Here is a 57671-nt window from a genome sequence, read left to right as displayed (position 1 = left end):
ATTAAGCCATTTGATGCTTTTAGATTAAACATAAAACTTGCGTCTTCTCTTTTTGTAATTTCAAATTTTTCCATGATTCTTTCGGTTTTTTGTGATTTAAAATAATGCGCACCTTTTATTTCAATGTTCAATTGCCTTTTCGTTAATTACAAATTCCAAGACTAACTGGCTAACTCTCTTTTACAGCATACTGTTAATCGCTTTTGCCTATATTTACTAATAGAAATAAAATATCATCTGCGCATTAATATATGAAAGGTAAGCACCCTTGTTTATAAAAAAATTACACAATTTGAGATAAGAGTTATATCATTCACATATTCAGACAAGTATATATTCGTCTCTTGACTTCGACACTTCCAAACCACACATTTCGCAACCATCTAAAATACAATGAGATACGAATCTTAAAACATCTATTTAGGTGACGCAAACAAATGTAAGTGTATTTCTGTGTGTTAATATTCAAAAAGAAAAATCGGTCAGGAACAACTAGTGAAGGGGTTGTTGATAAAAGCAGAGGGGGTTTTAGGGAACTGCATACTATTGCCCACTCTAAAAGCCGATTTTTGTTTACAGCAAAACGACATTATAAAGAGAACTTTCTTTCTTTTAAGCAAGAGTTTACAAAGGTTTTTAGAAAGTATGGCATCCCAAAAAAAATACATACCGAAGACGGAAGTCCCTTTAAATTTGTAGCTGCCATCTAGAGATATACTAGGCTATCCTATTGGTTTATAGAATTTGAGAATAGATCCAGTTTAATCCGACCCAGCACGGCCAGATCAGAACGGACGACACGAGCGTATGCACCGCGATTTAAAGGCAGCTTGTGCCAAAAGCCTCCATTCGATTTAAAAGCCCAACAACGCAGCTTAAAGCGCTTTGTAAAAGAGTATAACTACATTAGACCTCATGAATCTTTAGGAATGAAAACACCCGCAGATTGCCATGATTTTTCCAATAAACCATGAAAGTGATGAAGGTATGCCAAAATGAAGCCATGCGTTGGAAGTCATATTATTAGGGATATTTAACTGTTGGTCTTAAGGGAAAATACATTGGTGCTGATGATCAAGGAAATGGAATATGGAGAGTATTTTATAGAGACGTATTTTTAGGTTACTTTAATGAAAATAAAATAAGAGACAAACATGTATCAATTAGGCTAAGTCAAAATCTAGTGTAAAGCATGTCCCTTTAACTTTGTAAACTATTTGCCTTAACGAACATTAAAAGCTTGTTGCAGAACATACGGACTAAACCAATTTTACAATTATGAATCTAACTGAGTTTTTAGAGAAATTTGTTTGTGATAAATTAATTGAGAATAATCGCTATTCGTCCTTTTCCATCGCTCTAGAGGATGCTAGGAAAATAACAGGAAGAGACGTTGCAACTGGTGAATTAAAACACAACATCCTCACAAATAGAAATAATGGTTATTTAGAACCTTATTCGTTCATTGGTATCACCAACTAGTTACTGCTACTAGAAATAATTGGCAAAGTATTTGAACCAAATTTATCTTCGAGTGGTAAAAAAGGAATTCGCGGTGCCCTGCAGAACTTCTCGGATATAGATGAGAAAGACCAATATGTGATAGAAGCTCTACGTAATGCTCTTGTACATAGTTATTCACTTGTCAATATACCATCAAACCAAGATCACAACGAGAATTCTCGACATATATTCACACTCAGTGCATTTGAAGACACACCATTAATCCGATATCCAGATATTTCATGGGATGGTAATTTCAATAACAAAACCCAAAATAGAAGTACAACTGTACAAACCAATAGGCTATTTGATGAAATTGAGCTCATAGTTCAGAATGTAAGAGCCGGTGTTCGTGATGGTTCAATTAAAAGCAGAATTAAACTACCCGAGCTAAAAGCACGCTACACAATTCGTAGGTAATGCTTTTGGTAACATAACCTACACCTACACAACATGCGGGTATATTTCGAGAGATCACTTACCTGTTAACAATACTATTCTTAACTTCGAAAAAACAACTTTGCAGCCCCACAGGTCGCTTAGATTCAAAACGTTGGCAGTAATAAGAGCCAGCATACCTAAATTAAAAAACTTCTGCATAAATGAAAATTGAGATAAAGAAAATAGCGACATTAACTGGACATAAAAGCCCCGTATACGCTTTAGATACAGGAACCGATGAACATCTTATTTTCTCTGGTAGTAGTGATAAGATAATTGCTCAATGGAATTTAAAAACATTTCAAGATGAAAAATTTATAGCTGGTTTTCCTACCGCTTTATATTCTATTTGTCACATTCCCCAAAAAAAAATAATAGTGGCAGGAACCTCAAATGGCAATGTTTATATATTAGATTTAGAAAAGAAAAAAGAAATAAAAATTTTAAAAAACCATACTTCTCAAGTTTTTAATATTAAGTATTCTAAAGAAACCAATTGCATTTATACCGCTGGTGGAGAAGGCAATTTAGCGATTTATTCGCTTGATACTTTGGACCTAATCAAGCTAAAAAAAGTAACTGATGAAAAAGTACGAAACATTGATTTTAATTATAAGACTTCTGAAATAGCTGTTGCTTCAGGCGATTGCAACATTCGTATTTTTGACCTAAAAACAGTGCAGGAAAAAAAGGCCTTTGTTGGACATCAGCTTTCGTCAAATGTTGTGCGCTTCAGTCCTGATGGAAAATTCCTTTTAACGGGGGGTAGAGATGGTGATTTGAACATCTGGCAAGTTGGAAATTATGAACTATTAAAATCAATTCCTGCGCATCCTTGGGCGATTTACGATATTGTATATAGTCCAGATTCTAACTTATTTGCTACGGCTAGTCGCGATAAAACTTTAAAAATTTGGGATTCGAAAACATTTCAACAATTAGAAATAATTAATAAAGATAAATATAATGGACACCAATTTTCTGTGAATAAATTAATTTGGAGTACCTACAATAATTATTTGATTTCTGCAGGGGATGATAAAGCTATCATGATATGGGAAATAAATCTAAATAAGTGAAAACTGAGAACTATTTAGTGACCTAATTTATTGGAAGTTTACTCGTGAAACTATCAAAACAAAATATGGTCATAATTGGAAAATATGGGGAGCGAGAACTTTTTATTGGCAAGATGCCATATATATTTGTACGGGCATTACATTTCTAATATTGGTTCTCTTGAAATGGACAGACGTTATTATTTTTTAGAAGTCTAAAAAATAATAACAAAAGAGAATACCTTTTGCCAGTAACTAAGTATTCGTAGGGTAGGCACACCTTAAACCCACGATGATTTAAGGTAGAGTGAATCGATTGCTAACTATATCAAACATTAAGGCTCTCTCAAAAGTTTACAATTAAAGAAACTTTATTACATTTGCATCATATCTTATTCTACACCAAAAATGATAAAGCGATTTGAGACAATATTACTTGAAGAAGCTTTCGAATTTATTGAGAAGCAAAATTTTAAAGCTAGAAAGAAAATATTTCAGAATATAAGAAGAGTTGAACAACAATCTGACCCAAATTTTTTTAAAAAATTGACAGACCATATTTGGGAATTTTGAAAATTATATTCTGGAATTCAATACCGTCTTTTAGCATTTTGGGACAAAGAAGATAAACCTAAAACATTAGTTTTAGCAACTCACGGAATTGTTAAGAAAACCAGCAAAGTGGATAAGAAAGAAATCGATAAAGCGGATAAGATTAGAAAAAGATATTTTAAAAATAAAAAGAAATGAAAAATTATACTTTAGACCAATCTGAAGACCTTTTAATTGGAAAAAAGGGAACTCAAGAAAGAGAAGAATATGAATTTGAGTTAAAACTTGAATTGATTGGAGATATGATTAAAACTGCTCGGAAGAAAAGAAATCTTACTCAAGAGCAATTGGGGGAATTGGTGGGTGTAAAAAAATCACAAATTTCAAGACTTGAAAACAGCACGGGAAACGTGACATTCGAAACTGTGATGCGAATTTTCAATGCTCTAGGAGCGAAACTGAGCTTAAACCTTCAGATGTAAAAGAAATTTTTCTAATAACTAAACTTTCTTATCGTCGGTAAAGTACGAAAGCCTTATAGTTTGCCGATGATCCTATGATGATGAGTTAATTTGAGAGATGGGTTTAAAGGGAAAGGAGAGGAGTTACAGCACTTTCGCGAATTTGAAAACTGTTTATTGTTCAGTAGTGATCTCAAAGCGATCTTTATCCTTTAAAAAGCCTAGTTTTTCTCGAGTCGTTTCAAGGTCAGATTTTTTTAAAATGACGGTTTCAATAACCTCCTCTTCTGGAAGGTGTGAGCTTAAGGGTTCTCCCAATACATTATAGGCCGCAGAATGACCTACGTAAGGAAAATTATTTCCATCGGTTCCAATTATATTAACGCCAATACAATAACTCATGTTTTCGATAGCACGGGCTTTTAGTAAAGTATCCCACGCGGAGATTCGCTTTGCTGGCCAATTGGCAACATAGATCAAGACCTCATAATCATCTTTATTCCTAGCCCAGACCGGAAAACGCAAATCGTAGCAAACCATCAAACAAATGTTCCAACCTTTGTAATGCACAACACACCTTTCGTTTCCAGGGGTATACGTCTCCTGTTCTTTTGCTAAAGTAAATAAGTGTTTTTTATCGTATTTTGAAACTTTTCCGCCAGGCTCTACAAAGAACATCCTGTTGAAATACTTTCCATTTTCTTTTACCATGGCACTGCCTGTCAGCGCTGCTTGGTGTTTTTTGGATTGAGCTTTCATCCATTCCAAAACAATCTGCACGTCTTCTGCGTTGGCTTCAGCATTCATAGAAAAGCCCGTATTAAACATTTCGGGTAAAATAATCACCTCGGTATCCTTTGGGCAAGCGGCTATTTTTTCTTCAAAAACGGCTCTGTTTGCATTGGGATGTTCCCAAATTAGTTCGGTTTGTAGGTAAGAGATCTTAAGGGTATCGTTCATTTTTAATACGTTTTGGTCATGTTTTCGTCTACAACAATAATAAAATTCGCTACACCTTTGTGTTCTTCCTTCAACTGATGCACGTTTTTTTGTTCAACCGTCGTGAGTGTTAAGATGTTGAGGTTTTCTCTATAGGTTTTAAGATACCAGTAAATACCTTCAAAAGAATTGGAATGGTAGCTCCCGTTAAGGTGAACAAAGACTTGATTTGGTTTTAAGTTTTCTAATATAAAATGAGCCATAGTGGCGTCTTTTATGGCTTGGGCTTTTACAAGATCTTCGCCTCCATGTCCTCCCATCATGTCTAGCATATTTTGGTATGAACTTAAATTGATATCAAAAGGAATAGGCAATGGCGCTACCCACTTCAACTCGTTTTTGGGGAGGCTATCTAAAGCTGAAAAGCCACCATTTTTGTATACACGAGTAGCATAAGGTCTTGGAATATTGGTCGCGATATAGGGGATAGAATCTCGTTTTGCTAGCTCTACCAATGGCTTATAATCTGTGGAATAATTGCTCCAAACTCTAGCCTCTTTTTTAAACTTAGGTTCTGTAAGGCTGTCTTTTAAATACAAGTTAAGGACAGATTGTGTGTCGGTTTCAAACATTTCGGCACCAATGGCAAGGTTGGTTTTTGAGGTTTTTAAATCGGAGACAACTTCAAATTGTAACCAATGCGAAATAGGATTGTTATGAAACTCTCCAAACAGCACCACATTGGTTTTGCTTAAACTGTCCAGCATAGTATCATAAGAGATTTTTTCTCCTTTTTGGGTATACAGGGAAAAGGCTCTTTTCTCTTGAGATTGAGTCAAATTAAAAACAAGCAGCAAGAGGAGCGTTAAACTTAATTGGAGTTTTGAAGTCATAAGAATATAATCTAGGTTTAAAATTAATAAGAATTCCCCTTAAAGCTTTACTAGAAAAGCTTTTATATTTGATTGATTCTCAAAAAACAAATTCTATGAACTTTTCACTGCGCATTTTTATCTTCATTTTTCTAGCAAGCTGGGTGGGCAAAGCCCAATCTGATCTGACTGTCAACCAAATCATGCAAGATCCACAATGGTTTGGGACGTTTCCCTCTAATATAGAATGGAACGAGGAGTCGGACATTATTTATTTCGACTATAATCCAGAACAACAGGTTTCAGACTCGTTGTATCAAATAAGGTTGAAAAACAAATCGAACATCGAGAAAGTTAGCCTTGCAGATCGCAAGTCAAAAATTCCTGTCTACGGGGATTATAATGATAAACAGACTCAAAAGCTTTTCGTGAAATATGGAGATTTATACCTCTACGATAAGAAAAAAAAATCGGCCCAGCTCATCTTGGATCTTGGAGAACCCATCCAAAGTCCAAAGTTTATAACGACGTCAAAGTATGCCTTTATCTTAGGAAACAACCTCTTTATTTATGATGCTGATCTAGGGCAAATTCAGCAAAAAACCAACATAGAGTCTGGAAGTTCTAACGACAAAACCTCCGAAAAATCTGAAAAAAATCAATGGCTAGAAGATGAAAATTTAAGTCTTCTTGAAGAAGTGCGGACTCAAAAAGAAAAGTCCGAACTCAGAGATAAAAACAGAGAGTTATTTCAAGATGAAAAATTCGCCTTTTATTTAGATAAAAAATTCGCCTTTAATTTCAACATTAGTGAAACAGGTCAGTTTTTAGCGTTTCAAACTTACGAACCTTCAGAATCAGAATCTTCAGGAGTTCCAAATTATGTAGACGCTTCCGGCTATACAAAACCCTTGGATGCGAGAAGCAAAGTTGGCGACCAGACTCAACAAAGAGACTTGTGGCTTTATCATATTGAAAAAGATACGGTTTTTAAAATAGATGTTTCTTCACTACCAGGCATCACAGATTTACCTAGTTATACCAAGGATTATCCAGATCGAGAATGGGAAAACAAGGAACGTGGAGTGAGCTTTTCTGATGTAAAATTTTCTTCTACAGATCAACAGGCGGTTTTGTCTATAAGAGCTCAAGACAATAAAGACCGTTGGATTAGCCTTTTGAATTTGGACACTGGAGCCTTGGAAACTTTAGATAGACAACATGATGAAGCTTGGATTGCAGGTCCAGGAATTGGGAGTTATTACGGTGGTGGAACATTGGGTTGGTTAGGCGATAATACTCATGTGTATTACCAGTCTGAAGCGACAGGATACTCACATTTATATGTTCATGATGTTAAGAAGAACAAACAAACCCAACTAACAGATGGCGAGTATGAAATCTTTAACCCCCAATTGTCTTTAGATCAAAACTCATGGTTTTTTACGTCTTCTGAAGTGCATCCAGGAGAGCGTCATTTTTATAAAATGCCGGTCATGGGAGGTGAAAAAATTCAACTGACGTCTATGGAAGGTAAGCACCAAGTGAGCTTATCTCCAGATGAAAAGTATATGGCGGTCTTGTTTTCGGATTTCAATTCTCCAGAGGAACTTTATCTCAAGCGCACTAAAGTGAATTCTTCTTTAGAACAACTCACTTCTGGACAGTCTGACGCCTTTAAAAGCTACGATTGGAGAACTCCAGAGTTGATTCAGTTTACCGCTGAAGATGGGGCCAAGCCTTATGCTAGACTTTATACCCCAGACGAAGATGTCGATAAGAAAGCGGCGGTAATTTTTGTTCACGGCGCAGGTTATCTTCAAAATGCTCACAAATGGTGGTCGAGTTATTTTAGAGAGTATATGTTTAATAACCTTTTGACCGATCTTGGATACACGGTTTTGGATATAGATTATAGGGGAAGTGCAGGATACGGGAGAGATTGGAGAACAGGAATTTATAGACATATGGGAGGAAAAGATTTATCTGACCAAGTTGATGGGGCTAAGTATTTAGTAGAGAATTACAACATAGACCCTGAGAAAATTGGGATGTATGGAGGAAGCTATGGAGGCTTTATTACCCTGATGGCTTTATTTAATGAACCAGACACTTTTGCCGCTGGAGCAGCGCTAAGATCTGTAACGGACTGGGCTCACTATAACCATGGGTATACATCCAACATTCTGAATGAGCCCCACCTAGATCCAGAAGCTTACCGAAAGTCGTCACCTATTTACTTTGCTGAAGGTCTTGAAGGACATCTGTTGATCGCTCATGGTGTTGTAGATACCAACGTTCATTTTCAAGATGTGGTAAGGCTGTCACAACGCCTTATAGAATTAAAGAAAGAAAATTGGGAAATGGCAGTCTACCCAGTTGAAGGTCATGGCTTTACTCAGCCTAGCAGTTGGACAGATGAATACCGTAGAATATTAAAACTTTTTGAAAGCACAATTGGGAAGTGATTTTTGAATGGCGTTTTGCGATCTATAATTACACAAATCATAGGGAGTACCTAAAGGCACGCTTTTTTTTTCGTTCATTTTTTTTGACTGAGAATTAGTCCTTAACGGGACATGTTGATTAAGTGAGTTGTGGGGGTTAAAAACGGGCTTAGCGTTACCTTGTAAAAGAGAAAAACAACAACCTCAATTGTCCCGTCAGGGACTAAACATGGGTAACACGAAGCATCATCCTAACACCAGATTGTGCCGTCAGGTACAACATAAAAACCAGCAGCTAGTCATAAGGAAGTCGAAAAGAAATCCCCAAACCATAGGGCATACCTAACGGCACGCTATTTTTTCGATTACTTTTTTTACCGAGAGCTAGTCCCTAACGGGACATGTTGATTAAGTGAGTTGAGAGGTTTAAAATTGGGCTTAGCTTTACCTTGTAAAAGAGAACAACACTCCTATTTGTCCCGTTAAAGACTAAACATGGGTAACACAAAGCATCATCATATCACCAGATTGTGGCGTCAGGTACAATATAAAACCAGAAGCTACTGATAGAGAAGTCGAAAGACAACAACCAAATCATAGGGCGTACCTAACGGCACGCTTTTAAAAACAATCCCCAAACCATAGGGCGTACCTAACGGCACGCTGTTTTTTTCGTTTACCTTTTTTTTACCGAGAGCTAGTCCCTGACGGGACATATTGATAAAGTGATTTGAGGGGTTCAAAATTGAGCTTTGTGTTACCTTGTAAAAGAAGAACAACAACCTCAATTGTCCCGTTAGGGACTAAACATAGGTAACACGAAGCATCATCCTAACACCAGATTGTGCCGTCAGGTACAACATAAAAACCAGGAGCTAGTCATAGTGACGTCGAACCCACAAACCATAGGGCGTACCTAAAGGCACGCTATTTTTTCCGTTTACTTTTTTTTACCGAGATATAGTCCCTAACGGGACAAAGATCAAAACCCATAGCGTTTTAAAAAGAAGAACAACAACCTCAATTGTCCCGTTAGGGACTAAACATAGGTAGCACTTTAAAAATACCGCCCATAAATATTTATCATTGTATTTAAAATAAAAATCATAATTTTATTAGTAATCTTAAAATTTATGTAATTCTGCCCTATTATACCTGAAGATAAATTCTACATAATCATGGCAAACACCTACACACAGATTCACATACAAACCGTATTCGCTGTTCAGAATAGAAAGAACATGATTAATGACAAATGGAAAGTTGATTTGTATAAATACATCTCTGCTATTATTCAAAATAATGGACATAAAGTATTACAAATAAATGTGGTGCAAGATCATATCCATTGCTTATTTGGAATGAGACCTACTCAATCTTTATCTGACTTGATGAAACAGGTTAAGCAAGATTCATCCAAATGGATTAATCATAACAACCTGACAAAAGGTACATTCTCTTGGCAGAAAGGATATGGGGGTTTTTCATATTCGAAATCTCAATTACCAAGGCTGATTAAATACATTCAAAACCAGGAGGAACATCACAAGAAAAAAAGTTTTAAAGAAGAGTATCTTACTCTCTTAAAGACTCATGAAGTGGATTATGATGAACGTTATATTTTTGAATTTTTCGAATAATTTGTTGTAAAAACATTTTTCGTTAGAACAATCCCCAAAACCATAGGGCGTACCTAACGGCACGCTGTTTTTTTCGTTCACCTTTTTTTACCGAGAGCTAGTCCCTAACGGGACAAATATCAAAACCCATAGAGTTTTAAAAAGAACAACATTCCTATTTGTCCCGTTAGGGACTAAACATAGGTAACACGAAGCATCATCATAACATCAGCTTGTGCCGTCAAGGACAACATAAAAATTAGGAGCTAGTCATATGGAAGTCAAAAAACAACACCCCAAAACCATAGGGCGTACCTAACGGCACGCTGTTTTTTTCGTTTACCTTTTTTTTACCGAGATCTACTCCCTAGCGGGACAAAATCAAAATCTATAGTGTGTTTTTTAAAAAAAACAAACACTTCAATTGTCCCGTTAGGGACTAAACATAGATAACACAAAGCATAATCCTATCAACAGATTGTGGCGTCAGGGGCTACATAAAAACCAGCGGCTAGTCATAAGGAAGTCGAAAAGCAATACCCAAACCATTGGGCGTACCTAACGGCACGCTTTTTTTTTCGTTTATCTTTTTTTACCGAGATCTAGTCTCTCACGGGACAAGGATTAAGATTTATAGTGTTTTTTTAAAAAAAAAGAACAACCTCAATTGTCCCGTCAGGGACTAAACATAGGTAGCACAAAGCATCGTCATATCACCAGATTGTGCCGTCAGGTACAACATGAAAACCAGCAGCTAGTCATAAGGAAGTCGAAAGACAACAACCAAATCATAGGGCGTACCTAACGGCACGCTAAAAACAACACTAACGGGACAATTTCTCAATAGTTACGATGACAGGCCAACTGGCTTAAATAAATAAAGCGGTTACAAATGAATTTGCAACCGCTTTGTTATGAATTGAATTAGCTTAAAAGCTAAATTTATGATCGACTTACCAAATTCTCACTCTATCTTCTGGAGCGATATATAAGCCGTCTCCTTCTTTCAAGTCAAAGGCTTCATAGAAGGCATCTACGTTCTGTAGTGGAACATACGCTCTATATTGTCCTGGAGAATGAGGGTCTGTTTTGATTTGTGTTCTCAAAGCTTCTTCTCTTACTTTGGTTCTCCAAACGGTTGCCCAAGACATAAAGAAGCGTTGCTCTGGAGTAAATCCATTGATTTTTCCGGGCTTTTCTTCATTCTCATAATGCAACATTAGGCCATCATAAGCGCCTAAAATACCACCTAGATCCCCGATATTTTCTCCTAGTGTGAATTTACCATTGATGTAAACGCTGTCAAGAACCTCTACACTGCTGTATAAGTCCGCTAGTTTATTTCCTCGTTCAGTGAATTGCTCAAGATCTTCATCGGTCCACCAGTTGTTTAGGTTTCCGTCAGAATCAAATCTAGCCCCACTATCATCGAAAGCGTGAGAAATTTCGTGACCAATCACAGCACCTATTCCTCCATAATTGACAGCAGCATCTGCTTCATAATCATAGAAAGGAGGTTGTAAGATAGCAGCAGGAAAAACGATTTCATTATAAAGTGGGTTGAAATATGCATTCACCGTTTGAGGAGACATTCCCCATTCTGTTTTATCCACAGGCTCCCCAATTTTACTCAAATTATCCAAATAATTCCAGTAAGATACCGCTTGCATGTTTTCGTAGAAGGTATTTTCAGGAACCACTTTAAGATCGCTGTAATCCTCAAACTCATCTGGATATCCAATTTTAACAGTGAATTTGTTAAGCTTTTCAATGGCTTGTGTTTTGGTTTCCGCAGTCATCCACTCCAAATCATTAATTCTGTTTTTGAAAGCTGTAATGACATTTGCCACCATTTTTTCAGCTTTTTCTTTAGCTTCTGGCGGGAATTTTTGATCCACATAAAGCTTACCTACAGCTTCACCAATACTTCCATTTACAACAGAAAGAGCTCTTTCGTCTAGTGGGCGTTGAGCTTTAGCACCGCTTAAGGTTTTGCTATAAAACTCCCAGCTAGTCGTTGCGATATCGGTGCTTAATTGGTTTGAAGCACTGTTGATGGTAGACCACCTCATCATGGTTCTTAAATCTTCGAGAGAAGTATCGGCCATCAATTCGTCTAAAGCGGCCATGTATTTAGGTTCCATTACCAAAACTGTATCTGGCAACGTTTCAATACCTAAATCGGTCATATACGTTTTCAAATCAATATTTTTAGCAACTTCTCCAAGATCGCTTACAGCATATCTATTATTGAAATTTCTAAAATCTCTTCTAGCAACTTTATCCAATCTAGGTTCTGCTAGCTTAGTTTCTAGAGCTAAAATAGTTTCAGCTTTAAATTTAGCTTCGTCTTGAGATTCTCCAAAATAGGTCAACATGCTTACGATATGCTCTTTGTATTTTTCTCTAATCTCTTTTGAATTGTCATCATCCTCAAGATAATAGTCTCGGTCTGGAAGACCTAAACTTCCAGTTCCTACGTAAGCAACATTCACGTCGCTATCATCTGGGTCTGAATAAGCAGAAACTCCAAAAAACGGAGAAGACACAGAAGTCGGTTGTTCTGCCAGAAGTTTTTGAATATCCTTCTTGTCCTTAATTTCAGAAATCAAATCAAGCTTCCTAGTGATCGGGCTTATCCCAGCGCCGTTTCTAGAAACGGTATCCATGATAGAGTTAAACACTTGAATGGCTTTTCCTTGATCGGAATTTGCATCGTACTTTCCTGAGCTTTCAGCTTCTTTAAGAATCTCTAAAACATCGGTGTCCGTAGATTTTCTCAAGATTTGAAAACCACCCCAAGATGTTCTATCATCTGGAATCTCTGCAGTTTTCATCCAACCTCCGTTGACGTAGCTATAAAAGTCGTCTTGAGGGTTCACTGCTGTGTCCATGTATTTCATGGTAATCCCTTTCTCTTCGTTATCGGCTTCTTTGTTAGAATCCTGACACGAAAAAAGTAAAGCTGATGCACTGAATGACATCAACAGTATTTTCACTTTATTCATAATGGTTTATTTAATTTGTTGGCTAAAAATACGTCTTTTTATAATTTCTCTCAAAATTTCTTAATCGATTGTTTTTAAGTAAGCTTTATCCAATTCCTCTTTAAGCTTTACGACCTTATCCACATCTGGATTTGGTATAGCGATAGACAAGACATAGTGTGCTATTTTCCAAGTCTTATCTTTCTGCTTCATTAAAACACCAGACCCTCTACAGACGCCCATGTGTTTTGAATCTAAGGTTTCATCGAACCAAGCCATTTGTTGATTGGGGCTTAGGTAAATAGTTCGATGTACAGGTGTAAATGTCCAAGCTTTACCAGCGTCAAAATAGGGTTTCGCAAAAGCTTTAAATGCTTTATAATTCCAAACTTCAGAAGCATCAGACCCTACAAATACCGCATCTTCTGTCATTAAATTGAAATAGGTTTCAAAATTAGCCGTTTCTGCTGCTTTGTGCCATTGGTTGATCGTCTGTTCAATAACCTTCTTTTGTGCTACAGATGATAAGCTTAGACAGGCGAATAGAAAAGTGAATAGTAGTTTCATGACCAATTGCTTTTAAGGAGTGTCTTTTTCTCCAGGATTATCTTGGATGATAAAAACTTCATTTAATTGAATATTGAGATTTCTAAAATCGAACTTTAGCTTTGCACTTAATTCTTTTATTTCTGAAACGACAGGTTCAATTCTAGTTGAGTTTTCTCTTAGTAATTCTGAATGTGTTTTTAAGGTGACTACTCTCGCTAGGATGGCATTGGTCTTAAAAATTTCGGGTATAGTTTCAGATAAAGAATCTGTTACTGAGCGAATAGTCATAGAATTATCAATGACATCTTGAATGCTATAGGTTTCCAGACGTTCAATCTCAGAGTTGAGTGCCACATACATCATCCAATCATCGGTTACTTTTCTAGAGCGTGGAGATAATTTAATAAGCTTAATGCTGTCTAACTCTATTTTCTTACCCAGATCTTGACTGATGTTAGCTTTATCTTCGCTAGTATCTTCTTTGTCCTTTTTGTCTGAACAGGATAAAGTGGAAACTATAAAAAAGATAATCCCAATTATTTTAAGTCTAAACCTCATGTACATGATAAAATGTTTTCAATATCAAATTTAGAGGTTGATAGGCTAAGTTTTTCATAATTACGGATATTTTATTTCTAAATGCTTTTCAAAGCTTAAATTTGCAGAAAAATATTATTTATGTCATCAAAAATACTGATAGTTGGTGCTTGTGGCCAGATAGGTTCAGAATTAACTCTTGCCCTTAGAGATATTCACGGTAATGATATGGTTATTGCTAGTGATATAAAGCGCCCAACATCACCAGAGCTAAACTCAGGTCCATTTGAAATCTTGGATGCTACCAGTTATTCAGATTTTGAAAATGTCGTAAAAACTCATCAGATAGATAAAGTGTATATGATGGCAGCGATGTTGAGTGGTACTGCTGAAAAATTTCCAGACAAAGGATGGGACCTCAACATGACTTCCTTATTTAATGTGTTGAACCTTGCTAAAAATAAGTTGATTTCAAAAGTGTTTTGGCCTTCAAGTATTGCTGTGTTTGGCCCTACAACTCCAAAAAATGACACCCCTCAACGCACAATTATGGAACCGACTACGGTTTACGGTATCAGTAAGCAAGCTGGAGAACGTTGGTGTGCGTATTACAACAAACGCTACGGAGTAGATGTAAGAAGTATTAGGTATCCTGGACTTATAAGCTATAAAACGCCCCCAGGAGGAGGAACGACAGATTATGCAATAGAAATTTTCCACGAGGCCTTGAAAAACTCTAAATACACTTCTTTTTTATCGAAAGACACAGCGCTTCCCATGATGTATATGGATGATGCTATTAAGGCTACAATTTCCATTATGGATGCTCCCGGCCAAGACATCAAGGTAAGATCGTCCTATAACCTTTCTGGAGTGAGCTTTACCCCAGATGATTTATCCAAGTTGGTTAAGCAGCAGATCGAGAATTTTGAAATTGACTACGAGCCTGATTTCCGTCAAGATATTGCCGATTCATGGCCAAGTAGTATAGACGATTCTGAAGCTAGAAAAGATTGGAATTGGAAACATAATTTTGACTTGAACATGATTGTTAAAGAAATGCTAGAAGGTGTAAAATCACTTGAGCATGTTAACTAACGTAATGGCATAATATAATAGGAAATGGATCTTAAACATCAATTCCTATAAAAAGTAAAACACCTGCTATTCAGCAGGTGTTTTTATTTACCGAGAATAGGATGAAGTTTTCAGCAAATAATATTTTTTGTTCAAATTTATATTTAATTGTTATTTTTTATACATTTATTTCCTAAAACGACATCAAACGTCTCATCATGAGTGATTATTTAAAACGCCTATCTATACTCGTTTTTATATTAAAGTCAAATGCTTATACCTCTGAAGACTTACTTAAGCTTCTGAATGAAAAAAATTTCACTGTATCTCAAAGACAATTACAAAGAGATTTGAAATCTATAGAGCAAGCTATCTTAACTGATCAAGACCAATTAAAAAGTTATTTTTTAGACTCCAAAAAATATTTTTACATCAGGACACTGTCCAAGCCTTCTCATGACTTTTTAGGTTTTAATTCTTCTCACACCTCACACACTCGGTTTTATCATCAAGATTTGAATTTTTCGAAAATTGAGTTGTTAGAATCTATTGAAACCGCAATTCATCAAAGGAGAAGTCTAGAAGTAGGATTTATTCAAGATGATGAAACTGGAGACAATTTATTTTTAGACACTACGCAGTTATTTGTTTGTCCTGTTCAGATCATTTATCACAGATCCTCATACTATGTCGCTTGTTTCAATATAAAAACAGAAAAACCGGAGGTGTTTGGAATTCGACAGTTGACTCACGTTAACCTTGGTCGATCATCCTCGGATTTTGAAACCCAAAAACAGGTTGTAGATATTGAACTTGATAAACGATTCGGTGTTACTAAAAACATTGACGACAAGTGTTACGATATAGAAATTGAATTTACCTCCGCACTCGGTCGTTTTATAGAAGACCACCATTGGCATCCTTCACAAAAGGTCAGAAAAGTGAATGGTAATTATCAATTGACCATGTATTGTGGGATTAATAGGGAACTTATGGGCTGGCTATTTCAATGGATGTACAACGCTAAAGTTATTAATCCCCCTCTTCTCAAGACACTCTATCAAAAAGCACTTAAGGAGTGTGAGTCTACTGCTAAAGGTAAAATTCCCTTCATGTATAGGAACATATTCTTTAATTAAGAAAGTAAGCTTTTATAGCTATCCATTACAAACCAAAAAGCAGGAATTTTTCAAATTCCTGCTTTTTTAGCTTAATGAGTATAACTTATTTTAAATCGAAATTATCCAGAGAAACTAGCTCCTAGATACTCTCTATTCATTCTAGCGATATTCTCAAGAGAAATCCCTTTAGGACATTCTATTTCGCAGGCTCCTGTGTTGGTACAGTTACCAAATCCTTCTTTATCCATCTGGTCTACCATGCTGAGTACACGTTCGTGAGCTTCTACTTCCCCTTGAGGTAATAAAGCAAACTGAGAGACTTTTGCTGCAGTAAATAACATTGCACTCGCGTTTTTACAAGCCGCTACACATGCTCCACAACCAATACAGGTCGCCGCATAAAACGAATCGTCTGCATTATCTTTTTCTATAGGAATACTGTTGGCATCTTGAGTATTACCAGACGTGTTAACCGATATGTAACCGCCGGCATGTTGAATTCTATCAAAAGCAGATCTATCTATAACTAAATCTTTAATGACAGGAAATGCGGTAGCTCTAAACGGCTCTATAACAATGTCATCTCCATCCTTAAATTTTCTCATGTGGAGTTGACAGGTAGTAACACGTCTATCCGGTCCATGAGGTTCTCCATTAATTTGGAGTGAACACGATCCACAGATTCCCTCTCTACAGTCATGGTCAAATTCGATAGGATCCACCCCTTCCTCTACTAGAGTATTATTTAAAACATCTAGCATTTCTAGGAAAGACATATCTCCATCGATACCATCTACAGTATACTTTTGGAATCCTCCTTTATCTTGGGCATCTTCTTGACGCCATATTTTCAAATTAAGCTTCATAATTCAATTATTTATAGCTTCTTGTTTTTAATTCAATATTTTCAAAAATCAATTCTTCTTTGTGAAGTTTTGCATCTCTAGGGTTACCAACATATTCCCATGCTGAAACAAATCGATAATTTTCATCATCTCTTAAAGCCTCACCATCTTCAGTTTGGTATTCTTCTCTAAAATGACCACCACAAGATTCATTTCTTTCTAAAGCATCTTTAGCGAAAAGTTCTCCGAGTTCAAGGAAATCTGCAACTCGCCCTGCTTTCTCTAATTCAGCATTTTTAGTTCCTTGTTTACCTGTTACTCTTACATTGGCCCAGAAGTCATCCCTTAGTTCTTTAATTTCTTCTAAGGCTTCTTTAAGGTCTTTTACGTTACGAGACATCCCACATTTGTCCCACATGATTTTTCCTAATTTCTTGTGGTAATAGTCTACAGGATTCTTGCCTTTGGCATCAAAAAGTTTTTGAACTCTTTCCTTTACCTCTTTTTCTGCTTTCTCAAACTCTTCAGTGTCTGTAGAAATGCGACCAGTTCTAATATCATCTGCTAAGTAATCACCAATGGTATATGGCAAAACAAAATAGCCATCTGCTAGACCTTGCATAAGGGCAGAAGCTCCTAGTCTGTTTGCTCCGTGATCAGAGAAATTAGCTTCTCCAGTAGCATAACATCCAGGAATAGTTGTCATTAAGTTGTAATCTACCCAAAGACCACCCATGGTATAGTGAACCGCAGGGAAAATCATCATAGGAGTTTTGTACGGGTTTTGATCTGTAATTTTCTCATACATCTCAAATAGGTTACCATACTTAGACTCAACAACTTCTTCGCCCAATTTTATAATTTCTTCTTCACCTGGATTTTTGTGTCCAGATGTAAAGGCTTTTTCTTTACCATAACGTTCAATAGCTGCTTTAAAGTCCAAATAAACTGCTTGGCCGGTTCTGTTCACGCCATAACCTTCATCGCAACGTTCTTTTGCGGCTCTAGAAGCAACATCACGTGGAACAAGGTTTCCAAAAGCTGGATATCTTCTTTCTAAATAATAATCTCTATCTTCTTCACTTAGTTCCGTTGGCTTTAACTTGCCTTCTCGAATAGCTTCAGCGTCTTTTATATGTTTAGGAACCCAAATACGTCCATCGTTTCTCAACGACTCAGACATCAAGGTTAATTTTGACTGTAAATCTCCTGAAACAGGAATACAGGTAGGGTGAATTTGTGTAAAGCATGGATTTGCAAAAAAAGCTCCTTTCTTGTGAGCTCTCCAAGCGGCCATCACATTACTACCCATAGCATTGGTTGATAAATAGAACACATTTCCATAACCACCAGAAGCTAAGACCACGGCATGTGCAGAATGTCTTTCAATTTCTCCAGTTACCAAATCTCTTGCGATAATTCCTCTTGCTTTTCCATCCACTAGGACCAAATCCATCATTTCGTGTCTATTGAAAGATTGAATTTTACCTCTGTTGATTTGTCTATTCATTGCTGAATAAGCTCCAAGTAAAAGCTGTTGACCTGTTTGACCTTTGGCGTAAAAGGTTCTTGAAACTAATACACCTCCAAAGGATCTGTTATCTAACAAACCACCATATTCTCTTGCGAAAGGAACACCTTGAGCCACACATTGGTCAATGATGTTACTAGATACTTCGGCGAGTCTGTAGACATTACCTTCTCGAGATCTATAGTCGCCACCTTTTACAGTGTCGTAAAATAGTCTGTAGTCAGAATCTCCATCACCTTGGTAATTTTTTGAAGCGTTAATTCCACCTTGAGCTGCAATAGAGTGCGCTCGTCTTGGTGAATCTTGAAAACAAAATGTTTTCACGTTATATCCAAGTTCTGCTAATGTTGCTGCAGAACTCCCTCCAGCTAAACCAGTTCCAACAACTATAATGTCAATATTACGTTTATTGGCAGGATTAACCAGATTGATTTCGTTTTTATGTTTGGTCCATTTTTTCTCAATGGGTCCTTCTGGTACTTTTGAATCTAAAACTGTCATAATCCTTTCGCTTATAAGTTATTAAAGTAGTGAAATATCGCAATAAAAACGAATCCCATTGGGATAACAATTGCAAAAGCTTTTGTAAAGACTTTCAGCGCTTTTGAATACATGTTGTTGAAACCAATAGATTGGAATGAAGAGGCGAAGCCATGAAGTAAATGAAGCATTAAAAACACAAATGATAATGCATACAAGCCAGTTCGAATTGGATCTCCAGTAAATTTAGCTACGGTCTCCTCGTAGTAACGTGTTGGATCATCGGGATGGCTCTCAACGTACTTATGAACCAGTTCTGGGATCCAGAAATCGTAGAAGTGTAAGCCTAAAAATAGCAATACTACACTTCCAGAGATAATCATGTTTCTAGACATCCATGAAGAATTAGAAGCCCCGTTAAATTTAGCATAACTCACAGACCTTGCTTTTCTATTTCTAATATCTAGGACAAATCCCATGATAAAGTGAAAGACAACTCCAAAAATTAAAATAGGTTGTAAAATCGCCTGAACCACAAAATTAGTCCCCATAAAGTGGGAGATCTCATTAAAAGTGGACGGGCTTACTACCGATGTAAAGTTTATTGTGAAATGTTGAGCTAAAAAAAGGACTAAAAAGAGTCCTGATAGAGCCATAGCAAATTTCCTCGCTATTGATGTTTTGCTTATTCCAGCCATTAGTCTTAATTTGATTTTAGCACAAAAATACACCACCTAAACCTCTCAAGCAAATAAAGCCAGTTGTTTAGCCATAATTTAGAATAATTTTAAAGCCTATTGAATCAATTTCACGAAAACCTTTGAGTTTTATAACCCAATTTGTCTCAAGAAAACCTTTAATTACCACTTAAAACCTAACAAATTCAATTTTTACCTTCCATTTCTTACCTTTGAAAAAAATTTAAGTTTATGAGATACGAACCTATAAAATCTGATTTGTTTATTCAGAATAGAAAAAATTTCATGAGTCAGATGCTGCCTAGCAGTTTAGCTGTATTCAATTCTAATGATACATACCCAATTGGTGCGGATAGTACCATTCCCTTTCAACAGGATCGAAATATTTATTACCTCAGTGGTGTAGACCAAGAAGAAAGTATTTTGGTGTTATTCCCTGACGCTCCAGATCCTAAGCACAGAGAAGTTTTATTTCTGACAGAGACCAATCCACATATAGCGGTTTGGGAAGGAGAAAAACTCAATGAGGAAAAAGCGCTTAAAGTCACAGGGATAAAAACGGTGTATTGGTTGAAAGACTTACCGAAAGTTTTTAACGAATTGATGACCCAATGTAACTTGGTATATATGAATACCAACGAACACTATCGAGCAGACCATGCTACTCAAACTCGTGAAGACCGATTTAACAAGTGGTTAAAAGAAAATTATCCCGCCCATCAAGTCGCCAAAAGCAATCCTATTTTACAGCGTTTGCGCTCTATCAAGCATCCTTTAGAACTAGAGGTGATGCAAAAAGCTTGCACTATTACTGAAAAAGGCTTCAGAAGAATTTTGGATTATACCAAACCAGGCCAATGGGAGTATGAGTTGGAAGCTGAGTTTATGCATGAATTTTTGATGAATAAATCTCGAGGCTTTTCCTATACACCTATTATTGCAGGAGGGAAAAACGCAACTGTACTTCATTACATAGAAAATAAAGAGCAGTTGAAAGCTGGTGATTTGATTTTGATAGATGTTGGGGCTGAGTATGCGAATTATGCAAGTGACATGTCTCGTACTATTCCTGTATCTGGAAAGTTCAGTGTTAGACAAAAGCAAATTTATAATGCGGTAAATAAAGTTAAAAAAGAAGCCACCAATCTATTGGTTCCTGGTACTATTTGGAAAGATTACCACGTTGAGGTGGGGAAACTAATGACCTCCGAGTTGCTAAATCTTGGACTATTAGACAAGGCAGATGTTCAAAACGAAAACCCGGATTGGCCTGCCTATAAAAAATACTTTATGCACGGGACTTCTCATAATATTGGGCTAGACACACATGATTATGGTCTACTTAACGAACCGATGAAAGCCAACCAAGTTTTCACTGTGGAACCAGGAATTTATCTGCCAGAGGAAAATATGGGGATACGTCTAGAAGACGATGTGGTTATACAAGAAAAGGGTGCTCCCAAGAATTTGATGGCTAATATTCCTATCGAAATGGATGAGATAGAGGATTTGATGAATTCTTAAGAAGAAACAGGAACACGTTTTATAAATAAAATTTGACGCTGCCCATATATAAATTATTTGTCATTCTGAACCTGCCTGAATGTTTCAACCAGGCAGGTTTATTTCAGAATCTTTAATTTGAGACTGAAAAATGAATGTAGATCCTGAAACGAGTTCAGGATGACAAAATTATGCTAAGAGGTAGTCTTTTAATCTATGACATTCACTTATAAACAAACGTCAATTCACTATTCCTCTATAGGTGTTGGCGAGCCTCTTATTTTAATCCACGGGTTTTTAGAAAATAAAAATATGTGGACTACTCTTCAAAGTGGGCTTTCTAAAAACTATAGGGTTTTGGCGATAGATTTGCCAGGCCATGGCGAGACCGAAGCGATTGGATATATCCATACAATGGTGGATTATGCCGAAATCCTTTTAGCCCTAATCCAATTTGAAAATCTTCAACAAGTTAGCCTCATTGGTCATTCTATGGGAGGTTATGTGGCTTTAGCTTTAGCTGATTCGAGCTTTGGAAGGGTTTCAGGCAAAATCAATAAACTGCTACTTTTAAATTCTACCCCTTTAGCCGATTCTGATATTCGGAAGCAAGAGCGGAATAGAGCGATAGCGATGATACAAACATACCCGCAAGCTTTTGTAGCTATGGCTGTAAAACACTTATTTTTACCCCAAGACCAAGACCGATTTTCTTCTGAAATCGATATCGCTATCCTTGAAGCTAAACACTGTTCACAAAAAGGAATTATCAATACGCTGAAAGGCTTACGAGATCGAAAAGAAAGAATAGAAGTACTAAAAAAAATGCACGATAAGAGTCTAATAATCTTAGGGGCTCTAGACGGAGTTATAGATGTTGATGCAACAAGAGCTGTTGCTCAGGCCACGCATACTAGACTTGAAGTTTTACCGGGCGGCCATATGTCTTATATTGAACATCCAGAGGTGCTTTTGAGCACTTTAAAAGAGTTTTTATCGCAATAATGTAGGAGTGAACCCTTTTACTAGTTGACCAATGTACCAGTGAACCGGTCACATAGTTAGTTTTAAACTTTTTGCTTAGGATCTCGAGAGCTTGGGCTAGTTTCTATAAGTCACTTCCTGTTAATTTACGGTAAGTTCTAAGGGCATTACTGTCGGTAAGTGAAGCGACGTGAGAACATACATCTATAAGCCAATCCTCGAGCTTAGATTCAGAAAAATCAAAGTCTTTGAGGAAATTTTTTAGAATCAATTTATCGAAATTGCTTGCCTCCCCAGCATGCTCATGTTCTACAGCCGTGGTAAAATCATCTAAAATCTTAGTCAAAATTTTATAGCCAGCAATCTCTTTGTCCAACACCTCCTGGCTTTGGTAAATGTTTTTAATACTGATCTTGATAATATCCTCTATTTGAACCTTGTAAGTGGATTTGTCCAGCAAAGCCGTGTGATAATCTCCATTTAAAATAGCTTCTTCATTCTCCATGAAAAGAGCGACAGCATCCTCAATTAAAGCGCCTATGGCCAAAGATCTTAGGTAGCTAATTCTATTTTTGGTAGTAGAAAGCTGTGAATACTTGGTTGTATTTATGTTCTTATGAACAATTTTGGACAAATACTCCAAGGCAAACTCCTCTTGAATTAAACCTAGATTGATTCCATCTTCAAAATCGATAATGGTATAACAAATATCATCTGCCGCTTCTACCAAAAAGGCTAAAGGATGACGTTTGTAGCGAATATTATCTCCTTCCATAACTTTTTGTAAGCCCAATTCCTCTGCAACATCTTGAAACTTTTCCTGTTGCTGATGAAAGAATCCAAACTTCTTATCCGCGACTTGTTGGGTTGGTTTGTGAGGAAGTGAGGCTTTTGGGTATTTGGTAAAGGCTCCTAAAGTTGCATAGGAAAGCCGAAGACCGCCCGGGGAACCATATTTGTCATCGGAAAGGAGTTTGAAACCGTTGGCGTTCCCTTCAAACTTGGATAAGTCCTGATAAACAACATCCGATAATTTTGATTTGAATCGTTTGCCATTTCCAAATTTGAAATAATCTCCAATAGCTCGTTCTCCACTGTGCCCAAAAGGAGGGTTTCCGATATCGTGAGCTAAGGCAGCAGCAGCTACAATTGCTCCAAAATCGTTGAAGTGATGACCGTGAGTGCCTTGTAATTGGGGGTGTTTCTCTAAGATCTTTTTTCCTACCAAACGGCCTAAAGATCTACCAACAACAGAAACTTCTAGGCTATGGGTTAATCGCGTATGAACAAAGTCGGTTTTAGACAAGGGAATCACTTGAGTTTTATCTTGTAAACTTCTAAACTCTGAAGAGAAAATAACGCGATCGTAATCGACTTCAAACCCTAAACGGGTATCATCTTGTTCTTTGCGTATGCGTTTATTGGTGTCGCCTTGGCGCTTAAGTGATAAAAGAGATTCCCAGGTTGGCATGCGTTTTAGTTTGTGTCAAATGTAAGGAATTCTATAAAGTGATTACCCCGAAAATAATACCATATTTAAGCAGCTTTTTCTAGGCTGAGTGATAACTGTTTCTCTAAGAATTGAGTTAATACGTTCAATTCTTATTTTGGTAGTAATTTCAAAAGAATCTAAACAGGAGGCCTGCCGGCTAAGATCATTATTTTTAAATAGTCCAAAGACATTCAAATTTTAAATACTGGATTCGTAGTTATATAACTGATTTTATAGTTTACATTTGAAATACAAATATAGCACCTCATGAAAAACCCGGAAAAACTTACCCTTAAAGAAGAAGAAGTGATGAGTGTTTTGTGGAAGCTCGAAAAGGCTTTTGTTAAAGAGATCGTTTCAGAACTTCAAGGCAAGAACCATTATAATACTATTTCTACGATCGTAAGACAATTGGAAGAGAAGGGTTTTGTGTCCTATACGTCCTTTGGTAAAAGCCATCAGTACTATCCTATTATAGAAAGAGAAACCTATAGCGCTACGGTTATGGATCAAAATTCCAATCGGTTTTTCGAAGGCTCCTATAAAAGCATGGTGTCTTTTTTTGCTCAACAGGAAAAAATAACCGAAAAAGACCTCGAAGATATTTTAGAACTCATCAAAAACAAGAGCTAATGGACTTATTGATATACTTAGCTAAAGTTTCTTGTATTTTAACTCTATTCTGGCTGATTTACAGCCTGTTTTTGGAATCCGAAACTTACCATAGATTAAAGCGAGCTTACCTTCATTTGGGATATATGTTAAGCTTGATTTTACCGCTCTTTACATTTACGAAAATTGAAGAAATCAATTTTACAGCGTCTAGCATTATTCCAATTTCTTCTGAATTTGCCACTACTGAAATTTCAAGAACTAGAATGGAATTGTTATGGTCTTTTATGACTGAAAATTCCGTCATCGAACTTATATACGTGGGTATTTCCTTACTATTTATAGCCTTTTTATTGATCAAATTCTATAAACTTTTAAAGGTTTTGAACCGTTCTAAAGCATTTAAAAAAGAGGGCTTTATTCACGTCAATCAATCTATTCCAGAAGGTGCTTTTTCATTTTTGAATTATATTGTTTATGATCCAAACCTCTATTCTGAAGAAGAAATGAAACTCATTTTAGCTCATGAAAAAGCACATGTGGTCTATAAACACAGTTTTGATATTCTTTTGTCACATATTTATAATAGTTTCTTTTGGTTCAATCCGTTTGCCTGGTTATATCAAAAAAGTTTAGTCTTAAATCTAGAATACGAAGCTGATGCCAAAGCAGTATCAGAAACTGCAAAAGCAGACTATCAAATGACGCTGTATAAAATAACAGAACAACATTTCAAATCGCAATTGCAACATTCCTTTCATCAATCCCCCATTAAAAAAAGAATCGCTATGCTCAACAAAAACAATCAAACACAATCGCTTTGGAAACTGTTTATCGTTTCTCCTTTATTAGTCGTTTTCTTTCTTCTTTTTCAAGTCGAAACCAAGGCTCAGATTAAAGAATCGGTGACAACTTCAGACGCTAAGATCACGAAGGTTGAAGTCATTTACGATGCTAATACTACTCTAGAAGAGATAGAGTCTGACGTTTCATTTCTAAAAGAAGATTTTGATATTGATATGACCTTTTCTGAAGTCAGATTTGGAGCTAAGGGTAAATTATTATCAATTTCCTTGGCTGTAGAGACCAATGATGGTTTCAGTGGGTCTGTAAGTTCTTCTGATGTTGCTTCAAGGCCGGTTTATTTCTTCAGAGACTTCTCTAAAGATGCCGAGATTCCATTTGGAGTAGGAACTAAATCTAAATCAGAAATGGATTCAGCAAAGAATTATGAGACGATAAAGAATGCAGAGAACTTTATCATTAATGGGAAAAAGATAGATAAAGAAGAACTGGTTGGCAATTATATTCCAGTTGAAGAATATCAATATGATGATAAATCTAAGACCTTATCTATAACGACAAAATCTGAATTTTCCCAGCCTTATTTTTCAGACGTGTTAGAGTTGGTTAAAGAACTTAAAATCAAACCAGTAGACAGGGTTTTTGAAGAGTCTATATTTATTAGGTTAACATCTGAATATAAAGTTACCATGATGAAAATAACTGATTTCAAAGTATCAGAAACTCCAAAGGAGTCTTTAAGAGCTAAAAACATTTCTCTCTCAAATGCATCTACTAAGCCTAAAAGATCTTTCTTAGATTTTAAAAGTAAATATGACAATCAAGATATGGTCATATTTGTGGATGGTGTTAAGGCAGAAAGAGGAAAAACTGTGAATATCAACACAAATGAAATAGAATCTGTAGAACTCCTAAAATCTACAGAAGAACTTAAAGCCGAAGGTTATAATTCAAATTTTATTAAAGGTGTAATTAAAATCACCAGTAAAAAAGGGAGTGCGGAAAATGCGTCTCAAGTTCAAAATTCTCAAGATAAGTATAGATCAGCATTGAACCAGCATGGATCTGTCATTTACATAGTTGACGGTAAGGAAATAGATCAAAAATCATCAAATAAAATCGAGCCTAACCAAATCAAATCTATGGAGTTTATAAAATCACCTAACGACATAAAAGAAGCGGGTTATGACCCCAAAGACATTGACGGATTAATTAAAATCAACACCAAAAAAGAGAATACTAACAATACATCAGAATCAGAAAATGCTTATATGAAGCATAGGCGTGAGCTTAATTCAATTGACAAAAAGCTTATTTATATAGTGGATGGCGAAAAGGTAAATGGAAAATCGTTGAATAATTATAAACCTGAACAAATCAAATCTTTTGACTTTATTAAATCGCCTTATGACCTAAAAGAAGCTGGTTATGACCCCAAAAAAGTGGATGGTTTAATAAAAATTACCACCAAAAAAGAAGTCAAAGAATAATAATCTAGTGATTAGCTCAAAGAAAAAACCGCTTCAAAACTTCTCTGGTCACCTTGAACTTGTTTCAAGGTCTTTATTCAAATTAATCATGAACTGAATTAGATTCTGAAATGAATTCAGAATGACAAGAATACAGGTTTTGAGACGGCTTAATTATATAGCAAAATTATCTAATTATAAAACCCCAGTAAATTTATATTTACCGGGGTTTTATAATTAGGTGCAGTTTATATTATGATCCGCACATTAGACAATCGTCGCCTTCAGACTCTTTGGACTGCTTGATCAGTGCTTTTAGCTCTTCTGGGCTCAATGAAGAATCGTCAGTGACTTTTACGGGTTGACTTTGAGCGTCTTGATAAGTCTTTGCCGCATTTTCTGCCACGTGGCTAGGCGCTTCCTTTTCTTTCTTTTCGTTTTTCAAAGTAAACTTGATCGCATCTACTGCAGACTTGGTTCTCAAATAATACATTCCTGTTTTTAAGCCACTTTTCCAAGCATAGAAATGCATAGACGTTAGTTTGGCGAACGTAGCCCCTTCCATAAATAAGTTTAAGGATTGAGACTGATCTATAAAATATCCGCGTTGTCTGGACATATCTATAATGTCTTTCATTGATAATTCCCAAACGGTTTTATATAATTCTTTGATGTCATCTGGAATAATATCGATGCCTTGTACAGAGCCGTTAGCTCTCATGATGGCATCTTTAAGATCATCATCCCACAAGCCAAGACTTACTAAGTCTTTCAACAAGTGTTTGTTGACAACAATGAACTCTCCAGAAAGGACACGGCGAGTATAAATATTTGACGTGTAGGGTTCAAATGCTTCGTTATTTCCTAAGATTTGAGAAGTAGATGCTGTTGGCATTGGTGCCATTAATAAAGAATTACGTACTCCGTGCTTCATCACTTTTCCTCTCAATTTACTCCAGTCCCAACGCCCGCTTACGTCTTTATCAGTTAGACCCCAAAGGTTGTATTGAAATTCTCCTTTGCTGATTGGTGACCCCTCAAAAGAGGAGTAAGGCCCTTCTATTTTAGCCAATTCCATAGAGGATTCTACAGCTGCAAAATATAAAGTCTCAAAAATATCTTGATTCAATTTCTTAGCCTCATCAGAGGTGAAAGGCAGTCTCAACATGATAAACGCATCTGCCAAGCCTTGAATACCAAGACCTACTGGTCTATGGCGCATGTTAGAATTTTCTGCTTCTTTGACGGGATAGTAGTTTCTATCGATTACCTTGTTCAAGTTCCTGATGACTTGCTTTGTAATCTTATATAATTCTTTGTGGTCGAACTCACCGTTTTTAACAAACATAGGTAAGGCGATAGACGCCAAATTACAAACCGCTACTTCATCTGGGCTTGTGTACTCCATGATTTCGGTACATAAGTTGGAAGACCGAATGGTACCTAGATTCTTTTGGTTGGACTTACTGTTAGCAGCATCCTTATAAAGCATATAAGGCGTTCCCGTTTCAATTTGAGATTCTAAGATTTTCTCCCAAAGCTCTCTAGCCTTTATAGTTTTACGACCTTTATTTTCTTGTTCGTATTTGAGGTATAACTCATCAAACTCTTCGCCGTGAACATTATAAAGGTTTGGGCATTCGTTTGGACACATTAAGGTCCAAGTCGAATTTTCCTCTACACGTTTCATAAACAAGTCTGGAATCCACATCGCATAAAACAAGTCACGCGCTCTCATTTCTTCTGCACCGTGATTTTTCTTAAGGTCCAAAAAACTAAAAATATCGGCGTGCCATGGCTCAACATACATGGCAAACGATCCTTTACGTTTTCCTCCACCTTGGTCCACATATCTTGCAGTGTCATTAAATACACGAAGCATTGGGACAATCCCGTTGGAGGTTCCATTGGTACCAGCAATATAGGAGCCCGTAGCTCTTATGTTATGAATAGATAAACCTATTCCTCCAGCAGATTGTGAAATTCTAGCGGTTTGTTTTAAAGTGTCATAAATCCCATCAATACTATCATCTTTCATTGTTAGTAAGAAACAGGATGACATTTGTGGCTTTGGAGTTCCAGAATTGAAAAGGGTTGGTGTCGCGTGGGTAAAATACTTTTTGGACATCAACTCGTAAGTCTCCAGTGCAGATTCCAAATCTTCACCGTGGATACCAAGAGAAACACGCATTAACATATGCTGAGGTCGCTCTACGATTTTTCCATTCAATTTTAGAAGATAAGATCTTTCTAAAGTTTTAAAACCAAAATAATCGTAGTTGAAATCTCTACTGTATATAATTCTAGAGTCTAATTCTTCTCTGTTTTCCTCGATGATTTTGTAAACGTCATCAGCAATAAGTGGTGATTTTTTATTATTACGAGGATTCACATACTCATAAAGATCTGTCATCACTTCACTAAACGACTTCTTGGTATTTTTATGAAGGTTGGACACAGAAATTCTAGCAGCAAGATGAGCATAATCGGGATGGCTCACCGTCATAGTCGCAGAAATTTCTGCAGCCAAATTATCCAATTCACTTGTGGTCACACCATCATAAAGACCCTCTATAACACGCATAGCTACTTTTGGGGGCTCTACCAATGGATTTAAGCCATAGCATAGCTTTCTAATTCTAGCTGTAATTTTATCGAACATTACAGGTTCTTTTTGTCCATTTCTTTTAATGACGTGCATAATCAAGTGTATTTAGAGTACAGAGCCAAGAAACCCTGCGGTAATTAATAATCTAATTTAAAAGCAAACTAAAGTTTACAGATTTTAGAAATCGGCGTCGAAGCTAATCTTGCTATCTTCTTCTTTATTTTTGTTCATGACACCCGCTTTTTGGTATTCCCCAACTCTTTTTTCAAAGAAGTTGGTTTTCCCTTGAAGCGAAATCATATCCATAAAGTCAAACGGATTCGCCGTTCCATATTCTTTGTCACATCCTAGTTCAAATAGCAGCCTGTCTGCTACGAACTCAAGATATTGTGTCATGAGATTAGAATTCATACCAATAAGGCTTACTGGAAGAGATTCTGTAACAAATTCGCGTTCAATAGTTAGAGCATCCACAATGATCGCTCTAATTCGTTCTTTAGGAACTTGATTCACTAAATGTTCGTTATGTAAGTGCACTGCAAAATCACAATGAACACCTTCGTCTCTAGAAATCAATTCGTTAGAAAAAGTAAGACCTGGCATCAAGCCACGTTTCTTTAACCAAAATATTGAACAAAAAGCACCAGAGAAAAAGATACCTTCTACAGCTGCAAAAGCAATAAGACGCTCAGCAAACGAATCGGATTCGATCCATTGTAAGGCCCAATCTGCTTTCTTTTTGATGGCAGGGAAATTCTCAATAGCTTTAAAAAGTTGATCCTTTTCTTTATCGTCATCGACATAGGTATCGATCAATAGCGAATAGGTTTCAGAATGAATATTTTCCACCATGATTTGGAATCCGTAGAAAAATTTCGCTTCGGTATATTGAACTTCATTTACGAAGTTTTCAGCAAGATTTTCGTTGACGATTCCATCGGATGCAGCAAAAAAAGCAAGAATATGTTTGATGAAATATTTCTCGTCTTCGCTCAGTTTGGTTTTCCAATCGGTGATGTCTTGTTGGAGATCTATTTCCTCTGCAGTCCAGAAGCTCGCCTCACATTTTTTGTACCATTCCCATATGTCGGGGTGTGTGATGGGGAAGAGGACAAATCTATTTTTGTTTTCTTCTAAAATAGGTTCAATTTGCGCCATAGGTTTATGATTTTGAGAGGTTTGGTATTTGTAATTGTTCTAAACAAATATGAAAATAAATCACTTAAATTTCTTTGAATTCAGTCGAAAGTTATCCACAAAGTTATCCACAATGGATCTAACTCCTGTAAACTAAAGGATTGCAACTTTAAAAAATTAAACTTTAAGACTTGTTGAATTTAATTTTGGAAAGTTTAATAGTAAATCTTAAGTGTTTATTTCTTCTACCGCTTGTTCCAATTCGGCATACCACTCTTCTCCAAATTTTCGAATCAAGGCGTTTTTGGTGAATTTGTAAACAGGCATTTCGAGGCTTTTACCTAAAGTACAAGCATCACTACAAATATCCCAGCGATCGTAATTAACCGCATGAAGTTCGGTTAATTTTTGGACCCGAATAGGATAGAGTTCACAAGAAACCGGTTTTTTGAAGTCGATTTCACCTGCGCGATAGGCTGTCTCAATGCCACAAAGTGCTGTACCATTTTCTGTAAAATTGACGTAAGCACATTCTTTACCTTCAACTAAAGGAGTCTCTGGTTCTTCGAAATCTGACATGATATGAGTACCTTGAGCTTCTATAGCGGCAATGCCTTCTGGTCTCAAAAAAGGTTTTACTTTTGGATAGATCGTTTCTAAAATAGTAAGCTCTTCGGGATCTAAGGGAGCTCCTGAATCTCCTGCAACGCAACACTCTCCTTTACAAGCCGATAGGTTGCAAGCAAATTCGTTGTTGATAATTGCTTCAGAAATAAGTGTTTTTCCTATTTGAATCATAGCTGCAAAGCTAGCTAATTATTCAGTGTGTTTGAGTTTGGCCTTATAGAATTCAAAGTAAAGGGGTTAAAAAATAAATTTAACTTAAATTTGATATTCCAGACTCTTTATGAGTATTGGTAATCCTTTAAGCAGAATTACTTTTGCAAAAATTATGAGTAACGTATTATGTTCGATTTTAAACAAATTTTCACCGCTGGGATGATTCTTTTTGCGGTGATAGATATTGTAGGAAGTATCCCGATTATTGTAGACCTAAGGAAAAAAGTGGGTCATATACAAAGCGAAAAAGCATCTATCGTTGCTTGTATTTTGATGATTGCTTTTCTCTTTGTTGGAGAGACCATCCTCAACCTTATTGGCATAGACGTGAACTCGTTTGCCGTAGCTGGAGCCTTCATTATTTTCTTCTTGGCCATAGAAATGATTCTGGGCATACAACTTTATAAAGATGATGCTCCAGAAACTGCCGCTATAGTTCCTCTAGCCTTTCCTCTTATCGCTGGGGCTGGAACAATGACCTCCATATTGTCGCTGAAGTCTGAATTTGATACTCCCAATATTATCGTGGCCATAATATTGAACATTATCGTGGTTTATGCAGTCTTAAAGTCTTCTAAAAAAATTGAAAAACTTTTCGGAAAACAGGGGATTTCTGTCATCAGGAAGATATTTGGTGTAATTTTGTTGGCCATAGCGGTGAAGTTATTCGCCACTAACATTCAGAGTTTATTCAATTAATAGTTATGAAGTATTTTATTTATTTCCTTATTCTCTCTGCCATTGGTCTTTTAATTTTTAGTGGAACATTGGTCAATCCAGATGACCTAGTAGGAGATCAAAAAAGTTTTACGGGAGTTTTAGGGATACTAGTCTGCTTATGTATTATAATCCTCTTATTCATCCTCTTGCTTTCAAGAAAACTAAAAGAGAGGTACGAGAGTTGATGGATTAATTTAAAGTCATTTAAAAAAACGCTTCAGACCAATTAAAGTTTGAAGCGTTTTTTATGGATATAAAAATATACAGCTCTATTCTTCTGTAACTTTTATACGGTTATCATCAGAATCGGTATCTATAAGTTTATTGAAAGGGTCAATCCCCGCTTCAAAAGGCTTATTATCCACAATAATGCTGAAATTATTTTTGATTTCAGATATCAAATGCTTTTTAAGGTATAGTACATTTTCTTTTCTGACATCGTCTAAGCTCTCATCGGATTTTCCAAAAACACCAACTTCTATATAATCCTTTAGAGGTAGAGATTCTAGATTCTGGTCATCTGTTTCCAAAACTAAACCCTCGCCTTCAGCATCGCTAAATTCCTTTTCTCCCTTTTCTGAAGATCTGTATTTCTGGACATTCACCTCAAAATTAACCTCATATTGACCGTTTTCAAGAACTTTATAAGTCGCTTTAAGGGCCTGGTTATCGTAAAGTGTGATAGTTTCAAACATATCTTTTATCAAATACTGAAGAGAATCTGGGGTCTGAGATTTCAAAAGATTTACAAATTCTACTGAAGTTGTGTACGGTGGCTCCTGAAATGCGACTTGATCTACGTAAGTTTTCAAGATGTTATTCATTTTCTTTTCACCCAAATAATCACTCATAGCATAAAGCACTAGCGACCCTTTATTGTAATGGATATATTGTTGATTTTCATTATACATCAAAGGCAATTCTTTTTGACTTTCGAAACGACGGCCTCTTAGGTATTTATCCAAAGCGTCTTTCAAAAACACTCGCATCTGTTCTGCGCCGTATTCCTTCTCTAGAACTTTTAGCGAACTATATTCAGACATACTTTCAGAAAGTAAAGTTGCCCCACGTACATTGGCGCCAATGACTTGATGCGCCCACCACTGGTGAGCCACTTCGTGTGCAGTTACACTAAAAGGGTAATCTACGCTTTCATTATCTTCATCATCAACTTTGGCTATAAAACCAATCGCTTCCGAATAGGGAACCGTGTTGGCAAAGGATTGAGCAAAGGAGCCTGAAGTAACTGGAAATTCCAAAATGCGAAGTTGTTTGAATTGGTATGGACTGAAATTTTCTGAATAATAGGCTAGAGATTTTTTGGTTGCATTTACCATCCTTTCAATGTTATAATCGTGGGGTTTATGATAAAACACTTGGATGTTTACATCATTCCAGCGGTCTTCGTAAACTTCGTATTCTGCAGAATTAAAGGCGTAGAAATTTAATATTTTCTTGTCCATTTTGTAATTAAAATATTTTCTTTCGCCTTCAATCCATTCTTTCTGAAGATAGCCCGGCGCAATGGCAATTTGATCTTTAGAGGTGGATACTGTGGTTTCAAAATCTATCCAATCTGCATCACTAGAGATATAAGTGTTTCCTAAAGCTGTGGAATCATAAGGTGAATTCATCCGTTCTTTAGGCTCTAATCCATACTTTTCTCGGGTTTTATTATTTTGAATTTCTCTATTTTCATTGTAACCAAAACTGGGGAAAATTTGATTATTGATAAACGTCCCATTGGTTCTTACTGGAGAATTTGACGTCAAAATAGTATTGGGTTCATTCTCCATTTCAAAAGTGAATTTCACTTCTTCTCCAGGAGATAAATTTTCATTGAACTTGAATATTTCAAAATCATAAAGAGTATCCTTTAACACTACTTTCCCTGCTTTTTCAAAGGCATAAGATTGTGGGTAGTCGTTCATGTTGATGAATACTGAATCCATAGGGCTTTCAGTTTTGTTTTTCAGAATGAACTCCCCTTTTGCCTTGAAATCTCGAGTCTCAGGATATAAATCAAAATCGATATTGACACTTGTAATTCTGGGTTGCGCCAACTCTTTATATTTCGAAAATTGGTTTTCAAAATCAACACGGAGCTGTTCTACTTCGTTTCCAGAATAGCGTGTATTGACAATATTATCGGTATAATAAATCCAAGAACCAATACTTATAAATAGAAGCAGACTTAAGGCAACAATAGATTTTTGGAGTGGATTAAAATTCTGCTTTGCCCTCTCAAACCTTTGTTTTACAGAATAAGATAGGCCTCTACGGTAAAATAATAGGGCCAAAACATACATCACCGTGGCCAAAGCAAACCAATATAGTCTGTAAATGTAGAAGACTTTTAGACTTGTGCCATAACCTACCATATCAGAATAAGTGGCACCAACATTTGTGTTGAATCTGAAGATGTATTGTTCAATACCAAAACTTGGGAGAAAAGAAAGAAAAATAAATCCTGCCAATAGAGTTATAAAACCTACGATATGGTTTTTGATAAGGACATGAACTAAGAATGCCATGGCCGTCCAAGCAAACACTCGTAAGTAATCGACAGCAAAAAATTGAAATAAATACAAGTCAATTTCCAATTTGTAGTAGTCATTATAAATTTGAACGCCAATAGCTATTACCAGGGCTAAAATGTAGAAAAACGCTTGCATTTTGAAAATTGCAAAAAATTTGGACAACATAAACGACCAGTTAGGGTAAGGAGTTACATCCACCAATTGGTTCATATTTGTGTTTTGAGCACGATTGATAAGCATGCCAGAAATCAAAAATGTGATAATAGTCATAAACCCGCTAATGATCCCAGAAGCCGACTGCATCATTTCTCGCGTTACGGGATAAGTAGAAGTGCCATAAATAGGAATACGCTGAGCAAGTGTAATAAAAGTAACCAGTACAGTGACGAGTGCAAAAGAAATAAACACCCAGTTTTTGAAAATGTATTTAGTTTCGAAACGGCTGTGAGTCCAGGCCATTTTCAACCAATGTTTAAACTTATAGGTTTTGCTAACTTCTGGGATTTTAATACGCACTAAACTGCCAAAATTTCTTTTAATGACCCGTTCTGCTTTAGTCTTGAAAAGTCTAAATTGAATAGCCTGCTGGTTAAATTTGAACTTCACATATACAAATACGAAAATTAAAATACTAATAGCTGCCCAAAGCAATCGGTTGTAAAGCAGGTAACCTTCAAAGGGTAAATAATTTGTATTCCTATCAAAAACAGTCCAATATTCAGTTTCAAGTGATAATGCTTGTGCGCCCAAAGGATCAATGAGAGCTGCAAGGGTCTTGTTGTCAACATCTGCGGCTAAAGTTTGAGCTAAACTTTGGATAACAATCAATATTAATATGCTAATAAATCCTATGAAAATATTTCTTGAAAACGTAACTACTGCAAATACAACAGCCCCAAAGAAAATAAGGTTTGGTAAAATGATTAATAAAAGGGGTTGTACGTAATTCAGAATATCAAAATCCATGAAAAGTTTTGGATTGGTTCCCGGAAAAATAGTACCGAGAAAGAGACCGAAACAAATGAAAAGAATAATCATGATGACGATGCTCAATGCACTCAAAAACTTAGCAAATAGATAATTAAATTTGGTGATCGGGTAAGAATATAATACCTGGTGCATATCGTATTTAAAATCTTTACTCACCGATGCACCAATGATGGAGGGAAGTAAAAAATACAAAAACACAGCAATGATATTAATCAAACCATTAATTGCTAAAGCAGAATTCTGAAAGGTTGCGGAGGTAGTTGTGACGGTAAAATTATCAAAAAGACCACCAGATGAGGCCATTAAAATGAAGGCAAAAATAAACATGATGCCCGAATAAATATAGGTAATAGGAGTTCTAAACCAAGTCTTGATTTCGAACTTGAAAATGCTTGAAAACATAAGGATTAAGATTGTTGGTTAGTGGCTTCAGTTTCATCTGCTTTCAGGTGTACAAAGTACACATCACTCAAGTCTGGTTCTACTTTTTGGAATTTCTCTCCAGGTTGAGTATTGCCATAAACACGTATATTTAAAGAATTGTCTTGGTTATAGTTGGTTGAAATCAAATTGAATTGAGATTCGTAAGTTTCCAAATTTTCCCGATCAATGCTAAGTCCCCAAATTTTATCTTTAAGTTCTGAAACTGCATCAATTGGTTTTTTATGACTTAGCAATTTTCCTCCATTTAGAATGGCCATATCGGTACACAGTTCTTTTACATCATCTACAATATGCGTAGAAAGGATAACGATATGATTAGTACCAATTTCTCGTAAGACATTAAGAAAACGATGACGCTCTGCAGGATCCAGACCAGCGGTTGGTTCATCTACAATAATAAGTTTAGGATTATTCAGTAGTAATTGGGCAATTCCAAAACGCTGTTTCATCCCACCGGAATATCCGGCTACGTACTTGTTTTTAACACTGGAAAGATTGGTCACCTCTAGGGCATAATCCACAATCTTATTCCGTTCTTCTTTACTTGAGATTCCTTTCAATTCAGCAAAATAATGCAGGAGTTTTTCAGCAGAAAGCTTTGGATACACTCCAAAAGATTGAGGCAAATACCCCAAGACTTTACGCAATTCCATTTTTTGATTTAAGACATCGATTTCATCCAAGTAGATTTCTCCACTATCTGGTTGCTGCAAAGTAGCGATGGTTCGCATTAAGGTAGATTTTCCAGCCCCATTGGGTCCTAGCAATCCAAACATTCCAGAATTGATTTCTATGGAAATATCATCAAGAGCTTTCACTCCGTTTTTATAGGTTTTGGAGACATTGATGAGTTGAAGTCGATTCATAAGTAGGGTTTTAGGAAAAAGAATATTCTTAATTTATTTGTAGGCAACTAATGAAAATGTTACAACTTATCTCCAAAAGTTATCAATTTAAAATGAATTTGAGAAAAAGTAGAAGGGCTTCAATACGTAATTATATTAGTCAATATCGGTCTCTTCATTTTCATATTGAGTGGCCTCAGTCCGAGCATCATAGCCTATTTCTCGTAAATATCTTGAAAATATATCGGTATAACCGTGTGTACAAATCACTTTTTCACACTCAGTTGCCTTAATACTGTTGAGTAAGCCATCCCAATCGCAATGGTCGCTCATCACAAAACCTTTGTCAATAGCCCGTCGTCTTCTAGCTCCTCTAAAAGTCATCCAACCGCTAGCCGATGCAGTGACATAAGGGACCATTTTCCGAATCCAAGTCCCTCCATGAGCGCTGGGTGGCGCAAGCACCAAGTTTCCACTTAGTTCTTTTTTGGTGGTTTCTCGTGTGATAAGTTTAGTTTCAGGAAAATCAACAAGCGTCCTTAGCACATTCGTCATATTTTCAATAGCACCATGGGTATAGATGTCTCCAATATTAGTATCGAGGTGTTTTAGAAGCCGCTGTGCTTTCCCAAGAGAATAGCCAAAAAGGACAGATGTGCGTCCATCAGCCTTATTGTTTTGCCACCATTCATTGATGTCTGTCATTACCTCCGCTTGAGGTTTCCACTTAAAGGCAGGTAAACCAAAAGTACATTCAGTAATAAAGGTGTGGCATTTTACGGGTTCGTAGGGTGTGCAAACCCCATCGGCTTCATCTTTATAATCGCCTGTAAACACCCAGACTTCTCCTTGGTGCTCCACTCGTATTTGTGAGCTTCCAATGACATGTCCTGCGGGATGTAAACTAAATTTTACGTTGTTGATGGTAAAGCTTTCCCCATATGCTTTGCCCATTACATCTATTTCTCCCAGACGATGTTTCATAATAGGGATGTTATCGTGATGGGTAATATATTTCTTATTACCCCAGCGAGAATGGTCGGCATGTCCGTGAGAAATAATAGCTTTATCTACTTTCCTCCAAGGATCAAGATAGACATCTGCCTTGGCGCAGTAAATTCCATTTTGATTGAAAGCTAGTAAGGGTTCTTGCATAAGGTATATTTAAGCCTAATTTTAGTCCTCAATAACTTGGATATTTCCACCTAGTTTAACGTTTTGGCTTATGGAAGAAGGACTCCCATAAATATCAATATCACCTCCAGCAGTCACACTAGCGCTGCAACTATCGGTAGAAAACACGGTAGCTTCTCCCCCGTAGCTTACACTTATACTTGTATTTTCAGTTTCCAGATTCTGGCCATCGTAAGAGCCTCCTGTTTTTAATTCTATGTTTTGGTTATTAGCAAAACCAACTAAACTAACGCTAGCACCAGTTACTGATTTAACAGCTAAATTTTTGACTTCAATTTCACCACCAATATAGCTCCCTTCAGAGGCGATAAGGCTGAGTTCCTCCTGCTGGACTTTGTTCATGAATTCTACTTCAGAACCACTTCTTGCCTTCAATTCTTCAACTTTATGGGTATATACCGTAACCAAAATTTCAGTTTCAGAAAAGAGTTGACCTAATGGTAAGCTCAATTCCAATTCACCATTTTTAATGTCAACATCTACTTTCTCTCTCTCAGAGCCTTTTATATCGATTTTGCTTTCGTCTGAATTAGTGATGATTTCAACAAAAAGTCCAGTGGAGACTTTGATTTTTGTAAATTCATCTCCTGGTGAAATAGATTTTACCTGTGAAAAGGCAGAAGAACCAAGGATAATAAATAAGCAGGCTATAAAATTGATTTTAACTTTCATGAGTATTGTTTTTAAAGTACAGATCAAAAATACTGGAATCTGTTTTACTATGGCATTAATTTTTACCCAAAACTTGGGCATAAGTATTTTTATGGTTTAAGTATATTTGACCCAGAATTATATTGCATGAAACTTCCCGAAGGAAAAAAGATTTACTTTTCTAGCGATAATCACCTCGGTGCGCCCTCGTATTCAGAAAGTCTAAAGCGAGAAAAAGTTTTTGTCTCTTGGCTAGATCACATTAAAAGTGATGCTCATGCCGTCTTTTTGTTGGGGGATCTCTTCGATTTCTGGTTCGAATACCGAGAAGTGGTTCCCAAAGGCTTTGTAAGAACGTTGGGTAAACTTGCTGAGCTTAGTGATGCTGGAATAGAGATTTACTATTTCGTAGGAAATCACGACCTATGGATGAAAGGTTATTTTGAAAAAGAGCTTAATATCCCTGTTTTTCATGAACCACAAGTGTTTGAAATAAATTCAGCTGTTTTTTTTATTGGTCATGGAGATGGTTTAGGGCCTGGTGATTTGGGCTATAAACGAATGAAGAAGGTCTTTACTCACCCTGTTTCCAAATGGCTTTTCAAATGGCTACATCCAGATTTAGGAGTGCGATTGGCCAGACACCTTTCGGTGAAAAATAAACTTATTTCTGGAGATGAAGACGCCAAATTTTTAGGGGAGGAGAACGAGTGGTTAGCTCAGTATTGTAAACGCAAACTATTATCTTCTCATTATGATTACTTTGTATTTGGGCACAGACATTTACCTATGGAAATCGAAGTTGGAGAAACTTCCAAATACATCAATTTAGGAGACTGGATTTCTCACTATACTTATGGAGTATTTGACGGAAAAGAATTTACATTAGAAAAACTCGATAAAAAAACCCTGCGTACAAAGTAAACAGGGTTTATAATCTATATTTAAAAAGGTATATTTACTTAATAGACTTAGACTCTTTTTTGGTCTCGCTATCATCGTCTTCCTTAGATGCGTCTTTGAATTCCTTAATTCCGCTACCTAATCCTCTCATCAATTCTGGTATTTTCTTTCCACCAAACAACAGTAAAATCGCAATACCAATGATGACCCATTGCCATGGTCCAACCATTCCCATTATTACATTAAGTGCATTCATAGCTTTAAAATTTAATACAAAATTAGTGATAAAAATCTAAACCAAAGGTTTGTGATTCTAAAACCTACATAAATTAACTTTATTCTATCTTTGTAGGAGTTAAAATACTATGAGGTCACCTAAAAAAGATAAACGAAAAGTTAAGCAAAAGCTGCTACATAAGTATCGTTTGGTCATACTGAATGAAGATACTTTTGAAGAGAGGCTGTCATTTCAATTGTCTAAATTAAACGTAATCATCTTAACAGCAATATCTACTTTATTATTGATTTCTGGAACAGCGCTCCTAATTGCTTTTACACCAATAAGAGAGTTTATTCCTGGATATTCTTCATTAAAATTAAAAAACAAAGCCACACGATTAACGATTACAGTAGATTCCTTAACGGCAGTTGTAGAAAAAAATGATGTCTACTTTAAGTCGATACGGAATATGCTCACCGGGCAATTGGATTCATTAAGCACAAATGACGCCTATTCTATAAACGACGCAAAACCTGTAGATCCTGAAACAGTAAATCTATATGCCTCTCAACAGGATTCCATTTTACGAGAAAAAGTAGAACAGGAAGATAAATATAGTCTTTTGGAAAGAGCAACTTTTAATGCTAATTTCACTCTTTTTCCTCCAGTTTCTGGTCAAATTTCTGAAGAGTATAATGCCGAAGCCAAACACTATGCAGTAGATATTGTTACGGAAAAAGACGAACCTGTAAAAGCGACTTTAGATGGTACAGTTATTTTTTCAGAATGGTCTGTTGAAACAGGGTATGTGATCATCATTGAGCATAGCCACGGATTAATATCTGTATATAAACACAATAACTCGTTGTTAAAAAGTCAAGGCGACTTGGTAACCGCAGGAGAAGTGATCGCAGTAGTTGGGGATACAGGAGAATTTTCTTATGGTCCACACTTACATTTTGAACTTTGGGTAGATGGATATCCCGTCAACCCATCCGATTACATAAATTTTGAATAAGAACTTATGTCCTTTAAACCTATAGCAGCAAAATTATTTGCTAAATACATTACATTACAAATTAAAAGTTGGTCTTCTCGACCCGAAGAGACTCAGCGTAAAGTTTTCAAAAGCCTGGTAAAAGAAGGTCGCAAAACTAAATTTGGAAAAGATCACCGATTCGATGAGATCGAAACCTTCGAAGATTTTTTTGGTCGCATACCCATTCAAGATTATGAAGGATTAAAACCTTATATAGACCAAGTCGTCGACGGCAAAGAAGATATTTTATGGCCAGGAAAGCCTCTATACTTTGCAAAAACCTCTGGAACGACAAGCGGGGCTAAATACATACCTTTAACCAAGGATTCTATCCCAACCCATACCAGTGCTGCTAGAAATGCTATATTATCTTATATCGCAGAAACCGGTAACTCTAGTTTTGTAGATGGTAAAATGATCTTTTTACAAGGTAGCCCAGAATTGAACGAAAAAAACGGAATTTACTTTGGAAGACTTTCTGGGATTGTCGCTCATTTTGTCCCCAATTATCTTCAGAAAAACAGATTACCAAGTTGGGAAACCAATTGTATAGAAGATTGGGATAAAAAAATAAATAAAATCGTAGAGGAAACTTACAACCAAGACATGACCATCATCAGTGGTATTCCATCTTGGGTACAGATTTATTTTGAAAGACTAAAAGATAAAACTGGAAAGTCCATTTCAGAACTTTTTCCTAACCTTAAGCTATTTATTTATGGAGGAGTAAATTATGAACCCTACCGTTCAAAATTTGAAAATCTAATAGGGGGTTCTGTTAACAGTATAGAACTTTATCCTGCCTCTGAAGGGTTCTTTGCTTTTCAAGACTCTCAAACAGCAAATGGGATGCTTCTTCAGTTAAACTCGGGTATATTTTACGAGTTCATCAAGGCCGATGAGTTCTTTGAGGAGACTCCTGAAATACTAACTATAGGAGACGTGCAAGTCGATGTAAATTATGTGATGATTATCTCTACCAATGCAGGCTTATGGAGGTATAATGTCGGAGACACAGTCATGTTTACCAATACACAACCTTATCGACTAAAGGTCTCCGGAAGAATAAAGCATTACACTTCGGCCTTTGGGGAACATGTGATTGCTCAAGAAGTAGAACAAGCTATCATTACAGCTTCAAAAGAATTTGAAGCTCAAATTAATGAATTCACAGTCGCTCCACAAATTACTCCAAAAGAAGGATTACCTCATCACGAATGGTTGATTGAATTTCAAAAGGAACCCATAAACATGGAAGCTTTTAGACAAAGGATGGATGATTTGCTTCAACAACAAAACGCGTATTATCATGACCTTATAAAAGGCAATATATTGAAAACTTTAGTGATTACTAAAGTTCAAAAAGACGGGTTTCAAAATTATATGAAATCCATTGGAAAGCTCGGAGGACAAAATAAAGTACCACGGCTATCCAACGATAGAAAAATAGCAGACGAATTATATAAGCAGCTTATAAAACAATAAATTGATATGTCAGAACTTTTTAATATAGGAAGAAACAGAGCACAAGAAAGTACAAATGCCATAGAGCGAATGTACATTACAATGAGACACCTCTTTATTAGAGGGTTTTATAAGCCAATGGGAGTCTCTGGAGAAACTTTGCGAGAAGCATTGTTGACTTTGCGACCAGAGATTTATGGGACAATCGCTGAGTCTAAAGTCGAATTAAGTGGTCTTCAATATATCATTGAACGACTTCCAGAAGGAATTGAAGAGTGTAGTTTTATTAACTTAACTAGTGATGAAGGCTACTCTAACTCCCACTTTAAAGCCATTATTCCGCCTAAGAGACGTAGGAATTGCTATAGGATAGATGAGGAACAGATGAATATCGAGATTACCAGAGGTCGCTCTGAGATTTATGATATCTTGACCCACCTTACTTTTATGTTCATAGAATCTCATAAAATCATGCGAAATGTGGTGATTAACGAGGTAGGACAAACCTCTAGAGACTGGGAAAAACTAAGTGCAGCAGTTTTAAAGGAAGTGGAGTTGAGCCAGCATGAAAGAGAGATTGCGATTACGCATACGGCTAATATTTTGGGACGAACTTTTGCAGAAATTACTCAGGTTTACGATAGGTTTGCTACCAAAGACAATCCTGACAAATTCCTACATCTTATCTATAGTTTAGGGAAGCTTGCCATTCGTGAAATTATTCATGGGGACAAGCGAGTTATCACGTTCAGTCCTATCGTAAGGGAGCGTTTGGGACATCATATTCATGGAGAGGTCTGGGCCAATAATATCAAAAAAACGCTACATAAGCACGATTTAATCCATAGGAAGTTACACATCGTTAGTGCTAACATGCATAGTGTGATGAATACGCTTTTTTCTCCATTGGCCTTAAAAGACTTACTCAAGGAAAAATCTACTTTTCAGGTCTATGAAGAATTAAGTAATGCTAAAAATAAAACTTTAAGACATACAGTAACTGAAAAGGCGAAAGAAGAAGGCATGATTGTTTTGAATGATGAAAGCGGAACAAATATCGATGTCCAAATTTTTGATCTTGCAAAGCTGAGTCATTATAAAGGCAACACAAAACTTAATGCTAGAGAAGAAGCTCCGGTCATCATTGTTATGGATTACGCTTTTGGAGAGCAAGCTTACGAAACTATGGACGAGCTTCTGAAGCCTTATAAGGACGAGGAAGAACCAGTCTATATGAATGTGGATTCCATTTCTATTATGGGAAAGGCAGGGATTTTGGAAGGTGGAAAAGGAGATTTAATGATTCCAGATGCTCACTTATTTGAAGGGACGGCAGATAACTATCCATTCTATAATGAATTGACCAAATCGGACTTTGAAAGCCAAGGCTTGAGAGTCTTCGATGGTTCCATGGTGACTGTGCTAGGGACTTCACTTCAAAATAGAGATTTATTGGAGTTTTTCCACGACTCTACTTGGAACGTCATTGGCCTAGAAATGGAAGGTGCGCATTACCAAAAAGCTATCCAAGCGGCAGCCAGACTAAGAGGGAACATTTCACCTGAAGTAAAATTACGCTATGCTTATTACGCCAGTGATAATCCTTTAGAAACAGGTAGTACACTAGCTTCTGGGGGGTTAGGAACAGCAGGGGTAAAACCCACCTATTTAATCACTGAAAAAATTCTTGATCAAATTATAAACGGTGCTGTTCGAAATTTGAAATAAAAGCATATGACAACAATTCTAGTTACAGGAGGAGCGGGATTTATAGGATCTAATTTTTTGAATCTTTGGGTGCCCAAGCAAAAATATCATTTTGTTAATTTGGATAAATTGACATACGCTGGAGACCTTAATAATATAAAGGTTTCCAATTATGATAATTATACCTTCGTAGAAGGGGATATCTGTGATACCTCACTTTTAGAGACTTTATTTAAGAAATATAAGTTTGAAAAAGTAATCCACTTTGCTGCAGAATCTCATGTAGATAATTCAATTTCCAATCCAGATGCTTTTATCAGAACCAATATAACGGGGACCTTCAACCTTCTTCATCACTCTTATTTGTTGTGGATGGAGTCTCCATTCAATTTCAGAAAAGAATTTGAAAAGGCAAGATTTCTTCATGTGTCGACAGATGAAGTCTACGGAACTTTAGAAAATGATGGAAGCTTGTTTACAGAAGACACCCCTTATGCGCCGAATAGCCCGTATAGCGCTTCCAAGGCTTCCTCGGATATGATTGCTAGAAGTTATTTTCATACCTATGGTCTTCCCGTAGTCACAACCAATTGTTCCAATAATTATGGACCCCATCAACATGATGAAAAGTTGATTCCCACCATTATTCGAAAGGCTATTCAGAAACAACCCATTCCTATTTATGGAGATGGAAAAAACATAAGAGATTGGCTTTATGTTGATGACCACTGTAAAGGTATAGACATAGCTGTAAAGGAAGGAAAACTCGGTGAAACCTATAATATTGGAGGAAAGAATGAGCGCGAAAACATCTATATTGCGACCAAAATTTGTGAAATTTTAGATGAATTAAAACCTCAAAATAAACCTCATAAGGACTTAATTGAATATGTTACCGACCGGCCTGGACACGATTTTCGATATGCTATTGATGCTAGTAAAATTGAAAATGAATTAGGATGGGGAGCAGATGAAACCTTTGAAAGTGGTATAAAAAAAACGGTACAGTGGTATCTTGAAAAGTATAACCAAACTTTGAATCTTTAATTATGAAAGGAATTGTATTAGCTGGAGGATCAGGAACTCGACTTCACCCCTTAACGCTCGCTGTAAGTAAGCAGCTCATGCCTATTTATGACAAACCTATGATATACTATCCATTATCAACGCTCATGTCTGCAGGAATACGTGAGATCCTTATTATATCGACACCCAATGATTTGCCGCTTTTTAGAAAGCTATTGGGAGACGGTTCTTCTTTAGGATGCAAATTTGAATATGCTGTGCAAGCCGATCCAAATGGTCTCGCTGAGGCTTTTATCATTGCCGAAGACTTTATAGGAAATGACAAGGTAGCATTGATACTAGGCGATAATATTTTTTATGGAACGGGTTTGGATCAATTGCTTCAAGACAATACAAATCCAGATGGAGGGATTATCTACGCTTACCATGTGCACGACCCAGAACGCTACGGTGTTGTAGATTTTGATACTAATGGCCAGGTGAAATCTATAGAGGAAAAGCCAAAACATCCAAAATCTAATTATGCGGTACCTGGCATTTACTTTTACGATAATGACGTGGTTGATATCGCCAAATCTATAACCCCTAGTGATAGAGGAGAATTAGAAATTACGGATGTGAATAACGCTTATCTGAAAAAAGGAAAATTGAATGTTAGCATCTTGGATAAAGGAACCGCATGGTTAGATACAGGAACTTTTAACTCGTTGATGCAAGCCTCACAGTTTGTTGAGGTTATTGAAGAACGTCAAGGACTTAAGATAGGGTCTATTGAAGAAACAGCTTATAAGATGGGTTTTATTTCTAAAGACCAACTTAAAAAAATAACAGAACCATTTCTGAAAAGTGGTTATGCTAAAAATATAAATCCAGAATAAATGATTTGTAAACAAACGCCTCTAAACGACTGTTTTATTATAGAGCCCAAGGTTTTTGAAGATGAAAGAGGAAGTTTTTTTGAAACTTTCAATTCTAAAGATTTCAAAAAACACACAGGCCTAGACATCGTATTTGTTCAAGATAACCAATCAATTTCTCAATATGGAGCGATACGAGGCTTGCATTTTCAAGAAGGAGAATTTGCTCAAGCTAAATTGATAAGAGTCGCTAAAGGGGAAGTTTTAGATGTGGTGGTGGATATGCGCCCAGACTCTTCAACTTACCTCAAGCAATTTAGTTATCTCCTTTCGGGAGAAAATAACCATCAACTATTTGTCCCTAGAGGCTTTGCTCATGGGTTTGCTAGCCTTTCTGCTGAAGTTATTTTCGTTTATAAATGTGATAATTTTTATAATAAAGCTTCAGAAAGTGGAATAGTTTTCAATGACAAAGATTTGAATATTGATTGGAAAATTCCTGAAGACGATCAAATTGTTTCTGAAAAAGATCAAAATTTACCTTCACTAGAAGCTTATTTAAAGTCATGAAAATACTTGTTACAGGTTCCAATGGGCAACTAGGACAATGTCTACAAAAGCATGCTAAGTCTTTGACTTCATTTGATTTTAAGTTTGAAACCTTAGATAGTTTAAACCTTACTCAAGAAGAGGCGATGAAGCTTTATTTTGAAAAGCATCAGCCAGATTTTTGTATTAACTGCGCAGCCTATACCAATGTTGAGGCAGCAGAAGATAACGAGGACTTAGCTTTTCAAGTAAACGCTAAAGCGATTCAAAACCTAGCTAGATTATGTGAGAAATTTAAAACCAAACTTATACATATCTCTACCGACTATGTCTTTGACGGTTTAAAAAACCGCCCTTATCATGAGAGTGATAAGGAGAATCCTATCAACGTTTATGGAGCTTCAAAATTTCAGGGAGAAACGCATATTTCTTCAACAATGGACACTTATTTCACGTTGAGGACCAGCTGGTTGTATTCAGAATTTGGTCATAACTTTTTTAATACTATTTTGAAAAAGGCAAAAGACCAACATCCCTTGAATATCACGACCGAGCAAATAGGAACACCAACCAATGCCAACGATTTAGCAAAATTTATTCTCCATTTGATCCAAACGGATTCTACAGACTATGGCCTTTACCATTACAGTAACAATGGGGAAGCCACTTGGTACGATTTTGCAAGATTGATTTTGGAAGAAAAAAACCTTGACCAAGAGATAAGTTTACAAGCCACGTTTTCGTATCCAACGAAAGCAAAAAGACCAAAATTTAGCGTTCTGGATAAGTCAAAAGCCCTTTCTACCTTCGGTATAGAAATTCCTCATTGGAGGGAAAGTCTTGTTCATCTTCTTAAGGAAGTGGGTTAAGCTTTAGCTACCTCTTTTTGTTCAAAAGGTTGAAGTAAGCCTATAGCTTTATCGACACTTTTAACTTGTTCAAACGTGAGGAGTAGGCGCAAGCCATTTCTAGTTTGCTTTTCTTTCATTTGGCATTGGCGAGGATGCGATTGTACATATTGAAGGACGTCCCTAAAGCGACTGGAATTATAAAATCCCGACTCCTGATTAGAGAGGAAATAACCTATCATTTTGCCTTTTTTCAAAACTAATTTTTCAAGTCCAATACTGGCAGCAATCCATTTTAACCTTACACTGTTGATTAAATCCTGAGCTTCTTTTGGCAAATCTCCAAACCGATCTATCAATTCCTTTTCGAAATTGGCAAGCCCATCTTCATCTTGAATAGTATTTAATTTGGTGTATAAATTCAAGCGTTCTTTTATGCTATTGATATAGTTATCTGGAAATAGAATTTCAAAGTCAGTGTCAATCTGAGCGTCCTTCACAAACACCAGATCCTCTTCTTCATTTTCTTCTTCGTATACAGATTTAAACTCGTTTTCTTTTAATTCTTGAATGGCCTCGTTCAATATTTTCTGATACGTATCAAAACCAATATCCGAGATAAACCCACTTTGCTCACCTCCTAGTAAATCTCCTGCCCCACGGATTTCTAAATCTTTCATAGCGATATTGATGCCGCTCCCCAAATCAGAAAACTGTTCTAAGGCTGAAAGTCGCTTTTTAGCATCGTCGGTCATCATCGTTAGGGGTGGAGTGATAAGGTAACAAAAGGCTTTTTTATTACTTCTTCCCACACGCCCACGCATTTGGTGTAAATCGGACATGCCAAAATTGTTGGCACTATTAATAAAAATGGTGTTGGCGTTGGTAACGTCTAGACCACTTTCTATAATTGTGGTTGAGACAAGCACATCAAACTCGTTATTCATAAACCGCAACATCAGATTTTCGAGTTTCTTTCCTTCCATTTGTCCATGTCCAATGCCAATTTTGGCATCAGGCACCAATCGTTGGATGAGTCCAGCAACTTCATTTATGTTTTCAATACGATTATTGATGAAAAAGACTTGTCCACCTCTCTCGATCTCATAAGACACAGCATCTCGGATCTGGTCTTCAGAAAATCGAATGACATGGGTTTCTATAGGATAGCGATTGGGAGGGGGTGTTTTGATGGTCGATAAATCTCTGGCAGCCATTAGGCTAAACTGAAGAGTTCTTGGTATAGGCGTAGCTGTAAGGGTAAGAGTATCTACATTGGCCTTAATAGTTTTCAATTTATCTTTTACGGCCACCCCAAATTTTTGTTCCTCATCAATGATGAGAAGTCCCAAGTCTTTGAACTTTACAGCTTTATTCACGAGTTGGTGAGTGCCTATGACTATGTCTACACTACCATCTTCCAAACCCTCCAAAACAGATCTACGCTCTTTAGTAGTTCTAAAACGGTTGAGATAATCTACCGTAACTGGAAATTCTGACAATCGCTCAGTAAATGTTTTATGATGCTGAAAGGCTAAAATTGTAGTGGGTACCAAAACAGCAACTTGTTTACCATTATCTACAGCCTTAAAGGCTGCACGGATAGCAATTTCCGTTTTTCCAAAACCTACATCCCCACAGACTAGGCGATCCATGGGTTGTTCTTTTTCCATGTCGCTTTTTACATCCTGTGTAGCTATGCCTTGGTCTGGAGTGTCTTCATAGATAAAAGAGGCTTCCAGTTCATGTTGTAAATAAGAATCTGGTCCATATTGAAATCCCTTTTCCAACTTTCGCTTGGCATATAATTTTATAAGGTCAAAGGCTACTTTCTTAACCCTAGCTTTGGTCTTTGTCTTAAGACTTTTCCAAGCTTTACTTCCTAATTTGTAGACTTGCGGGGCCTTACCGTCCTTCCCGTTAAATTTTGAAATTTTATGTAAAGAATGAATGCTTAAATAGAGGATATCCCGATCTCCATACACCAACTTTACAGCTTCTTGGAATTTCCCCTCGACGTCTATTTTCTGTAACCCACCAAACTTTCCAATACCGTGGTCTATATGAGTCACATAATCACCAATTTCTAAACTGGTTAATTCTTTTAAGGTAATGGCTTGCTTCTTGGCATAGCCGTTTTTCAAATGAAATTTATGGTAACGATCAAAGATTTGATGATCTGTATAACATACCAATTTATTGGTTTCATCTATAAAGCCTTCGTGCATGGAGAGTAACAAAGTTGTATAATGGACCTCATTGTCTTGGTCTTCAAAAATATCTTTAAAGCGTTTGGCTTGTTGTTCGCTAGTGCACAGAATACAATTCTCGTAGCCTTTATTGTGCTTACTATTCAAATCCTCTATAAGCAAATCAAACTTCTTATTGAAGGAGGGTTGAGGGCTTGTAGGGTAAATAAAAGTTTGATCTGGCTTTAAAAAAGCTTGTGTCCCAAATTCAACACTTGTAAACTCTAGCAACTGTTTTTTGAGCAGCTTGCCCTCAGAAAATAACTCTTTAGGCGCACTGTGCTTTATCTCTGCAGAAAGATTAGAAAAAGCCTTTTCGGCTTTTGAAAACAGATCATCGATAGTTTGCGAGAGGACGTCTACGTTTTTAATGAAGACCACCGTATCATGACTAATGTATTCCAAGAATGTCTGGCGGACTTCATCCAACTGCTTTTTCTCAACATTGGGCATGATGTCGATTCTCTTCTTTTGCTTGGTAGATAATTGGGTTTCCACATCAAAAGCACGGATGCTATCTACTTCATCCCCAAAAAACTCTATTCTATAAGGTTCATCATTACTGAATGAAAACACATCTATAATACCCCCTCTTACAGAAAATTCACCCGGTTCCGTTACAAAATCAACACGCTTGAAACTATATTCGAATAAGACTTCGTTAACAAAGTCAATCGATAGTTCATCATTGAGTTTTATTTTCAAAACCGTGCGATCCAGTTCTTTTTTGGTAACTACTTTTTCAAAGAGAGCCTCTGGATAGGTTACAATAATGGATGGTTTCTTTCTAGAATTGATTCGATTAAGAACCTCAGACCTCAGCAGGATATTTGCATTATCAGTTTCTTCAATTTGATAAGGTCGTCTATAACTTCCAGGGTAGAACAGTACGTTTTTTTCATCGACGAGCTGCTCGAGGTCGTTGAGATGGTAAGCGGCTTCTTCTTTATCGTTAAAGACTAACAAAAAAGGACGCTCAGACTTCAAAAAGCTTTCGGCTTGCACAAAAGAGACTGCGGAACCTATTAAACCTTTTATAAAAAGCTGTTTTTTTTCTCCAGACACGAGAGTTTCGTTTAACTCTTTAAGTATATGGCTCTTGGAAAATTGTTCTTTAATATCAGCTTTTGTCATGGCTCGCAAAGATACTAGAAAAACTTAAATCTATAAGTCCTAGAGGTAGGAGAGATAGCTTTTTAATCTTCTTTTTTGTTTTGTTTTTTATCGTAGAAGTTTCTTCTAAAGTTTCTGTTTTTTCGGTCGTAGTGCTTCCTTTTGTTGCTCTTGTTGTTTAAGAAAACAGCCAGAAATAGAACTGCCAAAATCACAATAACTATGATAAACTGTATGTCTGGTGAAAATTGCTCGAGCATGATTTAAATTTTAATAAACTTAGTGAGTTTTAAACTGATTTAAAAATCAGATCCGAATTACAAAATCTTGTTTGACTTGTTCTTGTCTGAAAAATACAAGCCCCCACTGAAACGTATCGATGGTGACTTTTACGTCCTTATGAACCTTTATTTGCTCCCAAGCTACTTCCATGGAAGGTGACCAATGTATGTCATCGAAGATAAAAAGACTGTCGTTGTGTTTATGGGCCAATAAGCGCTCAAAGTAACTTAAGGTGGCTTTGCCGTCGTGATGCCCGTCTATAAAAACCAAGTCAAACTCTTCTTTTGGAGCTCTAAGTTCAATATTCTCAGGAGAGCCTAGCTCTTCTAAATATTCAGAAAATGTAGAACTTATTACGGAGATATTTTCAATGCCTTTGCTTTTAAAAAGCTGATTAGCAAACGCAGAAGTTTCTTTACAAGCCTCCACTGTTGTTAAGCTGGTTTTTCCATTTCCTGCAATACTGAGACTCCCAAGTCCAATAGAGGTGCCGAGCTCTAGTGCTTTTTCTACAGAAAGATAATCGACAAGACGAATCATTAGTCGAGCTCGCTTCTTTGTTATCGAAACATGCTCAGCAATTTTAGAAACAGGTCTTTTATTACCATCAAAAACTTTTGATCCCGCCCCAAAATCTTTAACTTCAAGAATCGCGTTAGATCCTAAAATTTCTTTTTGGACATCAGACCAAATCCGGTAAATTTTAAAATCCTGCTTGTTATAAAAGCACTGAGTGATTAATTTGTAAACAAAGGGAGAATGTATGCCATGTTGGTTTTTGCAGTGCCACAAAAATTTTAAATACGCCTTTATTTTGAACCACATGCTTTACTACTTTCCTTATATGTATTCAGTTCTTATTAATTTATCAAAATTAAGTTCAAATCAAAATTGACTAAAAGACTTTTTATTCCTCAAGTTTCATAGATAATTCAAACCACTTTTCTGTTTTCGATTCCAGCTCTTTTTGGATTTTCTGTAACTCGATGGTTTTATTTTTAACTTCCTCAGCACTCAATGCTTTAAGGAATTCAGCTTCGAGCTTTTCCTTTTTGTTCTCTAGAGTCTGGATTTCCTTTTCCAGTTTTTTATAAAGCTTTTGCTCGTTGAAGCTTAGGTTGCTTTTTTGGTCTGAAGCTGGTTTTGGTTTACTTGGAGATTCCGAAGAACTTTGGCTGCTTTCCTCGTATTTAGCTTCCAGCTCCAAGGCCTTTATATCCCTATAGTCTGAATAATTTCCAGGGAAATCTGTTACTTTTCCTTCTCCAAACACAAATAAATGATCCACTATTTTATCCATAAAATACCTGTCGTGACTCACCACAATTAAACATCCAGGGAAGTCTAAAAGGAAGTTTTCGAGAACATTTAAGGTCACAATGTCTAAGTCATTGGTAGGTTCATCCAAAATCAAAAAGTTAGGATTTTGAATCAGTACCGTACATAGGTACAAGCGTTTTTTCTCTCCACCACTTAGCTTTTCTACAAAATCGTATTGCTTTTTACGATCAAATAAAAATTTCTCTAAAAGTTGCTGAGCAGAAATTTGTCGCCCCTTATTAAGAGGGATATAGTCTCCGTAATCTCTTATTACTTCTATTACTTTTTGACCTGCTTTAGCCTGAATACCGCCTTGAGTATAATAACCGATTTTCAAAGTTTCTCCGTGGATAACTTTTCCTTGGTCTGGAGCTAACTTACCCGTCAAGACATTCAAAAATGTAGATTTACCAGTACCGTTTTTACCAATAATTCCTATGCGCTCATTTTTTTTGAAGATGTAGTCAAAATCTTCAAAAAGAAACTTGTCTTCAAAGCCTTTAGACACATGATGCATTTCTAGAACCTTAGATCCTAAACGCGCCATATTAATTTCAAGCTCTACTTTGTGGTCGTTTCGACGTTTGCCAGCTCTTTCTTTGATATCGCCAAAGCTTTCGATTCTGGATTTGGATTTGGTCGTTCTAGCCTTTGGCTGTCTTCGCATCCAGTCCAACTCTTTTTTATAGAGCTGTTTTGCTTTTGCTGTGGTGGTTTGTTCCACTTCAATACGTTCAGCACGTTTTTCTACATAATAACTATAGTTGCCTTTATAGCTATATAAAGTTTTGTCTTCTAGTTCCAAAATATAATTACAGACACGGTCTAGGAAGTACCTATCGTGTGTAACCATAAATAAGGTAAGATTTTCAGTCTTTAGAAATTCCTCGAGCCATTCTATCATTTCCAAGTCCAAGTGGTTGGTTGGCTCATCTAGAATAAGTAGGTCTGGTTTGTCTAGTAACAAATTGGCAAGGGCCAAACGCTTTTTTTGACCTCCAGAGAGATCACTCACTTTCTTAGAAAGGTCGTCTAGCTTAAGTTTAGTAAGGATTTGTCGGTAAGTCGTTTCAAAATCCCAAGCTTGTTTAGCTTCCATTTGGTCGAAAGCGCTTTGATAAGCATCGGCGTCTTCAGGATTTTGTAAAGCCTTTTCGTAAGCACTGATAATTCTCAAAACTTCATTATCAGACGAAAGGATAGTTTCCTCAATAGTCAACTTTGGGTCAAGATCAGGCTCTTGGGGAAGAACCCCTACTTTAACTCCTTTTCTGTAGACCACCTGACCATTATCTGGAGCTTCTCTTCCAGAAACAATGTCTAGTAAAGTAGTTTTACCGGTTCCATTTTTGGCAATAAGCGCAATTTTTTGGCCCTGGCTAATGCCAAAAGACAAGTTTTCAAACAATACAAGTAAGCCGTATGACTTAGAAATTTCTTCAACTGATAAATAGTTCAATGCTAAATTTTTTGCAAAAGTACTCAAGTCCACTTGAAATAGCTAATTCTAAAGCTTATAGAACCTTGAATCGCTCCTAATAATTTCCAAAACAAGGAGATCCTTTCCTTCAAAAGTATATTTTTGCAGCTTTATAAATCATTTAAACACAAAAAAATGAAAGTAGCTGTTGTCGGTGCTACCGGTATGGTAGGCCAAGTGATGCTCCAGATTTTAGCGGAGCGTAATTTTCCTTTAACTGAATTAATTCCAGTGGCTTCAGAAAAGTCGGTTGGAAAAAAAATTATATACAAGGAAAAATCTTACAACGTTGTAAGCCTTGAAGACGCAGTGAAACGAAAACCAGAGATTGCTTTGTTTTCTGCTGGTGGTGAAACCTCACAAGAGTGGGCTCCAAAATTTGCAGAGGTGGGTACTACAGTTATTGATAATTCTTCCGCTTGGCGAATGGATCCTACCAAAAAGCTAGTGGTTCCAGAAATAAACGCCTCAGAAATTACAGAGGAAGACTTGATTATCGCTAACCCCAACTGTTCTACAATCCAGTTAGTAATGGCTTTACAGCCGTTGCATAAAGCCTATCAAATAGATCGTGTCATTATTTCTACTTACCAATCTATTACCGGTACTGGGGTAAAAGCAGTGCAACAATTGGAGAATGAATATGCTGGTAAGGCTGGTGAGATGGCCTATCCTTATCCTATTCATAAAAATGCAATCCCGCATTGTGATGTTTTTTTAGACAACGACTATACCAAAGAAGAAATGAAGCTGACTAACGAAACCAAAAAAATCCTGTCGGATGATAGCATCAAAGTAGCTGCTACAGCAGTTAGAATCCCTGTGGTTGGCGGTCATTCAGAATCGGTGAACATCGAATTTAAAAAGGCTTTTGAAGTTGCCGATATCAGAAAGCTCTTAAGCGAAACCGATGGGATCACTCTTCAAGACAACCCGCAGGTGAATACGTACCCAATGCCGATCTATGCTGAAGGTAAAAACGATGTCTTTATTGGGAGGATACGAAGAGATTTCACCCGCGACAATGCTTTAAATCTTTGGATAGTTTCAGATAACCTTAGAAAAGGAGCGGCAACCAATGCGATACAAATCGCTGAATATCTTTTAGAAAAGCGCTTCAAAGCATAATTTTTAAGACGATAATGTCCACAAAGGCTTTTCTTTTTTCGGAAAAGCCTTTGAATTTTACTTCAGCTTTTAAGTTTGATATCAAAAAACATTAAAGCTAACTGCATTAAATTCAGAGTAAATAAAAGAGCTAAAAAGCATATGATTTTGATTGATTATATTTACCACAAAATCATTTTTCTATGAAGCAAATAATATTACCTCTTGCAACTTTATGTCTTTTGGCATCTTGCAATGAAGAGGGGAAAAATCAAGCAAATTTGACATATCCAGAAACAAAACAGGTCGATACGGTAGATACGTATTTTGATACTGAAGTGAAAGATCCCTACCGCTGGTTGGAAGATGACCGTAGCGGAGAAACTGAAGAATGGGTGAAAGCCCAAAATGATGTTACTTTCGATTACTTGGAAAGCATTCCCTACAGAAACAAGCTGAAAGAGCGTTTGTCTAAAGTGTGGAATTATGAAAAAATAGGAGCTCCTTTTGAGCGTGGAGAGTACACTTATTTTTCCAAAAACAATGGTTTACAAAACCAATACGTCTATTACCGTTATAAAAATGAAGATTCCATAGAAAATGCAGAGGTGTTTTTAGACCCGAATACCTTTAGCGACGATGGAACGACTTCACTCGCCGGAATGAGTTTTACTGAAGACGGTAAAACCCTCGCCTATTCTATTTCTGAAGGCGGTAGCGATTGGAGAAAAATAATCGTCCTCGATACTGAAACTATGGATAGAAAAGAAGATACGCTAGTGGACGTTAAGTTTAGTGGGGTGTCTTGGAGAGGAAACGAGGGCTTTTACTATTCTAGTTACGATAAGCCAGAAGGGAGCGAGCTCTCTGCTAAAACAGACCAACATAAATTGTATTTCCATACTATGGGAACTCCTCAGGGTGAAGATGAAGTTATTTTTGGAGCAACTGAAGCGGAAAAGCATAGGTATGTTTCTGGAAGTGTGACAGAAGACGATAGGTATTTGGTGATTTCTGCGTCCAAATCTACTTCAGGTAATAAGTTGATGATTAAAGACTTGACCAAGTCAGATTCAGATTTTATAGAGGTTATCGATAATTATGACAACGATGTTTATGTAATTGAAAATGAAGGTAGCAAATTGTTTATGGTAACCGATAAAGACGCTCCCAATAAAAAGATTGTTACTGTAGATGCGAGTGCCCCTCAGCCTGAAAACTGGGAGGATTTTATTCCCGAAACGGAAAATGTTTTGTCTCCTTCTACCGGTGCTGGATATTTCTTTGCAGAATATATGGTAGATGCCGTTTCTCAAGTGAAGCAATACAACTACGAAGGTGAGTTAGTGAGAGACATCGAGTTACCAGGTGTAGGTTCTGTTGGAGGTTTTGGTAGTAAAAAAGAAGCGAAAGACTTATACTTTTCTTTTACAAACTATACTACTCCAGGGACTATTTACAAGTTTGCTCCTGAAAATGGAACTTACGAGGTGTATCAAAAACCAGATATCGACTTTGATACGGAATCTTACGAAAGCAAGCAAGTATTTTACACGTCCAAGGACGGGACTAAAATCCCAATGATCATCACTCATAAAAAGGGCATTGAGTTGGATGGAACTCACCCAACAATTCTTTATGGGTATGGAGGATTCAATATTTCATTAACGCCGTCTTTTAGTACTGCAAATACGGTATGGTTAGAAAATGGAGGTATTTACGCCGTGGCTAATTTACGAGGTGGAGGTGAATACGGAAAAGAATGGCACAATGCAGGAATTAAAATGAAAAAGCAAAATGTTTTTGATGATTTTATTGCTGCTGCGGAATATCTTATTGCTGAAAACTATACGTCATCAAATAAATTGGCGATTCGCGGAGGATCTAATGGAGGTCTTTTGGTAGGCGCTGCAATGACTCAACGCCCAGACTTGATGCAAGTTGCTTTACCAGCGGTAGGCGTTTTGGATATGTTACGTTACCATACTTTCACCTCCGGTGCTGGATGGGCTTATGATTATGGAACTTCTCAAGACAGTTCAGAAATGTTCGAATATCTAAAAGGCTATTCTCCATTACACAGCGTTAAAGAGGGCACAGAATATCCAGCTACTTTGGTGACTACGGGAGATCATGATGATAGAGTAGTGCCAGCACATAGTTTTAAGTTTGCCGCTGAATTACAAAGTAAGCAAGCAGGAGATGCCCCTACCTTAATTCGAATAGAAACCGATGCTGGACACGGAGCTGGCAAACCAACTTCAAAAATTATCCAAGAATACGCAGATATTTTTGCCTTTACCTTTTATAATATGGGCTATACTGAATTATAGTTTCTATTGTAATTTTATTGATTACAAACCCCTGTTTTAATGAACAGGGGTTTTTTGTGTTTGAGAAGATTGTGTTGAACTGAGCGCTTCGATTCTTCGATAAACTCAGTAAAGGCTTGGTTAAGGTTTTTCAGCATCTCTAGTTTAATCGTGACTGTCTGAACATCTAAACCTTAGGTGATCAAATCGCTTTAGAATACCCTCGCTAAGACCAAGAAACACGGCCTACCTTCTGGCAAAGGGAGGTTAAAGGGTGACAAATTTTGAATGTTGGTAGCTATGAAAGCTTGAAACAGGTAGGTCTTGATAAAAGTCTTTAAAGTCTCTTAGATCAGCAAATAGAAATAATCGATAATGTTGATTATGCATCAAAACTCTCTTTTGAACATTTTGAGTTTCACCGATGTAGAATTTATTGGATTGTTTGCTATAAATTATATAGAGGAAGTGCATAGGGTAAATATAAAAAAACCTTAACTACTTAAGGTTGAGGTTTAAAAGGTGGTGCCTCCAGCCCCGAAGCCTCGGGGGGGAACCAGGGTCTATTTCTTATTTAGAATTCGTTGGATTGTTTGCTATAAATTATATAGAGGAAGTGTGTGGGTTAAATATAAAAAACCTAAC

At 36.6% G+C, this 57671-nt stretch carries 49 protein-coding genes (1 of these 49 running past the window's edge); 26 read left to right on the top strand and 23 right to left on the bottom strand.

The window, feature by feature from the left end; all coding sequences use genetic code 11:
• Nucleotides 1-74, bottom strand: partial view of a YegP family protein gene (locus PGOND44_RS12925; protein ID WP_003443423.1) — the beginning only. It extends 262 nt beyond the left edge of the window; only the first 74 of its 336 coding nucleotides appear in the window; it begins with the start codon at nucleotides 72-74; its stop codon lies off the left edge, out of view.
• A gap of 663 nt (nucleotides 75-737) precedes the next feature.
• On the opposite strand from PGOND44_RS12925, the gene PGOND44_RS16090 reads away from it, so the two are divergent.
• The 6 genes from PGOND44_RS16090 to PGOND44_RS12900 all read left to right on the top strand — a co-directional run bounded on the left by PGOND44_RS16090 (nucleotide 738) and on the right by PGOND44_RS12900 (nucleotide 4036).
• Nucleotides 738-974: an integrase core domain-containing protein gene (locus tag PGOND44_RS16090; protein ID WP_081606533.1), complete on the top strand. Its 237-nt coding sequence runs from the start codon at nucleotides 738-740 to the stop codon at nucleotides 972-974.
• 304 nt (nucleotides 975-1278) lie between these two features.
• Nucleotides 1279-1482, top strand: a complete 204-nt coding sequence (locus tag PGOND44_RS12915) for a hypothetical protein (RefSeq protein WP_003443421.1) — start codon at nucleotides 1279-1281, stop codon at nucleotides 1480-1482.
• A 117-nt stretch (nucleotides 1483-1599) separates the two neighbouring features.
• Nucleotides 1600-1923, top strand: a complete 324-nt coding sequence (locus PGOND44_RS15590; protein ID WP_003443420.1) for a hypothetical protein — start codon at nucleotides 1600-1602, stop codon at nucleotides 1921-1923.
• A 182-nt stretch (nucleotides 1924-2105) separates the two neighbouring features.
• Nucleotides 2106-3023, top strand: a complete 918-nt coding sequence (locus PGOND44_RS12910) for a WD40 repeat domain-containing protein (protein ID WP_003443419.1) — start codon at nucleotides 2106-2108, stop codon at nucleotides 3021-3023.
• Between the two features lie 567 nt (nucleotides 3024-3590).
• Nucleotides 3591-3752, top strand: coding sequence for a type II toxin-antitoxin system RelE/ParE family toxin (locus PGOND44_RS15925; protein WP_236611999.1), 162 nt, complete (start codon nucleotides 3591-3593; stop codon nucleotides 3750-3752).
• Nucleotides 3749-4036, top strand: a complete 288-nt coding sequence (locus PGOND44_RS12900; RefSeq protein WP_003443416.1) for a helix-turn-helix domain-containing protein — start codon at nucleotides 3749-3751, stop codon at nucleotides 4034-4036. Before PGOND44_RS15925 ends, PGOND44_RS12900 begins: the two co-directional genes overlap by 4 nt.
• 153 nt (nucleotides 4037-4189) lie before the next feature.
• Here PGOND44_RS12900 and PGOND44_RS12895 read toward each other — a convergent pair whose 3' ends face one another.
• Together PGOND44_RS12895 and PGOND44_RS12890 are read right to left on the bottom strand one after the other, a co-directional pair.
• Nucleotides 4190-4975, bottom strand: coding sequence for an amidohydrolase (locus tag PGOND44_RS12895; protein WP_003443414.1), 786 nt, complete (start codon nucleotides 4973-4975; stop codon nucleotides 4190-4192).
• A gap of 2 nt (nucleotides 4976-4977) precedes the next feature.
• Nucleotides 4978-5847, bottom strand: coding sequence for a ChaN family lipoprotein (locus PGOND44_RS12890; protein WP_003443413.1), 870 nt, complete (start codon nucleotides 5845-5847; stop codon nucleotides 4978-4980).
• Between the two features lie 95 nt (nucleotides 5848-5942).
• On the opposite strand from PGOND44_RS12890, the gene PGOND44_RS12885 reads away from it, so the two are divergent.
• Together PGOND44_RS12885 and tnpA are read left to right on the top strand one after the other, a co-directional pair.
• The gene (locus PGOND44_RS12885) at nucleotides 5943-8294 is read left to right on the top strand and encodes a S9 family peptidase (protein ID WP_003443412.1); all 2352 of its coding nucleotides are present in this window, start codon (nucleotides 5943-5945) and stop codon (nucleotides 8292-8294) included.
• 1157 nt (nucleotides 8295-9451) lie between these two features.
• A complete protein-coding gene (gene tnpA, locus PGOND44_RS12880; RefSeq protein ID WP_003443410.1) occupies nucleotides 9452-9913 on the top strand; it encodes an IS200/IS605 family transposase in 462 nt (153 codons plus the stop codon).
• 932 nt (nucleotides 9914-10845) lie between these two features.
• Here the strand turns inward: tnpA and PGOND44_RS12875 are convergent.
• Genes PGOND44_RS12875 through PGOND44_RS12865 form a run of 3 tightly spaced genes read right to left on the bottom strand, consistent with a single transcriptional unit; the run spans nucleotide 10846 to nucleotide 13992 of the window.
• Nucleotides 10846-12900 carry a M13 family metallopeptidase gene (locus PGOND44_RS12875; RefSeq protein WP_040556158.1) on the bottom strand — a complete coding sequence of 685 codons (2055 nt, stop codon included), beginning with the start codon at nucleotides 12898-12900 and terminating at the stop codon, nucleotides 10846-10848.
• A 60-nt stretch (nucleotides 12901-12960) separates the two neighbouring features.
• Nucleotides 12961-13446, bottom strand: a complete 486-nt coding sequence (locus PGOND44_RS12870; protein WP_003443406.1) for a nuclear transport factor 2 family protein — start codon at nucleotides 13444-13446, stop codon at nucleotides 12961-12963.
• Between the two features lie 12 nt (nucleotides 13447-13458).
• The gene (locus PGOND44_RS12865; protein WP_003443397.1) at nucleotides 13459-13992 is read right to left on the bottom strand and encodes a hypothetical protein; all 534 of its coding nucleotides are present in this window, start codon (nucleotides 13990-13992) and stop codon (nucleotides 13459-13461) included.
• 114 nt (nucleotides 13993-14106) lie between these two features.
• Here PGOND44_RS12865 and PGOND44_RS12860 point away from each other — a divergent pair, with 114 nt between their 5' ends.
• Both PGOND44_RS12860 and PGOND44_RS12855 read left to right on the top strand, forming a co-directional pair.
• Nucleotides 14107-15063 (top strand): NAD-dependent epimerase/dehydratase family protein, encoded by a 957-nt coding sequence (locus PGOND44_RS12860; RefSeq protein WP_003443395.1) that lies wholly within the window; start codon nucleotides 14107-14109, stop codon nucleotides 15061-15063.
• A 197-nt stretch (nucleotides 15064-15260) separates the two neighbouring features.
• On the top strand, nucleotides 15261-16181 hold the full coding sequence (locus PGOND44_RS12855) for a WYL domain-containing protein (protein ID WP_003443392.1): 921 nt from the start codon (nucleotides 15261-15263) through the stop codon (nucleotides 16179-16181).
• A 101-nt stretch (nucleotides 16182-16282) separates the two neighbouring features.
• Here PGOND44_RS12855 and PGOND44_RS12850 read toward each other — a convergent pair whose 3' ends face one another.
• The 3 genes from PGOND44_RS12850 to PGOND44_RS12840 are packed head-to-tail and all read right to left on the bottom strand — an operon-like array spanning nucleotide 16283 to nucleotide 19717.
• On the bottom strand, nucleotides 16283-17029 hold the full coding sequence (locus PGOND44_RS12850; RefSeq protein ID WP_003443389.1) for a succinate dehydrogenase/fumarate reductase iron-sulfur subunit: 747 nt from the start codon (nucleotides 17027-17029) through the stop codon (nucleotides 16283-16285).
• A gap of 7 nt (nucleotides 17030-17036) precedes the next feature.
• Entirely contained in the window at nucleotides 17037-19040 is a 2004-nt protein-coding gene (locus PGOND44_RS12845; RefSeq protein WP_003443387.1) for a fumarate reductase/succinate dehydrogenase flavoprotein subunit, read from the bottom strand.
• Between the two features lie 11 nt (nucleotides 19041-19051).
• Nucleotides 19052-19717 carry a succinate dehydrogenase cytochrome b subunit gene (locus PGOND44_RS12840; RefSeq protein WP_003443384.1) on the bottom strand — a complete coding sequence of 222 codons (666 nt, stop codon included), beginning with the start codon at nucleotides 19715-19717 and terminating at the stop codon, nucleotides 19052-19054.
• A gap of 231 nt (nucleotides 19718-19948) precedes the next feature.
• On the opposite strand from PGOND44_RS12840, the gene PGOND44_RS12835 reads away from it, so the two are divergent.
• Together PGOND44_RS12835 and PGOND44_RS12830 are read left to right on the top strand one after the other, a co-directional pair.
• Nucleotides 19949-21241, top strand: a complete 1293-nt coding sequence (locus PGOND44_RS12835; protein WP_003443381.1) for an aminopeptidase P family protein — start codon at nucleotides 19949-19951, stop codon at nucleotides 21239-21241.
• Between the two features lie 195 nt (nucleotides 21242-21436).
• The gene (locus tag PGOND44_RS12830) at nucleotides 21437-22225 is read left to right on the top strand and encodes an alpha/beta fold hydrolase (protein ID WP_003443377.1); all 789 of its coding nucleotides are present in this window, start codon (nucleotides 21437-21439) and stop codon (nucleotides 22223-22225) included.
• A gap of 103 nt (nucleotides 22226-22328) precedes the next feature.
• Here PGOND44_RS12830 and dgt read toward each other — a convergent pair whose 3' ends face one another.
• Nucleotides 22329-23675 (bottom strand): dGTP triphosphohydrolase, encoded by a 1347-nt coding sequence (gene dgt / locus PGOND44_RS12825; protein WP_003443356.1) that lies wholly within the window; start codon nucleotides 23673-23675, stop codon nucleotides 22329-22331.
• A 288-nt stretch (nucleotides 23676-23963) separates the two neighbouring features.
• On the opposite strand from dgt, the gene PGOND44_RS12820 reads away from it, so the two are divergent.
• Nucleotides 23964-24329, top strand: coding sequence for a BlaI/MecI/CopY family transcriptional regulator (locus PGOND44_RS12820; protein WP_003443353.1), 366 nt, complete (start codon nucleotides 23964-23966; stop codon nucleotides 24327-24329).
• Complete coding sequence (locus tag PGOND44_RS12815; RefSeq protein ID WP_003443350.1) at nucleotides 24329-26602, top strand: M56 family metallopeptidase; 2274 nt, start codon at nucleotides 24329-24331, stop codon at nucleotides 26600-26602. The genes PGOND44_RS12820 and PGOND44_RS12815 overlap by 1 nt, the downstream gene beginning before the upstream one ends.
• A gap of 232 nt (nucleotides 26603-26834) precedes the next feature.
• Here the strand turns inward: PGOND44_RS12815 and PGOND44_RS12810 are convergent, their stop codons facing one another.
• From PGOND44_RS12810 to PGOND44_RS12800, 3 genes are all read right to left on the bottom strand, one after another.
• A complete protein-coding gene (locus PGOND44_RS12810; RefSeq protein ID WP_003443346.1) occupies nucleotides 26835-29282 on the bottom strand; it encodes a ribonucleoside-diphosphate reductase subunit alpha in 2448 nt (815 codons plus the stop codon).
• Between the two features lie 84 nt (nucleotides 29283-29366).
• Nucleotides 29367-30347, bottom strand: coding sequence for a ribonucleotide-diphosphate reductase subunit beta (locus PGOND44_RS12805; RefSeq protein WP_003443343.1), 981 nt, complete (start codon nucleotides 30345-30347; stop codon nucleotides 29367-29369).
• Between the two features lie 207 nt (nucleotides 30348-30554).
• Nucleotides 30555-31124 (bottom strand): DUF3109 family protein, encoded by a 570-nt coding sequence (locus PGOND44_RS12800; RefSeq protein WP_003443341.1) that lies wholly within the window; start codon nucleotides 31122-31124, stop codon nucleotides 30555-30557.
• Nucleotides 31125-31292: 168 nt separating this feature from the next.
• On the opposite strand from PGOND44_RS12800, the gene PGOND44_RS12795 reads away from it, so the two are divergent.
• Both PGOND44_RS12795 and PGOND44_RS15390 read left to right on the top strand, forming a co-directional pair.
• Nucleotides 31293-31865 (top strand): MarC family protein, encoded by a 573-nt coding sequence (locus tag PGOND44_RS12795; protein WP_003443330.1) that lies wholly within the window; start codon nucleotides 31293-31295, stop codon nucleotides 31863-31865.
• Between the two features lie 5 nt (nucleotides 31866-31870).
• Complete coding sequence (locus PGOND44_RS15390; RefSeq protein ID WP_081606532.1) at nucleotides 31871-32071, top strand: hypothetical protein; 201 nt, start codon at nucleotides 31871-31873, stop codon at nucleotides 32069-32071.
• An 84-nt stretch (nucleotides 32072-32155) separates the two neighbouring features.
• Here the strand turns inward: PGOND44_RS15390 and PGOND44_RS12790 are convergent, their stop codons facing one another.
• The 4 genes from PGOND44_RS12790 to PGOND44_RS12775 all read right to left on the bottom strand — a co-directional run bounded on the left by PGOND44_RS12790 (nucleotide 32156) and on the right by PGOND44_RS12775 (nucleotide 38571).
• Nucleotides 32156-35818, bottom strand: coding sequence for an ABC transporter permease/M1 family aminopeptidase (locus PGOND44_RS12790; protein WP_003443329.1), 3663 nt, complete (start codon nucleotides 35816-35818; stop codon nucleotides 32156-32158).
• A gap of 5 nt (nucleotides 35819-35823) precedes the next feature.
• A complete protein-coding gene (locus PGOND44_RS12785; protein ID WP_003443321.1) occupies nucleotides 35824-36726 on the bottom strand; it encodes an ABC transporter ATP-binding protein in 903 nt (300 codons plus the stop codon).
• A 135-nt stretch (nucleotides 36727-36861) separates the two neighbouring features.
• A complete protein-coding gene (locus PGOND44_RS12780) occupies nucleotides 36862-37860 on the bottom strand; it encodes a ligase-associated DNA damage response exonuclease (RefSeq protein ID WP_003443319.1) in 999 nt (332 codons plus the stop codon).
• A gap of 21 nt (nucleotides 37861-37881) precedes the next feature.
• Nucleotides 37882-38571: a head GIN domain-containing protein gene (locus PGOND44_RS12775; protein WP_040556160.1), complete on the bottom strand. Its 690-nt coding sequence runs from the start codon at nucleotides 38569-38571 to the stop codon at nucleotides 37882-37884.
• Nucleotides 38572-38697: 126 nt separating this feature from the next.
• Here PGOND44_RS12775 and PGOND44_RS12770 point away from each other — a divergent pair, with 126 nt between their 5' ends.
• The gene (locus PGOND44_RS12770) at nucleotides 38698-39474 is read left to right on the top strand and encodes a UDP-2,3-diacylglucosamine diphosphatase (protein WP_003443314.1); all 777 of its coding nucleotides are present in this window, start codon (nucleotides 38698-38700) and stop codon (nucleotides 39472-39474) included.
• Nucleotides 39475-39508: 34 nt separating this feature from the next.
• Here the strand turns inward: PGOND44_RS12770 and PGOND44_RS12765 are convergent, their stop codons facing one another.
• Entirely contained in the window at nucleotides 39509-39709 is a 201-nt protein-coding gene (locus PGOND44_RS12765; protein WP_003443311.1) for a twin-arginine translocase TatA/TatE family subunit, read from the bottom strand.
• 109 nt (nucleotides 39710-39818) lie between these two features.
• On the opposite strand from PGOND44_RS12765, the gene PGOND44_RS12760 reads away from it, so the two are divergent.
• The 7 genes from PGOND44_RS12760 to rfbD are packed head-to-tail and all read left to right on the top strand — an operon-like array spanning nucleotide 39819 to nucleotide 47184.
• Nucleotides 39819-40691, top strand: coding sequence for a M23 family metallopeptidase (locus tag PGOND44_RS12760; protein WP_003443309.1), 873 nt, complete (start codon nucleotides 39819-39821; stop codon nucleotides 40689-40691).
• Nucleotides 40692-40697: 6 nt separating this feature from the next.
• Entirely contained in the window at nucleotides 40698-42197 is a 1500-nt protein-coding gene (locus PGOND44_RS12755; RefSeq protein ID WP_003443307.1) for a GH3 auxin-responsive promoter family protein, read from the top strand.
• A 6-nt stretch (nucleotides 42198-42203) separates the two neighbouring features.
• On the top strand, nucleotides 42204-43904 hold the full coding sequence (locus PGOND44_RS12750) for a DUF6909 family protein (protein WP_003443305.1): 1701 nt from the start codon (nucleotides 42204-42206) through the stop codon (nucleotides 43902-43904).
• A 6-nt stretch (nucleotides 43905-43910) separates the two neighbouring features.
• Nucleotides 43911-44930 carry a dTDP-glucose 4,6-dehydratase gene (gene rfbB / locus PGOND44_RS12745; protein WP_003443303.1) on the top strand — a complete coding sequence of 340 codons (1020 nt, stop codon included), beginning with the start codon at nucleotides 43911-43913 and terminating at the stop codon, nucleotides 44928-44930.
• Between the two features lie 2 nt (nucleotides 44931-44932).
• Entirely contained in the window at nucleotides 44933-45787 is an 855-nt protein-coding gene (gene rfbA, locus PGOND44_RS12740) for a glucose-1-phosphate thymidylyltransferase RfbA (protein ID WP_003443301.1), read from the top strand.
• On the top strand, nucleotides 45788-46336 hold the full coding sequence (rfbC, locus tag PGOND44_RS12735; protein WP_003443300.1) for a dTDP-4-dehydrorhamnose 3,5-epimerase: 549 nt from the start codon (nucleotides 45788-45790) through the stop codon (nucleotides 46334-46336).
• Nucleotides 46333-47184: a dTDP-4-dehydrorhamnose reductase gene (gene rfbD / locus PGOND44_RS12730; protein ID WP_003443298.1), complete on the top strand. Its 852-nt coding sequence runs from the start codon at nucleotides 46333-46335 to the stop codon at nucleotides 47182-47184. Before rfbC ends, rfbD begins: the two co-directional genes overlap by 4 nt.
• Here rfbD and mfd read toward each other — a convergent pair.
• The 4 genes from mfd to PGOND44_RS12715 all read right to left on the bottom strand — a co-directional run bounded on the left by mfd (nucleotide 47181) and on the right by PGOND44_RS12715 (nucleotide 53586).
• Nucleotides 47181-50546: a transcription-repair coupling factor gene (gene mfd, locus PGOND44_RS12725; protein ID WP_003443296.1), complete on the bottom strand. Its 3366-nt coding sequence runs from the start codon at nucleotides 50544-50546 to the stop codon at nucleotides 47181-47183. The genes rfbD and mfd overlap by 4 nt on opposite strands.
• A gap of 62 nt (nucleotides 50547-50608) precedes the next feature.
• The gene (locus PGOND44_RS15730) at nucleotides 50609-50785 is read right to left on the bottom strand and encodes a hypothetical protein (RefSeq protein ID WP_003443294.1); all 177 of its coding nucleotides are present in this window, start codon (nucleotides 50783-50785) and stop codon (nucleotides 50609-50611) included.
• Between the two features lie 46 nt (nucleotides 50786-50831).
• Entirely contained in the window at nucleotides 50832-51632 is an 801-nt protein-coding gene (locus tag PGOND44_RS12720; protein ID WP_003443293.1) for an O-methyltransferase, read from the bottom strand.
• 82 nt (nucleotides 51633-51714) lie between these two features.
• Nucleotides 51715-53586: an ABC-F family ATP-binding cassette domain-containing protein gene (locus tag PGOND44_RS12715; protein ID WP_003443291.1), complete on the bottom strand. Its 1872-nt coding sequence runs from the start codon at nucleotides 53584-53586 to the stop codon at nucleotides 51715-51717.
• Between the two features lie 156 nt (nucleotides 53587-53742).
• Here PGOND44_RS12715 and PGOND44_RS12710 point away from each other — a divergent pair, with 156 nt between their 5' ends.
• Nucleotides 53743-54735, top strand: coding sequence for an aspartate-semialdehyde dehydrogenase (locus tag PGOND44_RS12710; RefSeq protein ID WP_003443289.1), 993 nt, complete (start codon nucleotides 53743-53745; stop codon nucleotides 54733-54735).
• Between the two features lie 182 nt (nucleotides 54736-54917).
• Nucleotides 54918-57047: a prolyl oligopeptidase family serine peptidase gene (locus PGOND44_RS12705; RefSeq protein WP_003443287.1), complete on the top strand. Its 2130-nt coding sequence runs from the start codon at nucleotides 54918-54920 to the stop codon at nucleotides 57045-57047.
• A 246-nt stretch (nucleotides 57048-57293) separates the two neighbouring features.
• On the opposite strand, the gene PGOND44_RS16085 is transcribed toward PGOND44_RS12705, so the two are convergent.
• Nucleotides 57294-57500, bottom strand: coding sequence for a GIY-YIG nuclease family protein (locus PGOND44_RS16085; protein ID WP_081606531.1), 207 nt, complete (start codon nucleotides 57498-57500; stop codon nucleotides 57294-57296).
• Nucleotides 57501-57671 lie beyond the last annotated feature (171 nt).

It is taken from the genome of Psychroflexus gondwanensis ACAM 44 (assembly GCF_000355905.1).
Taxonomy (GTDB): Bacteria; Bacteroidota; Bacteroidia; order Flavobacteriales; family Flavobacteriaceae; genus Psychroflexus; species Psychroflexus gondwanensis.
The sequence above is the reverse complement of the archived record's forward strand: the minus strand, read 5'-3'. Positions and strand labels throughout refer to the sequence as shown.

Coding starts and splice junctions, on each gene's coding strand:
- PGOND44_RS12785 (WP_003443321.1), bottom strand. CDS start 36,726: ATGAATCGACTTCAACTCATCAATGTCTCCAAAACCTATAAAAACGGA.
- PGOND44_RS12800 (WP_003443341.1), bottom strand. CDS start 31,124: ATGATTCAAATAGGAAAAACACTTATTTCTGAAGCAATTATCAACAAC.
- PGOND44_RS15390 (WP_081606532.1), top strand. CDS start 31,871: ATGAAGTATTTTATTTATTTCCTTATTCTCTCTGCCATTGGTCTTTTA.
- PGOND44_RS12900 (WP_003443416.1), top strand. CDS start 3,749: ATGAAAAATTATACTTTAGACCAATCTGAAGACCTTTTAATTGGAAAA.
- PGOND44_RS12770 (WP_003443314.1), top strand. CDS start 38,698: ATGAAACTTCCCGAAGGAAAAAAGATTTACTTTTCTAGCGATAATCAC.
- PGOND44_RS12855 (WP_003443392.1), top strand. CDS start 15,261: ATGAGTGATTATTTAAAACGCCTATCTATACTCGTTTTTATATTAAAG.
- PGOND44_RS12870 (WP_003443406.1), bottom strand. CDS start 13,446: ATGAAACTACTATTCACTTTTCTATTCGCCTGTCTAAGCTTATCATCT.
- PGOND44_RS12850 (WP_003443389.1), bottom strand. CDS start 17,029: ATGAAGCTTAATTTGAAAATATGGCGTCAAGAAGATGCCCAAGATAAA.
- PGOND44_RS12755 (WP_003443307.1), top strand. CDS start 40,698: ATGTCCTTTAAACCTATAGCAGCAAAATTATTTGCTAAATACATTACA.
- PGOND44_RS12760 (WP_003443309.1), top strand. CDS start 39,819: ATGAGGTCACCTAAAAAAGATAAACGAAAAGTTAAGCAAAAGCTGCTA.
- PGOND44_RS12795 (WP_003443330.1), top strand. CDS start 31,293: ATGTTCGATTTTAAACAAATTTTCACCGCTGGGATGATTCTTTTTGCG.
- PGOND44_RS12705 (WP_003443287.1), top strand. CDS start 54,918: ATGAAGCAAATAATATTACCTCTTGCAACTTTATGTCTTTTGGCATCT.
- tnpA (WP_003443410.1), top strand. CDS start 9,452: ATGGCAAACACCTACACACAGATTCACATACAAACCGTATTCGCTGTT.
- dgt (WP_003443356.1), bottom strand. CDS start 23,675: ATGCCAACCTGGGAATCTCTTTTATCACTTAAGCGCCAAGGCGACACC.
- PGOND44_RS12885 (WP_003443412.1), top strand. CDS start 5,943: ATGAACTTTTCACTGCGCATTTTTATCTTCATTTTTCTAGCAAGCTGG.
- mfd (WP_003443296.1), bottom strand. CDS start 50,546: ATGACAAAAGCTGATATTAAAGAACAATTTTCCAAGAGCCATATACTT.
- rfbC (WP_003443300.1), top strand. CDS start 45,788: ATGATTTGTAAACAAACGCCTCTAAACGACTGTTTTATTATAGAGCCC.
- PGOND44_RS12910 (WP_003443419.1), top strand. CDS start 2,106: ATGAAAATTGAGATAAAGAAAATAGCGACATTAACTGGACATAAAAGC.
- rfbB (WP_003443303.1), top strand. CDS start 43,911: ATGACAACAATTCTAGTTACAGGAGGAGCGGGATTTATAGGATCTAAT.
- PGOND44_RS12860 (WP_003443395.1), top strand. CDS start 14,107: ATGTCATCAAAAATACTGATAGTTGGTGCTTGTGGCCAGATAGGTTCA.
- PGOND44_RS12780 (WP_003443319.1), bottom strand. CDS start 37,860: ATGCAAGAACCCTTACTAGCTTTCAATCAAAATGGAATTTACTGCGCC.
- PGOND44_RS15730 (WP_003443294.1), bottom strand. CDS start 50,785: ATGCTCGAGCAATTTTCACCAGACATACAGTTTATCATAGTTATTGTG.
- PGOND44_RS12765 (WP_003443311.1), bottom strand. CDS start 39,709: ATGAATGCACTTAATGTAATAATGGGAATGGTTGGACCATGGCAATGG.
- PGOND44_RS12815 (WP_003443350.1), top strand. CDS start 24,329: ATGGACTTATTGATATACTTAGCTAAAGTTTCTTGTATTTTAACTCTA.
- PGOND44_RS12840 (WP_003443384.1), bottom strand. CDS start 19,717: ATGGCTGGAATAAGCAAAACATCAATAGCGAGGAAATTTGCTATGGCT.
- PGOND44_RS12775 (WP_040556160.1), bottom strand. CDS start 38,571: ATGAAAGTTAAAATCAATTTTATAGCCTGCTTATTTATTATCCTTGGT.
- PGOND44_RS12890 (WP_003443413.1), bottom strand. CDS start 5,847: ATGACTTCAAAACTCCAATTAAGTTTAACGCTCCTCTTGCTGCTTGTT.
- rfbD (WP_003443298.1), top strand. CDS start 46,333: ATGAAAATACTTGTTACAGGTTCCAATGGGCAACTAGGACAATGTCTA.
- PGOND44_RS12835 (WP_003443381.1), top strand. CDS start 19,949: ATGAGATACGAACCTATAAAATCTGATTTGTTTATTCAGAATAGAAAA.
- PGOND44_RS12810 (WP_003443346.1), bottom strand. CDS start 29,282: ATGCACGTCATTAAAAGAAATGGACAAAAAGAACCTGTAATGTTCGAT.
- PGOND44_RS12865 (WP_003443397.1), bottom strand. CDS start 13,992: ATGTACATGAGGTTTAGACTTAAAATAATTGGGATTATCTTTTTTATA.
- PGOND44_RS12720 (WP_003443293.1), bottom strand. CDS start 51,632: ATGTGGTTCAAAATAAAGGCGTATTTAAAATTTTTGTGGCACTGCAAA.
- PGOND44_RS12710 (WP_003443289.1), top strand. CDS start 53,743: ATGAAAGTAGCTGTTGTCGGTGCTACCGGTATGGTAGGCCAAGTGATG.
- PGOND44_RS12820 (WP_003443353.1), top strand. CDS start 23,964: ATGAAAAACCCGGAAAAACTTACCCTTAAAGAAGAAGAAGTGATGAGT.
- PGOND44_RS12845 (WP_003443387.1), bottom strand. CDS start 19,040: ATGACAGTTTTAGATTCAAAAGTACCAGAAGGACCCATTGAGAAAAAA.
- PGOND44_RS12805 (WP_003443343.1), bottom strand. CDS start 30,347: ATGGCGCAAATTGAACCTATTTTAGAAGAAAACAAAAATAGATTTGTC.
- PGOND44_RS12750 (WP_003443305.1), top strand. CDS start 42,204: ATGTCAGAACTTTTTAATATAGGAAGAAACAGAGCACAAGAAAGTACA.
- PGOND44_RS16085 (WP_081606531.1), bottom strand. CDS start 57,500: ATGCACTTCCTCTATATAATTTATAGCAAACAATCCAATAAATTCTAC.
- PGOND44_RS12790 (WP_003443329.1), bottom strand. CDS start 35,818: ATGTTTTCAAGCATTTTCAAGTTCGAAATCAAGACTTGGTTTAGAACT.
- PGOND44_RS12895 (WP_003443414.1), bottom strand. CDS start 4,975: ATGAACGATACCCTTAAGATCTCTTACCTACAAACCGAACTAATTTGG.
- rfbA (WP_003443301.1), top strand. CDS start 44,933: ATGAAAGGAATTGTATTAGCTGGAGGATCAGGAACTCGACTTCACCCC.
- PGOND44_RS12915 (WP_003443421.1), top strand. CDS start 1,279: ATGAATCTAACTGAGTTTTTAGAGAAATTTGTTTGTGATAAATTAATT.
- PGOND44_RS12875 (WP_040556158.1), bottom strand. CDS start 12,900: ATGAATAAAGTGAAAATACTGTTGATGTCATTCAGTGCATCAGCTTTA.
- PGOND44_RS12830 (WP_003443377.1), top strand. CDS start 21,437: ATGACATTCACTTATAAACAAACGTCAATTCACTATTCCTCTATAGGT.